Source organism: Mycobacterium sp. PO1, assembly GCF_017312405.1.
GTDB lineage: Bacteria > Actinomycetota > Actinomycetes > Mycobacteriales > Mycobacteriaceae > Mycobacterium.
Genome location: NZ_BLTG01000066.1, coordinates 1 through 57,671, shown reverse-complemented (window position 1 = coordinate 57,671; position 57,671 = coordinate 1). Strand labels below are relative to the sequence as shown.

The 57,671-nt window shown below is 70.1% G+C and carries 51 protein-coding genes, 1 tRNA gene and 2 pseudogenes (1 of these 54 running past the window's edge); 33 read left to right on the top strand and 21 right to left on the bottom strand.

Translation table 11 applies throughout. The features are described from left to right. A protein-coding gene (locus J3476_RS20355; protein ID WP_207068171.1) for a WhiB family transcriptional regulator crosses the window boundary here: on the top strand, positions 1-321 show its 3' portion. It extends 36 nt beyond the left edge of the window; the window shows 321 of its 357 coding nt (coding positions 37-357); the start codon falls outside the window, past its left edge; the stop codon is at positions 319-321. A gap of 41 nt (positions 322-362) precedes the next feature. On the opposite strand, the gene J3476_RS20350 is transcribed toward J3476_RS20355, so the two are convergent. Both J3476_RS20350 and J3476_RS20345 read right to left on the bottom strand, forming a co-directional pair. Beyond that, positions 363-1,493, bottom strand: a complete 1,131-nt coding sequence (locus tag J3476_RS20350; protein ID WP_207068170.1) for an ArsA family ATPase — start codon at positions 1,491-1,493, stop codon at positions 363-365. 13 nt (positions 1,494-1,506) lie between these two features. Further along, positions 1,507-2,538 carry an ArsA family ATPase gene (locus J3476_RS20345; protein WP_207068169.1) on the bottom strand — a complete coding sequence of 344 codons (1,032 nt, stop codon included), beginning with the start codon at positions 2,536-2,538 and terminating at the stop codon, positions 1,507-1,509. Between the two features lie 45 nt (positions 2,539-2,583). Between J3476_RS20345 and J3476_RS20340 the strand changes: the two genes are divergently transcribed. The 3 genes from J3476_RS20340 to J3476_RS20330 all read left to right on the top strand — a co-directional run bounded on the left by J3476_RS20340 (position 2,584) and on the right by J3476_RS20330 (position 4,088). Next, complete coding sequence (locus J3476_RS20340) at positions 2,584-2,745, top strand: DUF4177 domain-containing protein (protein WP_152518992.1); 162 nt, start codon at positions 2,584-2,586, stop codon at positions 2,743-2,745. Further along, positions 2,742-3,209, top strand: coding sequence for a RidA family protein (locus J3476_RS20335; RefSeq protein ID WP_207068168.1), 468 nt, complete (start codon positions 2,742-2,744; stop codon positions 3,207-3,209). Before J3476_RS20340 ends, J3476_RS20335 begins: the two co-directional genes overlap by 4 nt. 66 nt (positions 3,210-3,275) lie before the next feature. After that, positions 3,276-4,088, top strand: coding sequence for an MBL fold metallo-hydrolase (locus tag J3476_RS20330; protein ID WP_207068177.1), 813 nt, complete (start codon positions 3,276-3,278; stop codon positions 4,086-4,088). 124 nt (positions 4,089-4,212) lie between these two features. On the opposite strand, the gene crp is transcribed toward J3476_RS20330, so the two are convergent. Together crp and J3476_RS20320 are read right to left on the bottom strand one after the other, a co-directional pair. Continuing rightward, positions 4,213-4,887, bottom strand: coding sequence for a cAMP-activated global transcriptional regulator CRP (gene crp / locus J3476_RS20325; protein WP_003931718.1), 675 nt, complete (start codon positions 4,885-4,887; stop codon positions 4,213-4,215). A gap of 119 nt (positions 4,888-5,006) precedes the next feature. Then, positions 5,007-5,342 (bottom strand): hypothetical protein, encoded by a 336-nt coding sequence (locus J3476_RS20320; RefSeq protein ID WP_373889097.1) that lies wholly within the window; start codon positions 5,340-5,342, stop codon positions 5,007-5,009. 240 nt (positions 5,343-5,582) lie between these two features. Here J3476_RS20320 and nth point away from each other — a divergent pair, with 240 nt between their 5' ends. The 4 genes from nth to marP are packed head-to-tail and all read left to right on the top strand — an operon-like array spanning position 5,583 to position 8,901. Next, positions 5,583-6,263, top strand: coding sequence for an endonuclease III (gene nth, locus J3476_RS20315; RefSeq protein WP_207068176.1), 681 nt, complete (start codon positions 5,583-5,585; stop codon positions 6,261-6,263). Positions 6,264-6,278: 15 nt separating this feature from the next. Then, positions 6,279-6,938 carry a TlpA disulfide reductase family protein gene (locus tag J3476_RS20310; RefSeq protein WP_207068167.1) on the top strand — a complete coding sequence of 220 codons (660 nt, stop codon included), beginning with the start codon at positions 6,279-6,281 and terminating at the stop codon, positions 6,936-6,938. After that, positions 6,935-7,717: a CoA pyrophosphatase gene (locus tag J3476_RS20305; protein ID WP_207068166.1), complete on the top strand. Its 783-nt coding sequence runs from the start codon at positions 6,935-6,937 to the stop codon at positions 7,715-7,717. Before J3476_RS20310 ends, J3476_RS20305 begins: the two co-directional genes overlap by 4 nt. Next, entirely contained in the window at positions 7,714-8,901 is a 1,188-nt protein-coding gene (gene marP, locus J3476_RS20300) for a MarP family serine protease (RefSeq protein ID WP_207068165.1), read from the top strand. The genes J3476_RS20305 and marP overlap by 4 nt, the downstream gene beginning before the upstream one ends. Here the strand turns inward: marP and J3476_RS20295 are convergent. Together J3476_RS20295 and J3476_RS20290 are read right to left on the bottom strand one after the other, a co-directional pair. After that, complete coding sequence (locus J3476_RS20295) at positions 8,894-9,865, bottom strand: alpha/beta fold hydrolase (RefSeq protein ID WP_207068164.1); 972 nt, start codon at positions 9,863-9,865, stop codon at positions 8,894-8,896. The two genes, marP and J3476_RS20295, sit on opposite strands and share 8 nt — an antisense overlap. Beyond that, entirely contained in the window at positions 9,865-10,365 is a 501-nt protein-coding gene (locus tag J3476_RS20290; RefSeq protein ID WP_152518983.1) for a phage holin family protein, read from the bottom strand. Before J3476_RS20290 ends, J3476_RS20295 begins: the two co-directional genes overlap by 1 nt. Before the next feature lie 167 nt (positions 10,366-10,532). Here J3476_RS20290 and J3476_RS20285 point away from each other — a divergent pair, with 167 nt between their 5' ends. After that, positions 10,533-11,216, top strand: coding sequence for a serine protease (locus tag J3476_RS20285; RefSeq protein WP_373889096.1), 684 nt, complete (start codon positions 10,533-10,535; stop codon positions 11,214-11,216). Positions 11,217-11,251: 35 nt separating this feature from the next. Here J3476_RS20285 and acs read toward each other — a convergent pair whose 3' ends face one another. Beyond that, complete coding sequence (gene acs / locus J3476_RS20280; protein ID WP_207068162.1) at positions 11,252-13,213, bottom strand: acetate--CoA ligase; 1,962 nt, start codon at positions 13,211-13,213, stop codon at positions 11,252-11,254. Positions 13,214-13,370: 157 nt separating this feature from the next. Between acs and J3476_RS20275 the strand changes: the two genes are divergently transcribed. Beyond that, positions 13,371-14,111: an oxidoreductase gene (locus tag J3476_RS20275; protein WP_207068161.1), complete on the top strand. Its 741-nt coding sequence runs from the start codon at positions 13,371-13,373 to the stop codon at positions 14,109-14,111. Positions 14,112-14,582: 471 nt separating this feature from the next. On the opposite strand, the gene J3476_RS20270 is transcribed toward J3476_RS20275, so the two are convergent. Next, positions 14,583-15,371, bottom strand: coding sequence for an HAD-IB family hydrolase (locus J3476_RS20270; protein WP_286183408.1), 789 nt, complete (start codon positions 15,369-15,371; stop codon positions 14,583-14,585). 501 nt (positions 15,372-15,872) lie between these two features. Between J3476_RS20270 and ssd the strand changes: the two genes are divergently transcribed. From ssd to J3476_RS20235, 7 genes and pseudogenes are all read left to right on the top strand, one after another. Then, positions 15,873-16,970 (top strand): septum site-determining protein Ssd, encoded by a 1,098-nt coding sequence (gene ssd / locus J3476_RS20265; RefSeq protein WP_207068159.1) that lies wholly within the window; start codon positions 15,873-15,875, stop codon positions 16,968-16,970. After that, complete coding sequence (locus J3476_RS20260; protein ID WP_207068158.1) at positions 16,967-18,139, top strand: TadA family conjugal transfer-associated ATPase; 1,173 nt, start codon at positions 16,967-16,969, stop codon at positions 18,137-18,139. Before ssd ends, J3476_RS20260 begins: the two co-directional genes overlap by 4 nt. Next, positions 18,136-18,924 (top strand): type II secretion system F family protein, encoded by a 789-nt coding sequence (locus J3476_RS20255; protein WP_207068157.1) that lies wholly within the window; start codon positions 18,136-18,138, stop codon positions 18,922-18,924. The genes J3476_RS20260 and J3476_RS20255 overlap by 4 nt, the downstream gene beginning before the upstream one ends. After that, the gene (locus J3476_RS20250; protein WP_207068156.1) at positions 18,921-19,493 is read left to right on the top strand and encodes a type II secretion system F family protein; all 573 of its coding nucleotides are present in this window, start codon (positions 18,921-18,923) and stop codon (positions 19,491-19,493) included. The genes J3476_RS20255 and J3476_RS20250 overlap by 4 nt, the downstream gene beginning before the upstream one ends. A 21-nt stretch (positions 19,494-19,514) precedes the next feature. Next, the gene (locus J3476_RS20245) at positions 19,515-19,715 is read left to right on the top strand and encodes a DUF4244 domain-containing protein (protein WP_207068155.1); all 201 of its coding nucleotides are present in this window, start codon (positions 19,515-19,517) and stop codon (positions 19,713-19,715) included. A 56-nt stretch (positions 19,716-19,771) separates the two neighbouring features. Continuing rightward, the gene (locus J3476_RS20240) at positions 19,772-20,050 is read left to right on the top strand and encodes a TadE family type IV pilus minor pilin (protein WP_322486586.1); all 279 of its coding nucleotides are present in this window, start codon (positions 19,772-19,774) and stop codon (positions 20,048-20,050) included. After that, positions 19,986-20,363 (top strand): annotated as a pseudogene (locus J3476_RS20235) (Rv3654c family TadE-like protein); the annotation flags it as partial. The gene J3476_RS20240 and the pseudogene J3476_RS20235, both read left to right, overlap by 65 nt. A gap of 26 nt (positions 20,364-20,389) precedes the next feature. Here J3476_RS20235 and J3476_RS20230 read toward each other — a convergent pair. Both J3476_RS20230 and J3476_RS20225 read right to left on the bottom strand, forming a co-directional pair. After that, on the bottom strand, positions 20,390-21,478 hold the full coding sequence (locus tag J3476_RS20230) for a PAS domain-containing protein (protein WP_207068154.1): 1,089 nt from the start codon (positions 21,476-21,478) through the stop codon (positions 20,390-20,392). Between the two features lie 39 nt (positions 21,479-21,517). After that, positions 21,518-23,865 (bottom strand): annotated as a pseudogene (locus J3476_RS20225) (DEAD/DEAH box helicase). A gap of 361 nt (positions 23,866-24,226) precedes the next feature. On the opposite strand from J3476_RS20225, the gene J3476_RS20220 reads away from it, so the two are divergent. The 3 genes from J3476_RS20220 (at position 24,227) to topA (ending at position 28,114) form a co-directional block, all read left to right on the top strand. Next, complete coding sequence (locus J3476_RS20220; protein WP_003882601.1) at positions 24,227-24,430, top strand: cold-shock protein; 204 nt, start codon at positions 24,227-24,229, stop codon at positions 24,428-24,430. 148 nt (positions 24,431-24,578) lie between these two features. After that, a complete protein-coding gene (locus J3476_RS20215) occupies positions 24,579-25,169 on the top strand; it encodes a hypothetical protein (RefSeq protein WP_207068153.1) in 591 nt (196 codons plus the stop codon). Positions 25,170-25,303: 134 nt separating this feature from the next. Then, entirely contained in the window at positions 25,304-28,114 is a 2,811-nt protein-coding gene (gene topA, locus J3476_RS20210; RefSeq protein ID WP_207068152.1) for a type I DNA topoisomerase, read from the top strand. Here the strand turns inward: topA and J3476_RS20205 are convergent. Continuing rightward, positions 28,111-29,694, bottom strand: coding sequence for an adenylate/guanylate cyclase domain-containing protein (locus J3476_RS20205; RefSeq protein WP_207068151.1), 1,584 nt, complete (start codon positions 29,692-29,694; stop codon positions 28,111-28,113). The two genes, topA and J3476_RS20205, sit on opposite strands and share 4 nt — an antisense overlap. Positions 29,695-29,776: 82 nt before the next feature. On the opposite strand from J3476_RS20205, the gene J3476_RS20200 reads away from it, so the two are divergent. From J3476_RS20200 to J3476_RS20190, 3 genes are all read left to right on the top strand, one after another. Then, the gene (locus J3476_RS20200; protein ID WP_207068150.1) at positions 29,777-31,009 is read left to right on the top strand and encodes a DNA polymerase III subunit delta'; all 1,233 of its coding nucleotides are present in this window, start codon (positions 29,777-29,779) and stop codon (positions 31,007-31,009) included. Positions 31,010-31,073: 64 nt separating this feature from the next. After that, positions 31,074-31,146, top strand: a tRNA-Thr gene (locus tag J3476_RS20195). Positions 31,147-31,235: 89 nt separating this feature from the next. Next, the gene (locus J3476_RS20190) at positions 31,236-32,420 is read left to right on the top strand and encodes an ATP-binding protein (protein WP_207068149.1); all 1,185 of its coding nucleotides are present in this window, start codon (positions 31,236-31,238) and stop codon (positions 32,418-32,420) included. 94 nt (positions 32,421-32,514) lie between these two features. Here the strand turns inward: J3476_RS20190 and J3476_RS20185 are convergent, their stop codons facing one another. From J3476_RS20185 to J3476_RS20165, 5 genes are all read right to left on the bottom strand, one after another. Continuing rightward, positions 32,515-34,218, bottom strand: coding sequence for a hypothetical protein (locus tag J3476_RS20185; RefSeq protein ID WP_286183405.1), 1,704 nt, complete (start codon positions 34,216-34,218; stop codon positions 32,515-32,517). Positions 34,219-34,286: 68 nt separating this feature from the next. Next, a complete protein-coding gene (galE, locus tag J3476_RS20180) occupies positions 34,287-35,264 on the bottom strand; it encodes a UDP-glucose 4-epimerase GalE (RefSeq protein WP_207068147.1) in 978 nt (325 codons plus the stop codon). 46 nt (positions 35,265-35,310) lie between these two features. Then, a complete protein-coding gene (locus tag J3476_RS20175; protein ID WP_207068146.1) occupies positions 35,311-36,552 on the bottom strand; it encodes a hypothetical protein in 1,242 nt (413 codons plus the stop codon). Then, positions 36,549-37,892: a M1 family metallopeptidase gene (locus tag J3476_RS20170; protein ID WP_207068145.1), complete on the bottom strand. Its 1,344-nt coding sequence runs from the start codon at positions 37,890-37,892 to the stop codon at positions 36,549-36,551. The genes J3476_RS20175 and J3476_RS20170 overlap by 4 nt, the downstream gene beginning before the upstream one ends. Then, entirely contained in the window at positions 37,889-41,809 is a 3,921-nt protein-coding gene (locus J3476_RS20165; RefSeq protein WP_207068144.1) for a Pls/PosA family non-ribosomal peptide synthetase, read from the bottom strand. Before J3476_RS20165 ends, J3476_RS20170 begins: the two co-directional genes overlap by 4 nt. Positions 41,810-42,025: 216 nt before the next feature. On the opposite strand from J3476_RS20165, the gene J3476_RS20160 reads away from it, so the two are divergent. Further along, positions 42,026-43,054 (top strand): TerC family protein, encoded by a 1,029-nt coding sequence (locus J3476_RS20160; protein ID WP_207068143.1) that lies wholly within the window; start codon positions 42,026-42,028, stop codon positions 43,052-43,054. A gap of 6 nt (positions 43,055-43,060) precedes the next feature. Here the strand turns inward: J3476_RS20160 and alc are convergent, their stop codons facing one another. The 3 genes from alc to J3476_RS20145 form a co-directional block, all read right to left on the bottom strand. After that, entirely contained in the window at positions 43,061-44,101 is a 1,041-nt protein-coding gene (gene alc / locus J3476_RS20155; RefSeq protein ID WP_207068142.1) for an allantoicase, read from the bottom strand. A 75-nt stretch (positions 44,102-44,176) separates the two neighbouring features. Beyond that, positions 44,177-44,698 (bottom strand): 2-oxo-4-hydroxy-4-carboxy-5-ureidoimidazoline decarboxylase, encoded by a 522-nt coding sequence (locus tag J3476_RS20150; RefSeq protein WP_207068141.1) that lies wholly within the window; start codon positions 44,696-44,698, stop codon positions 44,177-44,179. A gap of 182 nt (positions 44,699-44,880) precedes the next feature. After that, on the bottom strand, positions 44,881-45,366 hold the full coding sequence (locus tag J3476_RS20145; protein WP_207068140.1) for an inorganic diphosphatase: 486 nt from the start codon (positions 45,364-45,366) through the stop codon (positions 44,881-44,883). A 147-nt stretch (positions 45,367-45,513) separates the two neighbouring features. Between J3476_RS20145 and dacB the strand changes: the two genes are divergently transcribed. Genes dacB through J3476_RS20120 form a run of 5 tightly spaced genes read left to right on the top strand, consistent with a single transcriptional unit; the run spans position 45,514 to position 51,791 of the window. Next, positions 45,514-46,881, top strand: a complete 1,368-nt coding sequence (gene dacB, locus J3476_RS20140) for a D-alanyl-D-alanine carboxypeptidase/D-alanyl-D-alanine-endopeptidase (protein ID WP_207068139.1) — start codon at positions 45,514-45,516, stop codon at positions 46,879-46,881. Continuing rightward, positions 46,878-47,963, top strand: coding sequence for a zinc-dependent metalloprotease (locus J3476_RS20135; RefSeq protein ID WP_207068138.1), 1,086 nt, complete (start codon positions 46,878-46,880; stop codon positions 47,961-47,963). The genes dacB and J3476_RS20135 overlap by 4 nt, the downstream gene beginning before the upstream one ends. After that, on the top strand, positions 47,942-48,940 hold the full coding sequence (gene tilS / locus J3476_RS20130) for a tRNA lysidine(34) synthetase TilS (RefSeq protein ID WP_207068137.1): 999 nt from the start codon (positions 47,942-47,944) through the stop codon (positions 48,938-48,940). Before J3476_RS20135 ends, tilS begins: the two co-directional genes overlap by 22 nt. A 9-nt stretch (positions 48,941-48,949) precedes the next feature. Further along, on the top strand, positions 48,950-49,528 hold the full coding sequence (hpt, locus tag J3476_RS20125) for a hypoxanthine phosphoribosyltransferase (RefSeq protein WP_152518954.1): 579 nt from the start codon (positions 48,950-48,952) through the stop codon (positions 49,526-49,528). A 19-nt stretch (positions 49,529-49,547) separates the two neighbouring features. Next, complete coding sequence (locus tag J3476_RS20120; RefSeq protein ID WP_207068136.1) at positions 49,548-51,791, top strand: molybdopterin-dependent oxidoreductase; 2,244 nt, start codon at positions 49,548-49,550, stop codon at positions 51,789-51,791. Here J3476_RS20120 and J3476_RS20115 read toward each other — a convergent pair. Both J3476_RS20115 and J3476_RS20110 read right to left on the bottom strand, forming a co-directional pair. After that, complete coding sequence (locus tag J3476_RS20115; protein ID WP_207068135.1) at positions 51,784-52,530, bottom strand: SIMPL domain-containing protein; 747 nt, start codon at positions 52,528-52,530, stop codon at positions 51,784-51,786. The genes J3476_RS20120 and J3476_RS20115 overlap by 8 nt on opposite strands. A gap of 10 nt (positions 52,531-52,540) precedes the next feature. Then, positions 52,541-53,506 (bottom strand): alpha/beta fold hydrolase, encoded by a 966-nt coding sequence (locus J3476_RS20110; RefSeq protein ID WP_207068134.1) that lies wholly within the window; start codon positions 53,504-53,506, stop codon positions 52,541-52,543. A gap of 149 nt (positions 53,507-53,655) precedes the next feature. Between J3476_RS20110 and ftsH the strand changes: the two genes are divergently transcribed. From ftsH to J3476_RS20090, 4 genes are all read left to right on the top strand, one after another. Then, positions 53,656-56,010, top strand: a complete 2,355-nt coding sequence (gene ftsH, locus J3476_RS20105) for an ATP-dependent zinc metalloprotease FtsH (protein WP_207068133.1) — start codon at positions 53,656-53,658, stop codon at positions 56,008-56,010. Positions 56,011-56,048: 38 nt separating this feature from the next. Then, a complete protein-coding gene (folE, locus tag J3476_RS20100) occupies positions 56,049-56,657 on the top strand; it encodes a GTP cyclohydrolase I FolE (protein ID WP_152518950.1) in 609 nt (202 codons plus the stop codon). A 44-nt stretch (positions 56,658-56,701) separates the two neighbouring features. Then, positions 56,702-57,514 carry a dihydropteroate synthase gene (gene folP / locus J3476_RS20095; protein WP_207068174.1) on the top strand — a complete coding sequence of 271 codons (813 nt, stop codon included), beginning with the start codon at positions 56,702-56,704 and terminating at the stop codon, positions 57,512-57,514. Continuing rightward, positions 57,511-57,671, top strand: a 161-nt coding sequence (locus tag J3476_RS20090) for a dihydroneopterin aldolase (protein WP_207068173.1), incomplete at its 3' end; no start/stop codon positions are given. The genes folP and J3476_RS20090, both read left to right, overlap by 4 nt.

The following is a 57,671-nucleotide window of genomic DNA, read 5'->3' as shown; positions in this document are numbered from 1 at the left end:
ATCAATCCGTCCGCCGATACCATTCTGCATGGTGCGGAGGCAGAAGCCCGGATTGCGTGGGTTTCGCAAGCCCGGTGTCGCCAAACCGACCCTGACGAGTTGTTCGTCCGCGGCGCCGCCCAGCGCAAAGCCGCGGTCATCTGCCGGCATTGCCCGGTCATCGCCGAGTGCGGCGCCGACGCCCTGGACAATCGCGTCGAGTTCGGCGTGTGGGGCGGCATGACCGAGCGTCAGCGGCGCGCCCTGCTCAAGCAGCACCCCGATGTGGTTTCCTGGGCTGACTTCTTTGCCGCCCAGCGCAAGCACCGCAGTGCGGGCTAACTCGCAGACCTAATCAGAGCCGGCGGCCGGACCCCTCGGGGTCAGGCCGCTTCGGTTTCTCCGGTGATCTGGTCGGCGATGGCCTGCAGTGCCTCGAGGTCGGAGACGTCGAACGGCAGCGAGGGCACCCCCACGATCGCCACGTGCGGGTTGGCGCCGGTGAACCGGGACAGCAGCCGCACCTCGCGTTTGGCGGTGGAGGCCCGGTCGGCGTGGATCCGCAGCGCAGCCGCGGCGACCGACGTCGGGTCGGTCTTCTCCAACTCCTCGGCCGCCTCGGTGGCCTTCTCGGCGTGCAGCTCACACAGCGTCGGATGGGTGCGGTTGAGGATCAGGCCGGCCAGAGGCATCCGCTCACCGGCCAACCGGTCCACGAAGAACGACGCTTCCCGCAGCGCGTCCGGTTCGGCTGCCGAGACCACGACGAACTGCGTGCCCCGCCGCTTGAGCAGCTCGTAGGTGCGGTCGGCTTTCTCCCGGAACCCGCCGAACGTCGCATCCAGTGACTGCACGAACCCCGCCGCGTCGGAGAGCATCTGCGAACCGAGGACCGTCGACATCCCCTTCATGGCCAGTCCGACGGCGCCGGTGACCAATCGGCCGATGCCGCGCCCGGGGGCCAGCAGCAGCCGCCACAGCCGGCTGTCCATGAAGCTGCCGAGCCGCTTGGGCGCGTCGAGGAAGTCCAGCGCGTTGCGCGACGGCGGGGTGTCGACCACGATCAGATCCCACTTGTCTTCGCCGAGAAGCTGTCCCAGCTTCTCCATGGCCATGTACTCCTGCGTGCCCGCCAGCGACGTGGCCACGGTTTGGTAGAACTGGTTCTCCAGAATCGCGTCGGCGCGCTCGGTGCCCGAGTACTGGATCACCATCTCGTCGAACGTGCGCCGCATGTCCAGCATCATCGCGTGCAGCTCGCCGGTGACCTCGGGCCCCAGCGGCACCCGCTGGGGGGTGTTACCCAGAGATTCGATGCCCAGCGCCTGGGCCAGCCGCCTGGCCGGATCGATCGTCAACACGACCACGGTGCGGCCGTACTCGGCCGCCCGCAGCGCCATCGCCGCGGCGGTCGTGGTCTTGCCGACACCGCCCGCGCCGCAACACACCACCACGCGGTTGGAGGTGTCACGCAGGATCGCGGCCATGTCCAGGGCCGGTGGGGTGGTGCTCATCGGTTTCCTCCGCTCACCGCACGCCCTGCCGGGCGAGTTCTTCGGCCAGTTCGTACAGGCTGCCCAGGTCCACCCCGTCGGTCAGGGTGGGCAGTTGCAGCCGGGGCACATCGATCTCGACCAGCTGCTCGGCACTCTCGGCGCGGGCCGCGACCCGGGTGGCGTGCTGAATGGTCTCGGTCAACAGCCCGGCGAAGTCCGTGTCGGACAGCGTGATCCCGGCGGTGGCCAACCCGGAGCGCACCGCGTCGGCGTCGACGTCCCCCTCGGCCGCCTTGGCGAGGTCGTCGGGTGCCAGGTACGCGGGAATGGTCCGGTTGACGATGACACTGCCGATCGGCAGTTCCATCTCCCGCAGTTCCGCGATGGCCTCGACGGTCTCCTGGATCGGCAAGGCCTCCAGCAGGGTCACGAGGTGGATGGCCGTCAGATCGGAGTGCAGCAACTTCACCACGCCCTCGGCCTGCGAGTGCACCGGACCGCCCTTGGCGAGGTCGGAGACCGCCTTGGTGACGTCGAGGAACCGCGCGATGCGCCCGGTCGGCGGCGAGTCGACCACCACCGCGTCGTAGACCGAATGCTTGGGCCGCGCATCCTTGGCCGTCCTGGTCACGACCTCCTTGACCTTGCCGGTGAGCAGCACGTCGCGCAGCCCCGGAGCGATCGTCGTCGCGAACTCGACAGCGCCGATGCGGCGCATCGCCCGCCCGGCCAGCCCCAGGTTGTAGAACATGTCGAGGTACTCGAGGAACGCCGCCTCGGTGTCGATGGCCAGCGCGTTGACCTGCCCGCCACCCTCGGCGGTCGCGATCTTGACCTCTTCGTAGGGCAGCGGGGGAACGTCGAACAGCTGCGCAATGCCTTGGCGCCCTTCGACTTCGACCAGCAACACCTTGCGACCGCCGGCGGCCAAGGCCAGCGCGAGCGACGCGGCGATCGTGGACTTTCCCGTACCGCCTTTGCCGGAGACGAAGTGCAGGCGCGCTTTGGTCAGGCGGGAGGGCCAACCGATCGACGTCGACCCGTTTGGTGTGCTAGCCACCACTGCATGCTAGCCAAGCCGATTCCGCCGCCCGATAAGCTCGGCGACATGAGTGAATCGAACCGCTGGGAGTATGCGACCGTCCCGCTGCTGACGCACGCCACCAAGCAGATCCTCGACCAGTGGGGCGAGGACGGCTGGGAGTTGGTGTCGGTCCTGCCCGGCCCCACCGGCGAACAGCACGTCGCCTACCTCAAGCGGCCCAAGTGACCGCCTGGTCGGCGCGTCTGACCGAGCTCGGCATCGAGCTCCCCGACGTGGTCAAGCCCGTCGCGGCGTATGTCCCCGCGGCCCGGACCGGCAACTTGGTCTACACCGCCGGACAGCTCCCGATGACCGAGGGCAAGCTGCCGGCGACGGGCAAGGTGGGCGACGCGGTGTCCCCGCAGCAGGCCAAGGAGCTGGCCCGGCAGTGCGGGCTGAACGCGCTGGCCGCGGTGGACGCGCTGGTGGGGATCGACGCGGTGGTCAAGGTGGTCAAGGTCGTCGGCTTCGTCGCCTCGGCGCCGGGCTTCGGTGGACAGCCCGCGGTGATCAACGGGGCCTCGGAGCTGTTCGGTGAGGTGTTCGGCGACGCGGGGGCACACGCCCGGTCGGCGGTCGGGGTGTCCGAACTCCCGATGGACGCGCCGGTGGAGGTCGAGATCATTGTCGAGGTCGCGCCGGTCGCGTGAGCGACGATCAGGCAGAGGTCGTGCCGGTCGCGTGAGCGACGATCGGGCAGGAGTCGCGTGAGCGCGCTGCAGCATCCCGCCTACGGCCTACTGAGGCCGGTGACGGACAGCGCGTCGGTGCTGCTCTGCAACAACCCGGGCAAGATGACGCTGGAGGGCACCAACACCTGGGTGCTGCGCGGGCAGGGCAGCGACGAGATGGTCGTGGTCGATCCGGGGCCCGACGACCCGGGAGTCTCCGACGAGCACATCGAGCGCCTCGCGGCGCTCGGCCCGATCCCGCTGGTGCTGATCAGCCACAAGCACACCGACCACACCGGCGGGATCGACCGCATCGTCGACCTGACCGGTGCGGTGGTGCGCTCGGTGGGCAGCGGCTTCCTGCGCGGGATGGGCGGGCCGCTGACCGACGGTGAGCGAATAGACGCAGCCGGGCTGCGGATCACCGTGATGGCCACCCCGGGCCACACCGCGGACTCGGTGTCGTTTCTGGTCGACGACGTCCGGGGCGGGCTGCCCGACGGGACAGGCGCTGTCCTGACCGCGGACACCGTCCTGGGGCGAGGCACCACGGTCATCGACCGCGAGGACGGCGACCTCGGTGACTACCTCGAGTCGCTGCGCCGCCTACGCGGCCTCGGCCATCGTGCGGTGCTCCCCGGGCACGGCCCCGACCTCGACGACATCGCCGCGATCAGCCAGACCTATCTCGCGCACCGCGAGGAGCGTCTCGATCAGGTGCGCGCCGCGCTCACCGAGCTGGGTGAGGACGCGGACGCGCGGCAGGTGGTCGAGCACGTCTACACCGACGTGGACGAGAGCTTGTGGGACGTCGCCGAGTGGTCGGTGCAGGCTCAGCTGAACTACCTGCGCCGCTGACCACCTCGCTCGGTGCCGGTCTGCTCGCTCGTTACCTCGCTCGGTGCTGGTCTGCTCGCTCGTTACCTCGCTCGGTGCTGGTCTGCTCGCTCGTTACCTCGCTCGGTACCGGTCTGCTCGCTCGTTACCTCGCTCGGCGCGCCAGGCGCTCGGAGTCGCTGATCAGCACGCTCTTGCCCTCCAGCCGGATCCAGCCGCGGTGGGCGAAATCGGCCAGCGCCTTGTTGACGGTCTCGCGGGAAGCGCCGACCAGCTGGGCGATCTCTTCCTGGGTCAGGTCGTGAGTCACGCGCAGCGCCCCGCCCTCCTGGGTGCCGAACCGCTGGGCGAGCTGCAGGAGTTGCTTGGCGACCCGGCCGGGCACGTCGGTGAAGATCAGGTCGGCAAGGTTGTTGTTGGTGCGGCGCAGACGGCGGGCCAGCACGCGCAGCAACTGCTCGGCGATCTCCGGCCGGTCGGCGATCCACGCGCGCAACGCTTCGCGGTCCATCGACACTGCGCGCACCTCGGTGATCGTGGTGGCGCTCGAGGTACGCGGGCCCGGGTCGAAGATGGACAGCTCGCCGAACATGTCGGACGGTCCCATGATCGTCAGCAGGTTCTCCCGGCCGTCCGGTGAGCGGCGGCCGATCTTCACCTTGCCGGAGATGATGATGTACAGCCGGTCCCCCGGCTCCCCTTCGGCGAACACCGTGTGTCCGCGCGGGAAGTCCACGGGCTGCAGTTGCTTGGTCAGCGCGGATACGGCGCTGGGTTCCACCCCCTGGAAGATTCCGGCCCTGGCCAGGATCTCGTCCACGTTGCCCCTCTTAAGCTGTTCGGTGTTCAGACATGCGTTTCCAACCTCGAGATCACTCAGTCTAGAGGTAAGCCTTGCCGACGTTGTCGGCAATGAGCCGTCAGCGTGACCTGCTCACGCTACACACGATCGGCATGTCGGGTCTGCTGAAACTCCGTTTTCGGCGCGGGAACGACCGCGGGAACCACGTAACGGGGCGCCGGCAAAGGGTGAACCTGATCGTTCGGTTGGTCCTCGACGAATTCGTCGAAATCGGTGACCCGCATCGGCACCCGCGGCAGGAACCTCAGGGCAGGGCCGTCGGCATCGTGCGCGCGACAGGGGCCGCTGCTGTTGGCCTTGGCATGCTCGAGGTACTCCGCCACATCGTCGGCCGTCACCGTCTCGCGCCCCAGCGCGGATTCGACGCGCTGCAATCCGACGGTCGCCATCATCAGCAACCCGGGGATCAGCACGACGAACAACCACGACACAAGGGTGAAGTAAACACACCCAATATCTCAGCGGGATCACGAATCGTCGACGGTAAGTACCGGTTCGCCACCAGGCCTGTCGGCCCGGCTCAGTACGCTGGCCTGGTGACCGTCAGCGAGCCCTCGGCTGGAAAGCGCGCCGCCGCCAAGGCGGCTCGCGGCGCCTCGTCGCGCAAATGGGACGCCGAGACCCGCCTGGGGCTGGTCCGGCGCGCCCGCCGGATGAATCGCACGCTGGCACAAGCGTTTCCGCACGTCTACTGCGAGCTGGACTTCACCAACCCGCTCGAACTGACCGTCGCGACCATCTTGTCGGCGCAGAGCACCGACAAACGGGTGAACCTGACCACGCCCGCGCTGTTCCGCACGTACCGCACCGCGCTGGACTACGCGCGCGCCGATCGCACCGAGCTCGAAGAGCTGATCCGGCCGACGGGCTTCTACCGCAACAAGGCCAATTCACTGATCCGGCTGGGCCAGGAGCTGGTGGAGCGTTTCGACGGCGAGGTGCCGGCGACCATCGAGGAGCTGGTCACGTTGCCGGGGGTGGGCCGCAAGACCGCCAACGTCATTCTCGGCAATGCCTTCGACGTCCCCGGCATCACCGTCGACACCCATTTCGGCCGGCTGGTCCGGCGGTGGCGGTGGACGGCCGAGGAGGACCCGGTGAAGGTGGAGCACGCCGTCGGCGAGCTCATCGAGCGCAGCGAATGGACGCTGCTGAGCCATCGGGTGATCTTCCACGGCCGCCGCGTCTGCCATGCCCGCAAGCCGGCCTGCGGGGTGTGCGTGCTGGCCAAGGACTGCCCGTCCTTCGGACTCGGCCCGACCGATCCGCTGGTCGCAGCCCCTCTGGTGAAGGGTCCCGAAACCGAGCACCTGCTGGCGCTGGCCGGCCTGTAGACCTGCGTCGTTCCCATGAGTGTGTCGGCGCGTTGGAGCATCGTGGCGATGGTCGTTCTCGTCGCCCTCGGGGTGGCGCTGTGGGCCGAACTCGGCGACGATCCGGGCGCCGGACGGGCCGGCTCGAGCACGTCGGACACGGTCTCCGCGCGCGACCGTCGAGACGCCGACACCGCCGAGGCGCTCGTGGCGCCTCGTGCCCGGGCCGACCTCGATCCTTGCCCGGGGCCGGGCGAGGGCGCCGGTCCGGAGCGACTGCGCGGCATCGTGCTGGAATGCGCCGGCGACGGTGCTCCCGTCGACGTGGCCAGGGCGCTGGCCGGGCGGACCGTCGTGCTGAACCTGTGGGCTTACTGGTGCGGTCCGTGCGCCGACGAGCTACCCGCCATGGCCGAGTACCAGCGCCGCATGGGGCCCGAGGTGACCGTGCTGACGGTGCACCAGGACGAGAACGAGAGTGCGGCATTGCTGCGGCTCGCCGAACTGGGTGTGCACCTGCCGACGTTGCAGGACGGGCGACGTCTCATCGCCGCTGCTCTGCGGGTGCCCAACGTGATGCCGGCCACGGTCGTGCTGCGCCCGGACGGTAGCGTTGCCGAGATCCTGCCCCGATCGTTTGCGACCGCTGACGAGATCGCCGCAGCGGTCGATCCGCAGATTGGAGAGACGAGGTGAGCTGGGACAGCGGCACCGGCGAACTGGCTCCCGACGCCGCCCCACCGTGGCTGGCGCCGCTGGTGCACCGGCCCGAGGCCGTCAAACACGCCTACCGCCGGCGGGTGCCCGCCGAGGTGCTGGCCGCGCTCACGGCCGCCAACACCACCGCCGCGCTGACCGGTGCCCGCCGCGACGCCGCGGTGCTGGTGCTGTTCTCCGGGCCCGGCGGCGGGCAGGCGGGCACGCTTCCCGACGACGCCGATCTGCTCGTCACGGTGCGGTCGTCGACGTTGCGTCACCACGCCGGGCAGGCGGCATTTCCCGGCGGCGCCGCCGACCCGGGGGACCGGGGCCCGGTGCACACCGCGTTGCGGGAAGCCACCGAGGAGACCGGGCTGGAAGCGAGCCGACTGCACCCGCTGGCGACGCTGGAGAAGATGTTCATCCCGCCGTCGGGGTTCCACGTGGTGCCGGTGCTGGCCTATTCGCCGGACCCGGGCCCCGTCGCCGTCGTCGACGAAGCCGAGACCGCGGCGGTGGCGCGGGTGCCGGTGCGTGCGTTCGTCAACCCGCGCAACCGCATCATGGTCTACCGGCGGGAGAACACCCGACGCACCGCTGGGCCGGCATTCCTGCTGCACGAGATGCTGGTGTGGGGATTCACCGGCCAGGTGATCTCGGCGATGCTCGACGTCGCCGGGTGGGCGCGAGCGTGGGACACCGAGAACGTGGTCGAACTCAACGAGGCAATGACGCGTCTGGACGCCCAGGACAGCTACGGTGAAGCACAACGATGACATCTTCACAATGGCTGGACATCGCCATTCTCGCTGTCGCGCTCATCGCCGCCATCTCGGGCTGGCGATCCGGAGCGCCTGGTTCGCTGCTGGCCCTCGTCGGGGTGGCCCTCGGCGCGGTGGCCGGTGTGCTGTTGGCCCCGCACGTGGTGGACCACATCAGCGGACCCCGCACCAAGTTGTTCGCGACGCTGTTCCTGATCCTGGTGCTGGTCGTCATCGGTGAGATCGCCGGTGTCGTGCTGGGCCGGGCGGTCCGCGGCGCCATCCGCAACCCGGTGCTGCGGGTCGCCGACTCGGTCGTCGGGGTGGCGGTGCAGCTCGTGCTGGTCCTGACCGCCGCCTGGCTGCTCGGGTCTGCGCTGAGCTCGTCCCCGCAACCCAACCTGGCGGCGGCCGTGCGTGACTCCAAGGTGATCGCCGAAGTCGACGCGGTCGCGCCGAGCTGGCTGCGGTCGGGGTCGGAGCGGCTGGCGGCACTGTGGGACACCGCCGGCCTGCACGACGTGCTCAAGCCGTTCGGGCCGACCGCGGTCGCCGCCGTCGACGCACCCGACGCCGCGCTGGCCGAATCAGCCGTCGTCGGTGCGACGAGCCCCAGCGTGGTGAAGGTCCGGGGTCTGGCCTCGAGTTGCCAGAAGGTGCTCGAAGGCAGCGGCTTCGTCGTCGCGCCGAACCGGGTGATGTCCAACGCCCACGTGGTGGCCGGATCGGAGAGCGTGTCCATCGAGGTGGGCGGGCAGAGCTACGAGGCCGGGGTGGTCAGCTACGACCCGGACGCCGACATCTCGATTCTCGACGTGCCCAATCTGCCATCCGCGCCGCTGCAGTTCGCCGACGGTGAGGCCCCGTCGGGCACCGACGGCATCGTCATGGGTTATCCCGGCGGCGGCGATTTCACGGCCACGCCGGCACGGGTCCGGGAGATCATCGAGCTCAACGGTCCCGACATCTACCGCACCACCACCGTCACCCGCGAGGTGTACACCATCAGAGGAACCGTCAAGCAGGGCAATTCCGGCGGGCCGATGATCAACCGCAGCGGCAAGGTGCTCGGCGTGGTGTTCGGTGCGGCGGTCGACGACGCCGACACCGGCTTCGTGCTCACCGCCGACGAAGTGGCGCGGCAGATGGCCCGGGTGGGCAACGTCGATCGGGTGCCCACCGGCACCTGCATCAGCTGACCGGTCGGGCGTACACCTGTCCGAGGAACCGGGTCAGCTGGTCGTTGACCTGGCCGGGTGCTTCCTCGTGGGCGTAGTGCCCCGCGCCGGCGATCGACGCGTAGCGCCCGTGCGGAGCGTACTGCCGGGTCCGGTTCACGGGATCGGCCAGCACATACGGATCGCCGTCGCCGCGCAGGTGCAGCACCGGCACCGACATCGGCCGCTTCATCGAGCGCATGAAGCGCCGGCCCTCGCCCCGCAGCTGGCTGCGCGCCGCCCAACGCTGGTACTCCAACGCCGAATGCGCAGCCGAGGGGATCTGGATGGCCCGCCGCAGATGGCCGATGGTCTCGGCGAAGTCGTCACCGGCCTGCCATGCGGCGCTGGACCTGCTGCGCACCAACCGTTCGAGCTCGGCGCCGTCGTGGCGGGTCAGGCTGCGTTCGGGCCAGATCGGGACCTGATAGCGCAGCATCCACGGCAGCAGTGCCCGGCCCTGGTCCCGGCGCCGCAGCGCCGAGGCGCGCAGTGCCGCCGGGTGCGGTGAACTCACCACGGCGATCGCCCGCACCACCCTCGGATGCAGCACCGACGTGGCCCAGCACACCAGGCCGCCGTCGGCGTGCCCCACCAGCGTGGCGCTGTTGTGCCCGAGCGCGCGCACCAGACCGGCGGTGTCGCCGGCCAGCGTCCAACCGTCGTATCCGCGAGGGGGCTTGTCGCTGGCTCCGTAGCCGCGCAGGTCGACGGCGACCACCCGGGCGCCCGACAGGCCGGTCAGCTGGTGGCGCCACGACCACCAGAACGAGCCGAACCCGTGCAGCATGATCACCAGCGGGCGGTCGGTGAACGGGCGGGACGCGTCGTCGGTGTCGGGACGCTGGTCGGCCTCGACGACGTGGAACCGAATGCCGTTGGCGTGCACGTCCAGGTGTCGCCACGGCCCGTCGATCCGCACTGTCGACGGATCAGGTGGGGGCATTACCAGCCGGACGGATCGGTGGCCGGCTTGCCGTCGGTGGTCGCCACCGCTTTGGCGGGCTTGTCCGGGCCGAACGCCTCGGGAATCTCTTTCACCGATTCGATGGTTTTCTGCGGCCCGCGGATCCGGCGCACCTTGAGGTAGCCGAGCAGCCCGAACACCGCGGTCACCACGACCATGATGCCGAAGACGATCAGGAACGCCGCCCACCGCCACAGCCACGTGTCGAGCAACTCGGCGACGAAGAAAAAGAAGAAGAACGTCGAGTAGAACAGCACCACCAGCGCCAGGATGAAGAAGACGCTGCCGGTCAGCCCCTTCTTGACGTCGCGCGTGATCTCGGCCTTGGCCAGCTCGACCTCGGCGCGCACCAGCGTCGACACCTGGGCGGTGGCGTCCTTGACCAGATCACCGATCGAGGGGTCCGGCTTGGGTGCGTGGGGGTCCACCAACGGTATCGACGTCACCGTGGTCGGTACGCCGTTCGTGCGATCGCTCACGCAAGCTTCCTTCCGGCTTCTGCTCGGTCCGGGTCCATTCCGGCTTATGTTGCCACGTGGCGTCCCACGAAACGATTCCGGCCGACGATAGACTGCGCTGACTACGAAGGTGTGGCGGGTCGGGCTGGTTGATAGGGGATTGACACGTGAGGTTGCGCGGCCGCTGCCTGACCCTGCGCGCTGTGCTGGCGGCACTGACTGCGGTGCTGCTGGTGCCCGCCGTGCCGGCCGCGGCCCAGGAACCCGTGCCGCTGGGCGGCGGCTCCGGGCTGGTCGTAGACGGTGAGACGTTGTGCACGTTGACCGCGATCGGCAACGACAACCAGGGCCGCCTGATCGGTTTCACGTCGGCGCACTGCGGCGGCCCCGGCGCGGTGGTGGCGGCCGAAGGCGCCGAGAACGCCGGTGTGGTGGGCACGATGGTGGCCGGCAACGACGCCCTGGACTACGCGGTGATCGAGTTCGACCGGGGCAAGGTCGCCCCGGTCAGCGCGGTCGACGGGTTCCGCATCGACGGGTTGGGACCCGATCCTTCGTTCGGCGACGTGGCCTGCAAGCTGGGCCGCACCACCGGGTACTCGTGCGGCGTCACCTGGGGCCCGGGACAACAGCCCGGCACCATCGTCAACCAGGTGTGCGGAGGGCCGGGTGACTCCGGTGCGCCGGTCACGGTCGACAACAAGCTGGTCGGCATGATCCACGGCGCGTTCTCCGAGGACCTGCCGACCTGCATCATCAAATTCATCCCGCTGCACACGCCTGCGGTCACGATGTCGTTCAACACCCAGCTGGCCGACATCACCGCCAAGGGCCGGCCCGGCAGCGGGTTCGTCCCCGTCGGCGCGGGCTGACCGGCCCGGCCCCGCTGCCCTGACCCGTCAGCCCGTCACTTGCTGGCGCGGATCGCCTCGAACACGCTGGGGTCCACCAACGTCGAGGTGTCCCCGAGTTCGCGTCCCTCGGCCACGTCGCGCAACAACCGGCGCATGATCTTGCCGCTGCGGGTCTTCGGCAATTCGGGCACCACGTGGATCTCGCGCGGCTTGGCGATCGGAGAGATCTCGCGGGCCACCTCGGCGCGCAACTCGTCGACCATGTTCTTCTCGCCGCCGTGGGCGCTGGACTTCAGGATCACGAAGGCACAGATCGCCTGCCCGGTGTGCTCGTCGGTCGCGCCGACCACCGCGGCCTCGGCGACACCCGAGTGTCCGACCAGCGCGGACTCCACCTCCGCGGTCGAGATCCGGTGCCCCGAGATGTTCATGACGTCGTCGATGCGCCCGAGCACCCAGATCTCGCCGTCGGTGCCGTACCGAGCGCCGTCACCGGCGAAGTACCAGCCCTGCTCGGCGAACCGGGACCAGTAGGTCTCCTTGAAGCGCTCGTCGTCACCCCAGATCCCGCGCAGCATCGACGGCCAGGGCTTGTCCAGCACCAGATAGCCGGTGACGTGCTCGCCGTGATCGGGCTGCGGCGCCAACTCGTTGCCGTCGTCGTCGACGATCTTGGCCGAGATCCCCGGCAGCGGGCGCATGGCCGAGCCCGGCTTGCACTCGGTGACGCCGGGCAGCGGGGAGATCATGATCGCCCCTGTCTCGGTCTGCCACCAGGTGTCCACGATCGGCGTCTTGTCGGCGCCGAACGCCATCCGGTACCAGCGCCACGCCTCCGGGTTGATCGGCTCACCGACCGATCCGAGCAACCGCAGGCTCGACAGGTCGTGTTCGGCGGGAATCTGGCGGCCCCACTTCATGAACGTGCGGACCAGCGTCGGGGCCGTGTAATAGATCGAGACGCCGTATTTTTCGATGATCTCGAAGTGGCGGTGTTCGTTCGGCGAGGCCGGGGTGCCCTCGTAGACGACCTGCGTGACGCCGTTGGACAACGGGCCGTAGACGATGTAGGTGTGCCCGGTGACCCAGCCGATATCGGCGGTGCACCAATAGACATCGGTTTCGGGCTTGATGTCGAACACGTTGTGGTGCGTGTAGGAGGACTGCGTCAGGTAGCCACCCGAGGTGTGCATGATGCCCTTGGGCTTGCCCGTGGTGCCCGAGGTGTAGAGCAGGAACAGCGGATGCTCGGAGTCGAAAGCCTCGGGGGTGTGCTCGGTCGAGGCGTTGGGGACGGTCTCGTCCCACCACTTGTCGCGGCCGTCGGTCCAGGGAGTGTCGATACCGGTGCGGCGCACCACCAGCACGTGTTCGACGGGGCTGTCGTCGCCCAGGCCGGCGATCGCCTCGTCGACCCCTTCCTTGAGCGACACCGCCGCACCGCGGCGGTACTGTCCGTCGCTGGTGATGACCAGTTTGGCCTGGGCATCCTCGATGCGGGCCTTGAGCGCCGAGGCCGAGAACCCCGCGAACACCACGCTGTGCATGGCGCCCAGCCGGGCGCACGCCAGCATCGCGATGATCGCCTCGGGCACCATCGGCATGTAGATCGCCACCCGGTCACCGGAGCGCAGGCCGAGGTCGGCCAGCGTGTTGGCGGCGCGGCACACCTCGTCCTTAAGTTCGGCGTAGGTGATCGAGCGGGCGTCATCCACCGGCTCACCCACCCAGTGGATCGCCACGCGGTCGCCGTTGCCGGCCTCGACGTGCCGGTCGACGCAGTTGTACGCGACGTTGAGCTTGCCGCCGACGAACCACTTGGCGAACGGGGCATCCGACCAGTCGAGTACGTCGGTGAACGGGGTGTCCCAGGCCAGCCGGTTGGCCTGCTCGGCCCAGAATGCCAGCCGGTCCGCCTCGGCCTGCTCGTAGAGCGCCTCGGTCGCATTGGCGTTCGCGGCGAACTCAGGGGCAGGCGGATACACAGACTGGGCTTCCACGTGCGTCTCGGTCATGGGTGTGAGGGTAGTCACCCAACGTTGCATCGAGGTTGGCAACTCACATGTGGGGCTGCGGGCGGTGCGTGCTACGCGACGAACGTCGCGGCTCGCGGGTCCAGCGGTACCCCGACGGCCGTCGGCGTGACCGGGCGCGTCGGCTAGCGTGGGCGCCGTGTCGGATCCGCTCGCCCCCCTGGTCGAACTGCCCGGTGTGCAGCAGGCCGGTGACGAGGCGCGCGAGGCGTTGGGCCGCGCCCATCGGCACCGTACCAATCTTCGCGGCTGGCCGAAGTCCGCGGCCGAGGCTGCGGTCCGCGCCGCCCGGGCCTCGTCGGTGCTCGACGGCGGACCGCTGCAGTTTCCCGCCGACGGGAGTGGTGATCCGGTGCTTGCCGGCGCGTTGCGGGTGGCTGAGGCGCTCGAAGGCGGGGAGGGGGCACTGGTCGGGGTGTGGCGCCGGGCGCCGCTGCAGGCGATGGCGCGGCTGCATGCGCTGGCCGCCAGCGACCTCGTCGACGACGACGCCCTGGGCCGCCCGCGCGGCGATATGGACACCAGCCGCCGCTTGGCGTTGCTCGCCGATCTGGTGACCGGGGGCACCCGGGTGCCCGCTGCGGTCCTGGCGGCCGTCGCGCACGGCGAACTGTTGACGTTGCAGCCGTTCGGCACCGCCGACGGGGTGGTGGCCCGCGCGGTGTCGCGGCTGATCACCATCGCCAGCGGTCTGGATCCGCACGGCCTCGGCGTCCCCGAGGTGCACTGGATGCGCCGCCCCGGCGACTACCGCGCGGCCGCACGAGGATTCGCGTCGGGAACCCCCGATGGGCTGGCAGCGTGGTTGGTGCTCAGCGGCGAGGCGCTGCACGCGGGCGCCAGGGAAGCCCTGGCGATCGCCGTGGCTGAGTCATCCTGAGTCATCCTGAGCGGGCATCTCGAGCTCGGGCCCCGGCAAACTCCGGACAATATGAAGCGGGCGACGCTCCGAGTGGTGTGATCCACTGCGGCTCGCCGCCCGCTAGCACGGGGCCCCGGTTACCAAGCGTGCGTTGGGGGTTGCGTGGGTGGCCTCGGCGTCCTTGCGAGTCGCGACCTCCGACGGGCCCCACCCAAAGGGCCGTCCTGGTTGTCCGATTCTCGCAGTTACGCAGGCCCGCAACACTTTTACCTGTTTCGCGGTATGTGCTCCGCGTGGGTTCCGGGACCCGTGCTGGGGAGCCGAGGTCGGGAGTACGAGCCTTCTCTTCCGGCTCGGCCTTGGCCTCTCCCGGCTTCCGTGCTTCCTTTGTACTACGTGACCACGGTCACATCAAGTGCCAAAACGCGTGCGAATCATGATTGTTACGTGAAGCGGCACCGAGGCCACCAGCTACCGTTCGGTAGCGCGTCAGAACGCGAAACGGCGCAGCAGCGAGTAGGTCAGGGCGCCGGCCGCCAACGCGCTCATGCCGACTGCCGCCGAAGTCGCGACGGCGGCTGTCGACGGGGCCGGGATCCGGTCGCGCAGCGACACCGGTTTGGAGAACGACCGCACCGGCCAGCCGCGGGTGCCGGCTTCCTTGCGCAGCGCGCGATCGGGATTGACGACGGTCGGGTGGCCGACGGTCTCGAGCATCGGCAGGTCGGTGATCGAGTCGGAGTAGGCGTAGCAATGTTGCAGCGCGTAACCCTCCCGCGCGGCGAGCGCACGGATGGCTTCGGCCTTGCCCTCCCCGTAGCAGTAGAACTCGATCTCGCCGGTGTACTTGCCGTCCTCGACCACCATCCGGGTGGCCATCGCATGGGTGGCGCCCAGTGCGCGGGCGATCGGCCCGACGATCTCCTCGCCGGAGGCCGAGACGATGACGACGTCACGGCCGCACAGCTTGTGGTCGGCGATCAGCACCGCCGCCTCGGCGAACACCAGGGGATCGACGATGTCGTGCAAAGTCTCGCCGACGATCGACTTGACCTGTTGGACGTCCCACCCGGTGCACATCGTGGTGATGTAGGACCGCATCCGGTCCATCTGATCGTGGTCCGCGCCGGACATGAGGAAAAGGAATTGGGCGTAGGTGGACTTCAGAACCGCGCGCCTATTGATTAGCCCTTGGCTGAAGAACGGTTTGCTGAATGCGAGGGTGCTCGATTTCGCGAGAACAGTTTTGTCCAGATCGAAAAACGCTGCGGTGCGGATGGGGCCGTCGCCGGGGAGAGGTCCGTCGGCGCCGGGACGCCCCGCTGTCGCCGGATCGGGTGCGGTCACCGCCTCAGCATAGGGGCCGGCGCAGTGACAGATTGCGGCAGAACGTACAAATTGGCAGTTCACGACAGGTGTCTGTGACTGTAATCTTTCCTGGTTGTGGCCAACTTGTTCCCGGCGCGGTACTTGCGCTGGCCCACTCTCGCGTGTGTATAGTGGGCATCACTCGGCTTATGCCGGGTGTGCATCAGCCCGACCCCCCGGGGCTGATACACGACGACCTCCGCCTCCTCCCCCCCTGGCGGGGGTCGTCCCTTTTGTGGGGTGTTTTCGCCGTCCGGATAGATCACTTCTCCTCACGACGTTGCGGAACGCCGTTTTCGTTGCTCTCGATGGCCGGTCGGGTATTCCCCAAATTCCGATTGATCCACAGATGCGCCGGGTCGGCCGCGATGGGTCTTTCCGGTGTCGGCGCCGGCGTCGACGCTGGTGTCCATGGCACCCACCGCCGGCATCCTCGTCCTGGTCGATGACCGTGCGCTCCATCCCCCCATCGACAGGGTGGTCGCCGCAGCCGGACTGAAAGTCGTGCGTGCCGGCGCCCCCTCGAGTCGCCGCGTGTGGGCCGGTGCCGCGGCGATCCTGCTCGACGGTGAGGCCGCGCTCCGCTGCGTACAGCTGGGTATGCCGCGGCGTGCGCGGGTGCTGTTGGTGTGTTCTGAGCAGCCCGGATCCGGCGAATGGCAGGCCGCGGTGGCCGTCGGCGCGCAACAACTGGTGATATTGCCCACCCAGGAGCGCGACCTTCTGTCGGCGCTGACCGAAGCTGCCGACGCGGCAGGCGACGGCGTCACGCGCGGGCCGGTCGTGGCCGTGCTGGCCGGTCGTGGTGGCGCGGGCGCGTCGGTGTTCGCCGCGGCGCTGGCCTGCACCGCGACCGAATCGGTTCTGGTCGACGGGGATCCATGGGGTGGCGGTCTCGATCTGGTGCTCGGCGCGGAGACCGAGCCCGGCCTGCGGTGGCCCGACCTGGCGCTGGCGGGCGGTCGGTTGAGCTATCCGGCGCTGCGCGACGCATTGCCCCGCCAGCACGGTGTGACGCTGTTGTCGGCCGGCCGAGTGTTGTCTGGGAGCGGATCCAGCAACGACATCGAGGCCCGTGCGGTCAGCGCCGTCATCGAGGCCGGCAGCCGGGCCGGGGTCCCGGTGATCTGCGACCTGGCGCGGCGCCCGTCGGCGGCCACCGAGACGGCTCTGGCAGTCGCAGATCTGGTGATCTTGGTCACCACCGCTGATGTTCGATCGTGTGCAGCAGCGGCGGTCACCGCCCGGTGGGCGGAAGAACAGAACCCCAACACCGGTGTCGTGGCGCGGGGGCCGGCGCCCGGCGGGCTCGGTCCCGCGGACGCGGGACGCCTCATCGGACGGCCCGTGCTGGCAGCGATGCGACCGCAGCCCGGCATCGAGGCACAGCTGGATTGCGGGGGTCTGCGGTTGCGGCCGCGCACACCGCTTGCTCGTGCGGCGCGCAAGGTGCTGGCTTTGGTCAGCCGCCGGCCCGAGCTCGCACACGCCTCGGAGTTGGTGGCATGACCGGGTCGTTGGTCGACCGCGTCCGGGAGCGGTTGGCCGCCGAAGGAGCTCCGCTGCATCCGAGCGTGGTGGCTGCGGCTATCCGGGCCGAGTCCGGTGGCGTGCTCGGGGATACGGAAGTGTTGAGCAGTCTGCACGAGCTGCAGACCGAATTGGTGGGCGCGGGCGTGCTGGAGCCGCTGCTGCGCGGTCCGGGTACGACCGACGTGTTGGTGACAGCTCCCGACGCGGTGTGGGTCGACGACGGAGACGGTTTGCGCCGGAGCGCGGTGCGCTTCGCTGACGACGAGGCGGTGCGCCGGCTGGCACAGCGTCTGGCGCTCACGGCCGGTCGCCGACTCGACGACGCGCAGCCGTGGGTCGATGGCCAGTTCACCACCGCGGGCGGGCCGGCGGGGCCGCTGACCGTGCGGCTGCACGCGGTGCTGCCGCCGATCGCCACGGGAAGCACCTGCCTGTCTCTGCGCGTGCTGCGCTGCGCCACCCAGGATCTCGGGTCGCTGGTGGCGTCGGGGGCCATCGACGGCCAGGCACACCGGCTCCTCACCGACATGCTGGCCGCGCGGCTGGCGTTCGTGATCTCGGGCGGAACCGGGGCGGGTAAGACGACGCTGTTGGCCGCTCTGCTGGCGGCAGTCCCCGCTGACGAACGGATCGTGTGCGTCGAGGACGCCGCCGAGCTGGCTCCGGCGCATCCCCACGTGGTCAAGCTCGTCGCGCGCGCTGCCAACGTCGAAGGCGCCGGTGAAGTGACGGTGCGGGATCTGGTCAGACAGGCGCTGCGCATGCGACCGGACAGGATTGTGGTCGGAGAGGTCCGGGGCGCGGAAGTGGTCGACCTGCTGACGGCACTGAACACCGGCCACGACGGCGGCGCGGGAACCGTGCACGCCAACAGCCCAGCCGAGGTGCCTGCCCGCTTCGAAGCCCTGGCCGCCCTCGGCGGCCTCGACCGGTCCGCGCTGCACAGTCAGCTCGCCGCGGCTGTCCAGGTCGTGCTGCACGTCGCCCGGGACCGGGCCGGCCGACGGCGGCTCGCCGAGGTGGGAATGCTGACCCGCGGCGACGATCGATTGGTGCGGGTGCTGCCCTGCTGGCGGCTCGACAGCGGGCCCGGTCCAGGACTGGCCGACCTCGAGGCCCTGGTGCGAGCTCGGAGCACGGGATGAGCGTCGCCGCGCTGACGCTGGCCCTGGCCGTGCTGGTGGCGCCCCGATCGGCCCGGCGCAGGGTCCGGGCGCTGCTGCCTCGCAGTGCGCGTGCGGCCCGGACGGTTCCGTTGATCCCGGTCGTCGGCGGCGGCTGCGCGGCGCTGCTGGCGGTACTGCCGGTGAGCGTGGTCGCGGCGCTCACCGTCGTGGCCGCCACCCTGCTGGCGCGCCGGCGGTCAGCGCTGCGGCGTGGGAGACGGTCCGGGGAGGGAGACAACCTGCACGATGCCCTCGACGTCCTCGTCGGCGAGCTCCGGGTGGGGGCCCACCCGGTGGCCGCGGTGGCGACGGCTGCCGCGGAGAGCCAGGGCACGGTCTCCCGGTCGCTCTCGGCGGTGGCGGCCCGAGCGCTGCTGGGCGCCGATGTAGCGGCGGGACTTCGCGTCGAAGCGAGCCGGACCCACTCGCCGGAGCACTGGGAGCGGTTGGCGGTGTGCTGGCAGCTCGCCCACGATCACGGCCTGGCGATCGCCACGGTGATGCAGACCGCCCAGCACGACCTCGCCGAGCGCCGCCGGTTCGGCCGCCGTGTCGAGGCAGGGTTGGCCGGTGCCCGCGCCACCGCGGCCATCCTGGCGGGTCTTCCGCTGCTGGGTCTGCTGCTCGGGCAGGCACTGGGGGCCGATCCGGTGGCGTTTCTCCTGTCCGGCGGAGCGGGCGGGTGGCTGCTTCTGATCGGCGCGACACTGATCTGCGCCGGCCTGCTGTGGTCGGACACCATCATCGCAGGGGTGGTGACATGAGCTGGGCAGCAGTCATTCTCGCCGCCGCGGTGCTCGCCTGGCCGCGGGCGGCGAAGAGCCGGCTGGGGACGGGCCTGTGCTCGGCGCGTCCGGTCTCGCAGCCGCGCGCCCGCCAGGACCTCCTCGCGGTGGCCGCCACTCTGGACGTGCTCGGGGCGTGCCTGCACTCGGGCATGGCCACATCCACCGCAGCAGCGGCGGTGTCGGCGTCGGCGCCGGTCCACTTGGCCGTGCCACTGCGCCGGGCTGCGGACCTGTTGGCTCTCGGCGCGGACCCGGCACAGGCGTGGGCGCAAGCCGGAGCCCCAGCCGACCGACACATCGCCGCGTTCCTGCGCATGGCACGCCGCTCGGCGGCCTCGGGTGCCGCGCTGGCGCGGGGAGTGGAGGAGCTCGCCGGCGACCTGCGTGCCGAGGCCGCTGCTGCCGCGCACGCCCGAGCCGAACGCGCCTCGGTACTGATCGCCGGGCCGCTCGGGCTGTGCTTCCTGCCGGCGTTCGTGTGCCTCGGTGTGGTGCCGGTCGTGGCCGGACTCGCCGGTGACGTCCTGCAGTCAGGAGTGATGTGACAACAAGTGGAGGGAAAACAGATGAAAAGACGGATACGTGGGCTACAGGCACGCCTGGCCCTCCTCGCAGTGGCCGACGAGGGCATGTCGACGGTCGAGTACGCGATCGGAACGGTCGCGGCCGCAGCTTTCGGCGCGATTCTCTACACCGTCATCACCGGAGATTCGGTCGTCAACGCGTTGACCAACATCATCAGCCGCGCCCTGAACACCGCCACGTAAGCGGTGCAGAGACCGGGGCCGTCACGATCGAGGCTGCTTTCGCGGTCGTCACGCTGGTGGCCGTCCTCGTCATCGGCATGGCCGGCGTGGCCGCGGTGTCGTTGCAGACGCGCTGTGTCGATGCAGCCCGGGAAGCGGCCCGGCTCGCCGCGCGCGGGGACACACCGGCGGCGGCGATCCGCTCCGCCCAGCGGGTCGCTCCTGGCGGGGCGACGGTGCAGGTGCGTCGGCGCGGCGACGTCGTCGTCGCCACCGTCGCTGTGGAGTCGGTTGTGCTGCCGTGGCTTTCGGTCGGCGCCGAGGCGCTGGCCGCAGTCGAGCCGCACTCGGAGTGAGCAGGGGGCAGCCGGGGTTCTCGCGGTGGCCATGGTCGCGGTGCTGGTGACAGTGATGGTGGGCGCTGCGCACCTCGGTGCAGCCGTCCTTGCCCGGCACCGGGCTCAGGCGGCGGCCGACCTGGCCGCCCTGGCCGCAGCCGCGCATCTGCCGGCCGGCCCCGCTGCCGCATGTACCCGCGCCGGTCGCCTCGCGCAGGAGATGCAGGCCGAGGTGGCGGTTTGCACCGTGGACGGCGTGGACGTCGTCGTCACGGTGCAGGTCCGGCCCGCACTGGGGAGCCGATGGCTGGGACCCGCCAGGGCGGTGGCGCGGGCGGGTCCGTCGTCAGCCGACGGTCACGCTTTGCCGGCTTTGGCTGATCTGCCCTTGCGCGAGTGGGACTTTCGGGTCCGCTCTGCGGGGCGGTCGCCGTCGAGTTCGACGGTGCTCAGCTCGGTCGCGGTGGGCTCCCGCAGGGCGGCCAAGCCGGCGTACACACCGTCGTCGAGCTCGACCCGGTGCACAGTCACGTGTACCGGCGTCCAACTGCGACTCCGGTCGAGCACCCGTAGCACCCCGGACGTCACGCCCGAGTCGAACTCGGCGGCCATCGCGGCCATGGCGGACCTGTCGTCGGGGTGCACGGCGTCGATGCTGACCAGCCCGGCCCGCCAGTCGAAGAATGGTGCGGGTTCGTCGAGCCACTTCAACAACGTCCAATGGCGTGGGTCGACCAACGCCCGGTGCACTCCGGGCACGGCCAACCCGGCGATGATCTTCTGAGCCAGCAGATCGTGTTGGATACCCGAGCCCTCGCACACACTGCGCCAGTTCATCGCCCGGCAGATGAGATGCTCGCTGCCGTCGTCGAACACCTCGGGCACCGAACGTGCCACGAACCCCACGGTGATCTGCTCGCCGCGATAATCGGTGACGTCCCAGGTGGTGCAGATCGACACCCCCACCTGCGGCTCGATGATCATGCTCAGCACCTGCGCCTCGCTGGGCTTGAGTTCACGGCGCGGCAGGTCGTCGACGAACGCCCGGCCATGGGTGGGTTGGCGGTCGGGATCCCAGCCGCCGACCACCAGCGACTCCCGCGTGTCGGTGGCCGTGCCCGCGGTCAGGTCCCAGATCAGCGGTCCGACCATGGGGCGCGCAGGCGGCTCCTCGTCCGGAGCGCCCAACCACACGTGCACCCCGTGGATACGGCCGTCGGACATCTGCACGACCTCGGTGCGGATCACCCGATCGTTCTTGGGTGTGATGCTGGTCAAACCGCCGCCGGCCCGGACTGTTTCGCCGATCGCGGTCTGAATGGCCATCAGATGGGGATGCCGGCGCAGGAAGGTGCTGATCGGCACCAGATCCTTGGTGCGGTCCCCCTGGGCGACAACGGCCGGTTCGTCGCCGAGTGTCTCCACGAGCATCCAGTCGTGGCTCATGACCGTCATGGTACCGACGGGTTCCCGCGTGCCCCGCCGTCAACCGTCCAGGCGCCGGGGATGCCCGGTCAGCGCGCCGATGACCAGACGCAGTACCCGCACCGCGCCGTCCTTGTCCAGCGGATCGTTGCCGTTCCCGCATTTGGGGGACTGCACGCACGACGGGCAACCCGCGGGGCACTCGCAGGCCTCGATGGCCTCCGCGGTCGCACCCCACCAGTCGGCGAGCATGCCGAATCCGCGCGCAGCGAAGCCGGCTCCGCCCGGGTGACCGTCGTAGACGAAGATCGTCGGTAATCCGCCCACCGGGCCGATCGCGGTGGACACCCCGCCGATGTCGCTGCGATCGCAGCTGGCGATCAACGGCAGCAGGCCGATCGCCGCGTGCTCGGCGGCATGCAGTGAGCCGGGAATCCGAAGCGGATCGATTCCGCTGCGCTGCAACGCTTCCGGAGTGATCGTGCATATCGTCGCCATGGTCTCCAGGGTGCGCGTGGGCATGTCGAGTTCGATGAAGTCGATGATCTCGCCGTCGATGCGCCGCCGCAGATAGCCGGTCACGGTGTTGCTGACCGAGACGGGCACCAGGCCCACGGTCACCGGGCCGTGCCGGGACTGCTCACCGGGACCGGTGACGTCGATGTCGGTCAGCTCCCGCGCGAATGTCGTGTACCCGGGATCCTCGGTGTGGACGAAGGCGATTCCCGCCTCCAGATCGAGACTGTCGACGACGTAGCTGTCGCCCTGGTGCAGATACACCGCGCCGGGGTGCACGGACGCCGGTGCCTGTCCCGCCCCGGTACTGCCCAGCATCCGCCCGGTGTCGGCTTCCAGGATCGCGACCTGTCCGCCGGTGGAGCCCCTGATGTCCACCGCTGGGTGCGGATCCACTCCCGGGGCGGGGAAGTACCCGCTGGGACGGCGACGCAGCAGGCCGTCGTCGACCAGTGCGGCGGCGACCTGTTCGGCGCCCCAGGCCCGCACCTCGGCGTCGGACAGCGGCAGCTCGGTCGCCGCGCACAACAGTTGCGGCCCCAGGATGTACGGGTTGGTCGGATCGATCACGACCCGTTCGATGGGTTTGTCCAACAGCGCTGCGGGATGGTGCACCAGGTACGTGTCGAGGGGATCGTCGCGGGCGATCAGAACGATCAGAGCCCCCTGCCCGCGCCGGCCCGCGCGGCCGGCCTGCTGCCAGAACGATGCGACGGTTCCCGGGAAGCCTGCCAGGACAACGGCATCGAGGCCGGCGATGTCGACCCCGAGCTCCAGCGCATTGGTGGTGGCCAGTCCGCGCAGTTCGCCGTCGGCCAGCGCCCGTTCCAGTCGCCGACGATCCTCGGCGAGGTAACCGGCCCGATACGACGCCACCTGATCGGCGAGGTCGGGGTTCGCGTCGGCCAGCCGTGCCTTGGCCCCGAGCGCGACGAGTTCGGCGCCCCGTCGCGAGCGCACGAACGTCAACGTGCGGGCCCCCTCCCGCATCAGGTCGGCCATGACCCGCGACGCTTCGGCGCCCGCCGAGCGGCGTACCGGAGCGCCGTTCTCGCCGATCAGCTCCGCCAGCAACGCCGGCTCCCACAGCGCGACAGTGCGGGCACCCTGCGGTGACCCGTCCTCGGTCACCTCGCTCACCGTCTGGCCGATGAGTTCGGAGGCGGTGATCGCGGGCTCCGCGGTGGTCGCGGAGGCGAAGATCACCGTCGGCCCGCAGTGCTCGCCCGAATCCGGTGCGTACCGCGCGCACAAGCGCAGCAGCCGGCGCAGCACCATCGCCACGTTGGAGCCGAAAATGCCTCGGTAGTAGTGGCATTCATCGACCACCAGGTACCGCAGGTTGCGCAGGAACACCGCCCACCTGGCGTGGTTGCGCACCATCGACAGGTGGATCATGTCCGGGTTGGAGAAGATCCAGCGGGATCGCTCGCGGGCGAATCGGCGCACTTCGGTGGGGCTGTCGCCGTCATAGGACGTCGGGGCGACGTCGGCGAGCCGGGAACGGCGGCGGTGAGTTGGGCGACGGTACGCAGCTGGTCGTGGCCCAGCGCCTTCGTCGGCGACAGATACAGCGCGCGGGCGCGCGGATCCTGGTTCAGCGCCGTCAATATCGGCAACTGGTAGGCCAGCGACTTGCCCGACGCCGTGCCGGTGCTGAGCACCACGTGACGTCCGCCGTGAGCGAGGTCGGCCGCGGCGCGCTGATGCGACCACGGCACCTCGACGCCACGATCGCGGAAGGCCCGCACCACATCTGGGTCGGCCCAGGCCGGCCAGCCCTGCGGGCGGGCCCGTCGCGGCGGCAGGTCGGCGACATGGCGCACCGGATGCTCGTCGACCGCGGTGCCCTCGACCGCGCCGGCGAGCAGCGCGCGGCCGAAGTCGGGCACCGTATCTGCCCGGGCGCCTGCTGCTGCTTCCGTCACCGATCACCTCCGAAGACGACGTCGTACCGACGCCGGGGCACCGGCCGTGGGCCGCCCCAGCACATGTCGTACGTGAATTGTTCACTACGTGACGGCGCTGAGACTGTCGCCGCAGGCCGGAACGTGATTGACTACTCGCGGTCGCAGCTTCTGTGTTGGTGTCCCCACACTCGCAGGAACGACGTTGCGATCGCGGTTCCTGCGAGGGTTGTAGGTCGGGTCTGAGTTCCGAGCACTCCACGAAGGTATGGCGGTCGGAACGGGCCCGGTCTGCCGAAGGACGGTGGACCGCACCCGGTGAATGAAGAGAAGGAAAGTACGAGAGATGCCACAGGGAACTGTGAAGTGGTTCAACGCGGAGAAGGGGTTCGGCTTCATCGCGCCTGAAGATGGGTCGGCGGACGTGTTTGTCCACTACACGGAGATCCAGGGAAGCGGCTTCCGCACTCTGGAGGAGAACCAGAAGGTCGAGTTCGAGGTTGGCCAGAGCCCCAAGGGCCCGCAGGCCACCGGCGTTCGAGCCATCTGAGCTAAGCGACCAACTCAAGACCACCGAGCCGGCAGGCTCGAAGGATCACAGAACACCCCCGCGTCATCCCCACGGACAACGCGGGGGTGTTTTGCGTACCGGCCCGGGTAACAGCTGCGCGGGCCCGTGCTGGCCTAGGGTCGACGGTGTGAGCCAGCTGTCCTTCTTCTCGGCTGAGTCGGTGCCGCCGGCAATCGCCGACCTGACGGGGATCCTGGCTGCGCCCGGACAGGTGGTGCTGGTCAGTGGGCCCCAGGGGCCCACGGCCCGGCTGTCGGTGGTGGTGGATGACCTGTGGCGGGCCGACGCGCTCGCGGAGATGATCGCCGGCGCCGGCCTGGTCCCGGAGATCGCCCGCACCGACGAGAACACCCCGCTGGTGCGGACCGCGCTGGACGCCCGGCTGGTCGCGATCGCCGAGCAGTGGACCCGGGGAGCCGTCAAGACGGTGCCTCCGCAGTGGCTGCCGGGCCCCCGCGAGCTGCGGGCGTGGGTGCTGGCGGCCGGGACCGCCGACGCCGACCGCTACCTGCTCGGGCTGGACCCGCACGCTCCGGACACTCATTCGGCCCTGGCTTCGGCGATGATGCGGGTCGGGATCGCGCCCACTCTGATCGGCACCAGAGGGTCGCGTCCGGCGCTGCGAATCAGCGGCCGCCGACGGCTATCGCGCCTGGTAGAGAACGTGGGGGAACCTCCGGAGGGGGCTGAGTCGTTGCTGCAGTGGCCACGGGTTTAGCCGGTTTGCGAACCTCCGGCCCAGGAGGGACGGTTTGCGTCGGCACGCGCGGGGTGCGAAATTGTCAGTTGCCGAAGCGGGTGGCATGGGTACATGCACTACGCGGGCAGCAGAAGAAGTGGAGCTAGACAAAGTTGGCTGACGGGGACCGCGGCAGCGGGGGAAACCGAGGTGTCCGGCGACTCGTCATCGTCGAGTCGCCGACCAAGGCGCGCAAGATCGCCGGTTACCTCGGGTCCAACTACATCGTCGAATCGTCGCGTGGACACATCCGTGACCTGCCCAGAGCGGCCGCCGACGTGCCGGCCAAGTACAAGTCCGAGCCGTGGGCCCGGCTGGGTGTGAACGTCGACGACGACTTCGAACCGCTCTACATCGTGAGCCCGGACAAGAAGAGCACCGTCGCCGACCTCAAGGACAAGCTCAAGAACGTCGACGAGCTCTATCTGGCCACGGACGGCGACCGCGAGGGCGAGGCCATCGCCTGGCATCTGCTGGAGACCCTCAAACCGCGCATCCCGGTCAAGCGGATGGTGTTCCACGAGATCACCGAGCCGGCCATCCGGGCGGCCGCCGAGGACCCGCGCGACCTGGACAACGATCTGGTCGACGCGCAGGAGACCCGCCGCATCCTGGACCGGCTCTACGGCTACGAGGTCAGCCCGGTGCTGTGGAAGAAGGTGGCCCCGAAGCTGTCGGCCGGCCGGGTGCAGTCGGTGGCGACCCGCATCATCGTCCAGCGCGAGCGGGAGCGCATGGCGTTCCGCAGCGCCGGATACTGGGACGTCAGCGCCGAGCTGGACGCCAGCGTCTCCGATGCGCAGGCCCAGCCGCCGACGTTCACCGCGAAACTCAACACCGTCGACGGACGCCGGGTGGCCACCGGTCGCGACTTCGACTCGCTGGGCGCGGTCCGCAAGCCCGACGAGGTGCTCGTGCTCGACGAGGCCGGCGCCGAGGGGTTGGCCGCCGGTCTGCGCGGCGCGCAGCTGTCGGTGGCGTCGGTGGAGCAGAAGCCCTACACCCGCCGCCCCTACGCGCCGTTCATGACCTCGACGCTGCAGCAGGAGGCGGGCCGCAAGCTGCGGTTCTCCTCCGAACGCACGATGAGCATCGCGCAGCGGCTCTACGAGAACGGCTACATCACCTACATGCGTACCGACTCGACGACGCTGTCGCAGTCGGCCATTGACGCCGCCCGCAACCAGGCTCGTCAGCTCTACGGCGAGGAATACCTGCATCCCACCGCGCGGCAGTACACCCGCAAGGTCAAGAACGCCCAGGAGGCCCACGAGGCCATCCGTCCCGCCGGTGACGTCTTCCAGACTCCCGGCCAGCTGCACTCGGCGCTCGACACCGACGAGTTCCGGCTCTACGAACTGATCTGGCAGCGCACCGTGGCCTCGCAGATGGCCGATGCGCGCGGCACCACGCTGAGCCTGCGGATCGCAGGTCAGGCTCAGACCGGTGAGCAGGTGGTGTTCAACGCCAGTGGCCGCACCATCACGTTCCCCGGCTTCCTGAAGGCCTACGTCGAGAGCATCGACGATCTCGCCGGCGGCGAGGCCGACGACGCCGAGAGCCGGCTGCCGAACCTGACCCAGGGCCAGCGGGTCGACGCCAAGGATCTGACCGCGGCCGGGCACGCCACGTCGCCGCCGGCCCGCTACACCGAGGCGTCGCTGATCAAGGCGCTCGAAGACCTCGGGATCGGCCGGCCGTCGACCTATAGCTCGATCATCAAGACGATCCAGGACCGCGGCTACGTGCACAAGAAGGGCAGTGCGCTGGTCCCGTCGTGGGTGGCGTTCGCGGTGATCGGTCTGCTGGAGCAGCATTTCGCCCGGTTGGTCGACTACGACTTCACCGCCGCGATGGAAGACGAGCTCGACCAGATCGCCGCGGGGCTGGAGCGCCGCTCGAACTGGTTGTCCAACTTCTACTTCGGCGGTGAGCACGGTGTGGAGGGCTCGATCGCGCGGGCGGGCGGTCTCAAGCAGCTCGTCGGCGGCAATCTCGAAGAGATCGACGCTCGGGAAGTCAACTCCATCAAGCTCTTCGACGACGCCGAGGGTCGCGCCGTCAACGTGCGGGTGGGGCGAAACGGCGCCTATCTGGAGCGCATGGTGGCCGACCCGGACAACCCCGGTGAGCTCAAGCCGCAGCGCGCCAACCTCAAAGACGAGCTGACCCCCGACGAACTGACGCTGGAACTGGCCGAGAAGGCGTTCGCGACACCGCAGGAGGGTCGTTCGCTGGGGGTCGATCCGCAGACCGGTCACGAGATCGTCGCCAAGGACGGACGCTACGGTCCGTACGTCACCGAGGTCCTGCCCGAACCGGACGACGGAGACGACGGCAGTGCCGGATCGGGCGCCAAGAAGAGCAAGAAACCGACCGGCCCCAAGCCGCGCACCGGTTCGCTGTTGCGCTCGATGGACCTCGAAACGGTCACCCTCGAGGACGCGCTGAAGCTGCTGTCCCTGCCGCGGGTGGTCGGGGTCGATCCGCAGAGCGGTGAGGAGATCACCGCGCAGAACGGCCGCTACGGACCGTATCTGAAGCGCGGCACCGACTCTCGCTCGCTGGCCACCGAGGAGCAGATCTTCGAGATCACCCTCGACGAGGCCCTCAAGATCTACGCCGAACCGAAACGCCGGGCCGGGCAGCGCGCCGCGGCGCCGCCACTGCGCGAGCTGGGCAACGACCCCGCCAGCGGCAAGCCGATGGTGATCAAGGACGGCCGGTTCGGTCCGTATGTCACCGACGGTGAGACCAACGCCAGCCTGCGCAAGGGCGACGACGTCGCGTCGATCACCGATGAGCGTGCCGCCGAACTGCTCGCCGACCGCCGTGCCCGCGGCCCGGTGAAGCGCACCAAGAAGGCCACCAAGAAAGCGCCGGCGAAGAAGTCCGCGGCCAAGAAAGCGGCCAAGAAGAGCTAGCGAGTCAGGTCGACCTCGTCGGCGCGCACCAGGTTCACCGGGCGGGCCAGCTGGGTCGGGGCGGTCCGGCCGCGCAGCTCGACGATCTCCCCGACGTCCCAGCACAGCGCCTCGGCGTCCAGCGCGCCGCTGACCGCGACCGCCGAGGCCAGCACGTGGCCCTCTTCGAGCTTGGCCAGCTCGGTGAGCCGGGCCGCTTCGTTGACCGGGTCGCCGATCACGGTGTACTCGAAGCGGGCCTGGGCGCCGATGTGCCCGGCGATCGCCCGCCCGGCCGACACCCCGATGCCGAACTCGGTTTCGCCGAGCACCCGGATCAGCTCGTCGTGCAGCTCCCGCGACGCGGCCAGCGCCGCGCCGGACGCATCGGGGTGCTCGATCGGGGCGCCGAAGATCGCCAGCGCAGCGTCACCCTGGAACTTGTTGACGAACCCGCCGTGACGGTTGACGGTGTCGACGACGACGCGGAAGAAGTCGTTGAGCAGGTTGACGACCTCGGCTGCCGGCTTGGTCGCCGCCAGATGTGTGGACCCGACCAGGTCGACGAACAGCACCGCGACCTCGCGTTCCTGCCCGCCGAGCTCGGTGCCCCGCTCCAGCGCGCGGCGTGCGACGTCCTCGCCGACATAGCGGCCGAACAGATCTCGCAGGCGTTGCCGTTCGGCCAGGTCGCGCACCATGTCGTTGAACCCGGCCTGGAGCAGACCCAGCTCACTGGCGTCGTAGATCTGCATGTGCGCGTTGTAGTTACCGCGCTGCACCTCCCCGAGCGCCCAGCGCAGCTGGCGCAGCGGGTCGGCGATGGACATCGCGACCAGCACGGTGCTCGACAGCCCGATCACCAGCGCGGCGATGGCCAGCAGCAGGATCGTGGTCACCAGCCGGTCGGCCGGCGCGGTCAGGATCGCGAACTTACTGGCGACCAGCGCCAGGACGATCGCCAGCACCGGTACACCGGTGGACAGCACCCAGGTCAGCACCTGGCGCAGGATCACCCCGGGCGCGCGGAAGGTCTCCGGGACGCCGCCGCGCAGCGCGGCCACCGCGACGGGTCGCAGCACCCGCTCGGACTGCAGGTAACCGATGATCGCGGTGGCGGTCGCGCCCAGCGCGGTGGCCACCGCGACGACCGGGGCCGACTTGCTGGCCACCGGCCAGCTGGCCACGATGAACACGACCGAACCCAGCAGCCAGTTGGTGGCGCTGATCACGGAGCGGTAGAAGGGCATCTTCAGCGCCCGCATGCGGGCCACTTCGGTCTCGGCGGGGTCGCGGTCGCCCAGCAGCATGTCGCGGCGCTGCCAGCGCATCACCGGGATCAGCATGCGCAGCGTGAAGTAGGACGCGACGGTGAACGAGATGAACAGGTATCCGAGGAAGATGGCCAGGTTGTAGGTGGGTAGGTCCTGCAGCTGGATGCGGTCCTCGGGCGGCAGGCCGAACCGCAGGAAACCCAGCACCAGCAGCGCGCCGATGATGTCGGCCTGCAGCATGCCCAGCGTGAACACGGGCCAGGGGGTGCGCGCGACCCAGCGGGCGAATGCACTGACTCGCCCCACCTCGATCGCTTCACCGGCCATTCGCTAACCGTATCGGGCGCAGCTGACGGCGCGGGAGCGTCTGAGACGGACGTGTCGGTTCGCAGCACTACTGTTATCGGCGATGACGGGTGTTTTTTCGCGTCTGGTGGGCCAGGACGCCGTGGAAGCCGAGCTGATGGCTGCCGCGCGGGCGGCGCGCGGTGATTCCGCTCACAGCGAGGCGGCGGAGGCGGGTGGGACGGGCGCTTCTGCGGGCACGATGACCCACGCCTGGCTGATCACCGGACCGCCCGGGTCCGGGCGCTCGGTGGCGGCACTGTGCTTCGCGGCCGCCCTGCAGTGCACGTCCGACGGCCCCCCGGGGTGCGGTGAATGCCGCGCCTGCACGACCACGATGGCCGGCACCCACGCCGACGTGCGTCGCATCATCCCCGAGGGCCTGTCGATCGGGGTGGACGCGATGCGCACCATCGTGCAGATCGCGTCGCGGCGGCCCGGCACCGGTCGCTGGCAGATCGTGGTGATCGAGGACGCCGACCGGCTCACCGAAGGGGCGGCGAACGCCCTGCTCAAGGTCGTGGAGGAGCCGCCGCCGTCGACGGTGTTCCTGCTGTGCGCGCCCTCGGTGGACCCGGAGGACATCGCCATCACGCTGCGCTCCCGCTGCCGGCACGTCGCGCTGGTCACACCGTCGGTGGATGCCATCGCGCGGGTGCTCGTCGAGTCCGACGGGCTCACCGAGTCCGATGCGGCGTGGGCCGCCTCGGTCAGCGGCGGACACGTCGGGCGGGCCCGGCGGCTGGCCACCGACGAGCAGGCCCGCCAGCGCCGGCAGCGGGCGCTGGGACTGGCCCGGGACGCGGCCACGCCGTCGCGGGCCTACGCCGCCGCGGAGGAGCTCGTCGCCACGGCTGAGGCCGAAGCCCGGGCGCTGACCGAAGACCGCAACGAGGTCGAGGCCGACGAGTTGCGTACGGCGCTGGGGGCAGGCGGCACCGGGAAGGGCACGGCCGGCACGATGCGCGGCGCGGCCGGGGCGATCAAGGACCTGGAACGGCGGCAGAAGTCGCGACAGACACGCGCTTCGCGGGACGCGCTCGACCGGGCGCTGATCGACCTCGCCACCTACTTCCGTGACGCGCTGCTCGTCGCGTCGGGGGCCGGTGACATCGCCCCCAACCACCCCGACATGCGGGAGAAGGTGGCGGCGCTGGCCGCGCACGCACCCGCCGACAAGCTGCTGCGATGCATCGAGGCGGTGCTCGAGTGCCGGGAGGCGCTGGCCGGCAACGTCAAACCGAAGTTCGCCGTCGATGCCATGGTCGGCACCGTCGGTCAGGCACTGCGCGGCTGACTTTGGTCGTCGCTCGGCCCTGCCGTAGACTCAGGCCGCCGATGGTGCTGGTCGCCGTCGGCAGGCCGCCTTAGCTCAGTCGGCAGAGCGATTCACTCGTAATGAATAGGTCGGGGGTTCGATTCCCCCAGGCGGCTCCGAATGTGTCAGCAGCGGCAAGCCCGCGGTTTATACTTCTTTATAAAACCGCCCGAAATCGCGATTTTTATAAGGAAGTATAAGCTCGGTGGCCGCCTCGCAGCAGCGAAGTCCCTACACACCGGGCGCCATCGCGCTCCACCTGCCCGGTCGCGACGTGCACCTGGCTCGCGTCAGCGTCCACCTGACGAACTTGTCCGTGTACCGCCAACTCGACGGCAGAGTCCATGTATTCGTGGGCCCGCGCGGGGTCGGCAAGACCAGTCTGCTGCGGGTCGCCCAGCGCGACGCGCGGCAGCGCACGTTCACCACGGTCTGGGCGACGGGCGGCGACTCGGTGTCGCTGTCGGTCGACCTTGCCAATGAGTTCGACAAACTCGTCACCGCCACATGGACGGACACCGCAAAGGCAGCGCTGACCAAGACGCTGAACACCGTGCGGCTGAACTTCGGGGTGGCCTCCCTGCAACTCGCCACGCCGGCCGACACCGACAACACCGAGTTCCAGGGAGCCGCCCGCGCCCTCCAGGAGGCGATCACCGCGGCCGCGCGTGGGGTGATGGAGGCCGGTAGCCCGGGCCTGGTGGTGTTCATCGACGAACTGCAGGCCGCCGATGCGGTCGGCATCCGTGCCCTGGCCTATGCCTGGCAGCACATGCAGGCCGAGGCCCCCGAACTGCCCGCCGCGGTCTTCGCGGCCGGTTTGAGCCACACCCAGGACACCGTCGCCAAAGCTGTCAGCTTCGGGGAGCGATTCGAGTACCGGCACCTGAACAACCTCAACCACGACGACGCCACCCTGGCGCTGACCGCCCCCGCCCTCGGGGTCGGTGTGGGGTGGGAGCAGGGTGCGCTCGACGCGGTGCTGCAGGAGACGCAGGGCTATCCGTACTTCCTGCAGGAATTCGGCGACAAGATGTGGGAGGCGGCCGGCTATCCGGGGCCTGGTGGGGCGTTGACGGCCCAGCACTTTCCCGCGGCGCGCGAGCAGTTCCTCGTCGCGCGGAACATGCTGTTCCGATCGCGGTGGAAGCAGGCCTCTCCCGCGGAGGCCAAGTTCATCACCGCGATGGCCTCGCTCGGCGACGGCGACGTGAAACGCCGGGACGTCGCCGCAGCGCTGGGGACCACCTCGACAGCGATCAGCATGGCCAGGCAGTCGCTGATGGACAAAGGACTGATCGAGCAGTCCTCCCGCGGCAGCATGCGCTTCACCGCCCCGGGCTTCGCCCAGTACATCCGCGAGTACGCCGACGTCGACGCGGATGAGTAGCGGTCGGGGCAGGCCCGTTCCCCGTTCAGTAGCTCGCGGTAGACCGGGAAACCTCGTGCGCGCATGTCGTTGATGCCGAGCAGCCTGTCACGGGTCAGCGAGGTGCGACGAAGCCGACCGGTCCGGAGGCCAGGCACACCGACAGCGCTGCGGTGTCGGCGCGCACGGTGATGGCGTCCCCGGCTCCGCTCAACCGGACGAACACCCGGTTCAGGCCGGGACGCACCGGGACCCGGACCTCCTCGCCCTCGGACAGTGCCACCACGATCGAACCGTCGCTGTTGGCCAGATAGTTGAGCTCGGCGGTCCAGTCGGCGGGAAGCAGCGGCCCGTCGAGCGGCAGCACGGCGGGGAAGTCCGGCTGCACCAGGTAGCCGCACTGCGGAAGGGGCCCGGGGGCGATGCTGCGCACCCAGGTCACCACAGCGTCGACGATGTGACCCCTGCTGTCGAGCATCCGCAATTGCGTTGTCGAGCGGGCGAATTCAGGTCGATCCTCGAGCAGGGCGAACATGTGTGAGGCGAGGTTCTCCGGCCACGCCACCCGTTGCAGCACCAGCGGGTCGACCTCCTGATCGAGCAGCGGCGCCGCCGACTCGGCATGGGCGGCGGCCAACCCGGCCTGCGCGGTGCGCAGGTAGGACTCGGTGGGGTTGTCCTGCCAGCTCCTCAGGAACGTCGCGGTGGAATACAGGCTGCTGGCGACGAACACCGATGTCAGACCGACGATCGCCACCGACCGCACTCGGGACGCATCGAGGCGGAAAGATCCGGGCCGATTCGGCGCGCACAGTCCGACCGCGGCCAGCAGCGTCAGCACCAGCACCAGATCCGGAAGGTACCGCAGCGACTGGGCGAGCTCCAGCGCGGTGAACCGCGACGAGCGCATCAGATAGATCGGCACCTGGCACGCCGCGACATAGCCGAGCGCGGTCAGCCACACCGGACCCAGCCGCTGCTTGCGGTACAGCGTCACCGCGACCACGGCCGCCAATGCCACCCAGCCCAGCGCCATCACGACGGGCCCCGGTACCGCCCACGGAGAGGCCGGTGCCCACCGCTGCCACTGCCAAGGCCCCCCGACCAGACCCGGCACCACGCCGTGGGTCACCGAGCGCGCCAGCAGATCCCACGTCATCGCCAGATCGAAGCTCCACCGCCTCTGGTCGACCACCAACAGGTAGACGCCCACCCACGCCACCGTCACCGCCAGGCACGCCAGCCACACCCGCGCTCCCCGGCGCCACACGTCGCGCACCGAAACCGTCGCTGTCACATGGCCGTACAGCGCGACGACGGCGAACGCGACGAACGGGATGATCGCCGACTTCTCGAAGAACAACAGCCCACCGGCGTACACGAGGACCGCGCTCACGGCGTAGCGCCGCCGGCCCGTGCGGATCAACAGGATCACATCAGCGCACACCCACGCCATCGCGGCCACCATCGGCAGCGAGTTCAGCCCGGCCGCCCACCACGCATAGCTCGGTATCGCCAGTGGCGTGAACAGCGCGAACGTCAACGGTACCAACAGGACTGGCCGCCAACCCAGGATCACGTGCAGGGCCCGCAGCAGGGCCAGCGCCGCCAGCGCGGCCAGCACCACCAGGCTCAGCGCCGGGCCCACCCAGTTCAGCGGGGCCAGCCGGGTGATCGTGCCCGCCAGCAGGAACGCCGCGGGCATCACGTGGCCGTCGTGGTCGTCGAACAGGTAGGCCGGCGACAACAGGGGTTGCGTGCCTGCCCTGCCGACCAGAATCAGGTCGTCCCAATAGAAGTAGCCACCGAACGCCAGCATCGCCCGCACGACCAGATGCACCGCGATGAGCAACAGCGCGATGCGGGCGGTACGGGAATGCACGAGCACTATCGGGGGTAGGTGTCCCCGGCCTGGCGGCGCGCCTCCCACGCCGAGGACACCATCTCCTCCAACGAGTGCCGCATCGTCCAGTCCAGGTCGCGGGCGGCGAGATCGCCGGTGGCCACGATGCGGGCCGGGTCGCCGGGGCGGCGTGGCATGATCGTCGGTTCGAAGTCGATGCCGGTGACGGTGCGGATCGCGGTCATGATCTGTGCCACCGACGTACCGGCCCCGCTGCCGAGGTTGTACACCCGCTCCACCGGCAGCCCGTCGTCCAGCCGGCGCGCGGCCGCGACATGGGCCAGCGCCAGATCGGCGACGTGGATGTAGTCCCGCACGCAGGTGCCGTCGGGCGTGGGATAGTCGTCGCCGTTCACCCGCGGGGTCTCCCCGCGGTACAGCATGTCGAAGACCTTCGGGAACAGGTTGTGCGGGCTGGCATCGAACAGCCGCGGCGACCCCGACCCGACCACGTTGAAATAGCGCAGGCTGGTGTGCCGGATGCCCGCGGACCGTCCGACGTCGCGCAGCAGCCATTCGCCGATGAGTTTGGTCTCCCCGTAGGGCGACTCGGGTGTGGTCGCGGTGGACTCGTCGACCACCTCGACGTCGGGTGTGCCGTAGGTGGCCGCGCTGGAGGAGAACACGATCGCCTCGACCCCGGCGCGCTGCATCGCCGACAGCAGCGTGAGGGTCGCCGTGACGTTCTGCTCGTAGGTGTGCAACGGCCGGTTGACGGACTCGCCGGCGTACTTGTACCCGGCGACATGGATGACCCCGCGCACCCCGTTGCGCCGCAGCGTGTCCTCCACCAGCGCACCGTCGAGCAGCGATCCCTCGACGAACGTCGCCGCGGGGGCGACGAACTCGGCGAACCCCGTCGACAGGTCGTCGATGACCACCACGGGTATCCCGGCGTCACACATGGCGTGCGTCACGTGCGAGCCGATGTATCCGGCACCCCCGGTCACCAGCCAGCTCATCAGCGTCTCCTTCGTCGTCGCCCGCAGCGTATTCGCCGGGCAGCGGTCAGCGTCCGGCAGGCCGGTCCCCGGCCAGGGCCACCAGGTGCGCCGCGATGCCGAGCAGCGGCCCGCACATCAGGGCCACCACCGTGCGCACCTCCAGAGTCAGCGGCATCAGCAACAGCAGGGCCGAGGCCAGTGTCGCCGACAGCCAACCCGCGGCGTAGGCGCGGTGCAACGCGGCGGCCACGGTCGCGGCGCCCGTCAGCGTCAGCAGCGCGATGGCCACCGCGGCGGCGGTCAGCCAGGCCAGCAGGGCACCGTCGGCCTGGTACTGCGGGCCGAACGCGGTGCGCAGGAACCACGGACCGGCGAGGCCGGCGACGAGCACCCCGAGCGCGCCCAGTCCGGCGACCAGCGCGGCCGGGACGGCCAGTGCGCGCACCCGATGAGCACGGTGATCGACGAAGTAGGCGATCAGGTTTCCCTGCATCGCGGTCAGCGGCACCAGCAGCGGCGCCCGGGTGAGGGTCACCGCCAGGATCACCACCCCGCCGGTGGCGCCGAGGTCACCGGAGGTGGCCTGCAGCAACACCGGAAAGCCCATGACGAGGACCGCGCTGGCCCCCGCGGCGGTGGTCGAATGCCCGACGCCGCGCAGAAAGGTCACCGTGTCGGCGGGGGTGTGCACGCGCGCCGCCGCCCGGGCCGCGGGGGACAGCGCTAGCATCAGCACCCAGCTGACCGCGCCGGCGACCGTGGCCCACAGGTACCCGCCCAGCCCCCAGCCGATCGCAAAGGTCGCCGCGGCGACCGTGACCCGCAGCAGCGCGTCGGTCACCATCAGAGCGCCGTACCCGGACCACTGGTTGCGTCCGGCGAGCATGCCGAGCAGCGTGGTGTGCACACAGAAGCCGGCCAGCCCCAGGCTCAGCAGCGCGATGCTCAGCGTGCGGTCCTCGACGAACACGTGGGCCGACCACAGCGGGGAGCTCAGCGCGATCAGCGCGGCCGCCCCCACTCCGACGCCCGCACCGATGCGCATCGGACGGCTGCGGCCCGGCTCGCCCCGTGCCGAGCGGACCTCACGGGTGCTCTCCTGCAGCAGGCCGAACGCGGCGCCGCTGGCCAACCCGAACGCGCCCCAGAACACGCTGAACACCGAGAAGCCGGCCGGCTCGAGATCCCGGGCGGCCAGATACAGCACCGCGTACCCGCACAGCGCCGACACCGCGGTCGCCGCTCCGACACGCACCACGCTGCTGCGGGTCACGGCCCCGGACGGGCCGGCGGCCGCGTCCGTCACGGCAGGTCCAGCGGGGGGACCTCCGCGGAGTACAGCCACGCCGCCCACAGCGGGCGCAGCGAGTCCTCGGTGAAATGCGCGGCCAGCGCGATGAAGTCGTCGGTGACGACGCTCGCGTGCCGGTACCGCGATGTCCACTCCCTGAGCAGCGCGAAGAACGAGTCGTCGCCGATCCGCCGGCGCAGCGTGTGCAGGGCCAGCGCACCGCGCTTGTACACCCGGTCGTCGAACATGTCCCGCGGCCCGGGGTCGGCGAGGACCAGATCCTGCGGTGAGTCGACCAGCCGCTGGTGGTAGTGGCGGGCCCAGTCGTCGGCGCTGCGCTCGCCGCAGTGATCGGACCACAACCACTCCGCGTAGCACGCGAAGCCCTCGTGCAGCCAGATGTGGCGCCAGCGTTGGGCGGTCACGGAGTTGCCGAACCACTGATGGGCCAGTTCGTGGGCGACCAGCCGCTCGGAGCCGCGCCGGCCGTCGCAGTGGTTGGCCCCGAAGATCGAGATGCCCTGCGCCTCGAGCGGGATCTCCAGTTCGTCGTCGGTGACGACGACGGTGTAACCGTCGGCCAGCGGGTACGGACCGAACAGCTTGACGAAGAGCTTCATCATCTGCGGTTGGCGCCCGAAGTCGTGGTCGAACTCGCGGCGCAGCCGGTCGGGCAGCACCGAGAAGATCTCCACGCCGTTCTTGGCCATCCGCCGCCTGGTGTAGGGACCGACCTGCAGCGTGATCAGATACGTCGAGGTCGGTTCGCTCTGCTCGTAGGTCCAGGTGGTCATGCCGGCTCGGGCTTTGCGGGACAACAACTTTCCGTTGGCGATCGTGAGATACGGGCTCTCCGTGGCGATCTGGATCCGAAAGCTCGCCTTGGCGCTGGGATGATCGTCACACGGGAACCACGACGACGCCCCGTTGGGCTGGCCGGCCACCAGCGCGCCCTCGGTGAGTTCCTCGAACCCGACCTCACCCCACGGGGTCCGTTTCGGCCGGGGTGTCCCGCTGTAGCGCACCGCCACCGTCATCGCGGCACCGGCGGGCAGCCGCTCGGCCAGCGTGATGTGCAGCTTGTCCCGATCGGTGCGAAAGTGCTTCGGCCGCTTGCCGTTCACGGTCACCTTGGCCACCGACAGCGCGCTGGACAGGTCCAGGCTGAACGTCTGGAGCTCGGCCAGCGTGACGGCGGTGACGGTGGCCGTCCCGGCGAGCCGGTTGATCGCGACCTTGTACTCCAGCTCCAACTCGTACCGCGACACCCGGTAACCGAAATTGCCTGCTGTCGGCAGATACGGGTCGATGACCGGGGCGGAGCTCTTCTTGCCTGCTCCTCGTCGACCCGTCACGCGGCAGCCGGTTTCTTGGGCTTGGCGCCCGACTGCCCCTGCTTCTTGCCCGCCGGATTCCACGGCGCGATCGGATTGCCCTGCCACCGAGTCGATGGTGGCACCTCGTCACCGCGCATCACCAGGGAGGCGGGGCCGACGGTGGCTCCGGCGCCGATGCGGGCGGCGGGCAGCGCCACACAGTGCGGACCCAGCGTGGCTCCGGGTTCCAGCACCACGGTGTCCATGCGCATGATCCGGTCGTGGAACAGATGGGTCTGCACCACACACCCGCGGTTGACGGTCGCGCCGTCGCCGAGTGTCACCAGGTCGGCCTCGGGCAGCCAGTACGTCTCACACCACACTCCACGTCCGATGCCGGCGCCCAGCGCCCGCAGCCACAGATTCATGACCGGGGTACCCGCGGCCGCGCGGGCGAACCACGGCGCCGCCACGGTCTCGACGAATGTGTCCGACACCTCGTTGCGCCACACGAACGACGACCACAGCGGGTGTTCGATCGCGCCGATGCGGCCCACCAGCAGCCACTTCGCCAGCACCGCCACACCGCCGGCCACCGCTCCGGCGGCGAGCACGACCGGCCCGGCTGCGAGCGCGGCCCACAGCCAGCCCGCCGCAGTGGCCAGCGCCTGGATCGCGGCGAGCACACCGACTCCGATGGCGAAGGTGATCACGACCGGCACGATGCGGAACGTCTCCACGGTGGCACGCAGGACCTTGAGCTTCGCCGACGGGTGGAAGGTGCGCAGCGCGTCGGCAGCCGTCGGGCGGCGTCTCAGCCGTACCGGGGGACTGCCCAGCCACGACGAACCGGCCTTGGCCTTGTGCGGGGTCGCCGAGAGCACGGCCACCAACCCGTCGTCGGGCACCCGCCGGCCGGGCTGGGTGATCCCGGAATTGCCCAGGAAAGCCCGCTTCCCGACCGTGGCGCGGGCCACGTGGATCCACCCGCCGCCCAGTTCGTAGGAGCCCACCATCGTGTCGTCGGCGAGGAACGCGCCGTCCTCGACCACGGTGAACTTCGGCACCAGCAGAGCTGTGGAGATCTCGGTACCGCGGCCCACCTCGGCGCCGAGCAGACGCAGCCACCACGGGGTGAGCAGGCCGGCGTAGATCGGGAACAGGTAGTTGCGGGCGGCGTCCATCAGCCGCTCGGTGGCCCACAGCTGCCAGCCGGAGCGGCTGCGCACCGGGTGGTAGCCCTCCTGCAGCCCCACGGACAGCAGTCGCACGCCCAGCACCGTCAGCGCCGCATAGCTCAGCACTGCGGCCAGGGTGGCCGGGGCGGCCCACAGCATCGCCGCCGGCACGGCGTCGGCGACGCCGGCGGTGTCCCGCACCGCCCATCCGATGACGGCCAGCCCCACCGCCAGTGCGGCCAGCGGCAGCGCTGCCAGCAGCATGGACGTCAGGCCGTACACGGCCACCCAGTGCAGGGCGCGCGGCGGCCGGTGATCGGGCCACGGATGCTTGGCCTTCCCGGACTTGACCGCCGGTGAACCCTTCCAGTACTGACCGTTCTTGACCTTGCCCACCACCCCGGAGCCGGGAGCGACGTCGGCGTTCTTGCCGACCACCGCGCCCGGTAGCAGGGTCGTGCGCGCCCCGACCGTGGCGTCGTTGCCGACGGTGACGGGGCCGACGTGGAAGGCGTCCCCGTCGATCCAGTACCCGCTGAGGTCGACCTCGGGCTCGATGGAGCAGCGGTGCCCGAGCGTGAGCATGCCCGTCACCGGGGGAGCCGAATGCAGGTCGACGCCCTGCCCGACGTTGTTGCCCAGCGCGCGGGCGTAGTAGACCAGCCAGGGAGCGCCCGCCATGTTCTGCGCCCCGCTCGCCTCGGCGAGACGCTCGGCCAGCCACACCCGCAGGTGCACCGCGCCGCCGCGTCGGTAGGTTCCGGCCTGCAGGTTGCCCAGCAGCGTCCGCGCACCCAAGACGGCGATGCCCATCCGGCCCGGCGGGGTGACGAACAGCAGGAATCCGGCCAGGACCCACCACCAGCTGATCGGCGCGGCCCACGGCACCAGGTCCAGCCCGGCGGCGACATTGTTGGCGACGGCCAGCCACACCACCCACTGCATCCCGGTCAGCGTCGCCAGCGGAACGGTCAGCGCGATCTGCACGGCCTGCGTCCGTCGCGACACCGGCTCGACGGTCCGCGGCTCGACGGCCGGGGGTGGTTCCAGTTCGTCGAGGTATCCGGCCAGCGACCCCAGCCGCGGATGGTCGTAGAGGTCGGCGACGGTCACCTGCGGATAGCGCTGCCGCAGCGCGGCGATCAGCTGGGCGGCCGCCAGCGATCCGCCGCCCATGGCGAAGAAGTCCGCCTCCGGCCCGTCGACCTGTGCGGCCAGCACGTCGCGCCACAGCCCGGCCAGCCAGCCCGTCGTGCCGAGAAGGTCCGGTGCGTCCGCACCGTCACCGGCTCCGTCGACCGGCCACGGCAGCGCGTCGCGGTCCACCTTTCCCGACGTGCGGGTGGGCAGCTCGTCGACGAGGACCAGACGGGGCACCAGAGCGGCGGGCAGGGACTGCGCCAGCGCGGTCCGGGCGGCGGCCAGGTCGAAGTTCGGATCGGCGCTGGCGACATAGCCGACCAGCAGGGGAGTTCCGCTGGCCGTGCGCCGCACCGCCGCCGCGCCGCCGCTGACCCCTGGCAGATGCACCAGCGCGCTGTCCACCTCACCGAGCTCGATGCGGCGGCCGCCGACCTTGACCTGGTCGTCGGCGCGGCCGACGAAGTACAACCCGTCGGCCTCCAGCCGGACCAGGTCGCCGCTGCGGTAGGCGCGGCTCCAGGCGAGCGTGGGCATCGCGGCGTACTTCTCGGCGTCCTTGTCGGGATCGAGGTAGCGCGCCAGCCCCACCCCGCCGATGACGAGCTCACCGACCTCACCGAGGTTCACCGGCCGGCCGTCGGCGCCGACGACCGCCAGATCCCACCCGGGCAGGGGCAGGCCGATGCTGACCGGTCCCCGCCCGAACAGCCGCGCGGCGCAGGCCACCACGGTCGCTTCGGTCGGGCCGTAGGTGTTCCACACTTCGCGGCCCTCCACCGCGAGCCGCTCGGCCAGCTCGGGCGGGCAGGCCTCGCCGCCGAAGATCAGCAGCCGCACGGCCTCCAGGGCCTCCGCCGGCCACAGCGCCGCCAGCGTCGGCACGGTCGAGACCACCGTGATGTCGCGCGACACCAACCAGGGGCCCAGGTCCATCCCGCTGCGCACCAGCGAGCGCGGGGCGGGCACCAGACAGGCACCGTGCCGCCACGCCAGCCACATCTCCTCGCAGGAGGCGTCGAAGGCCACCGACAGTCCGGCCAGCACCCGGTCTCCTGGGCCCAGCGGGTTGTCCTGCAGGAACATCCGCGCCTCGGCGTCGACGAAGGCGGCGGCGCTGCGATGGCTGACCGCGACACCCTTGGGGGTGCCGGTGGAGCCGGAGGTGAAGATGATCCACGCGTCGTCGCGGCTCAGCGGTGCTGCGGCGCGCCAGCCACGGGAGGACCCGGGGCCGCGGACGAGTCCCTGCTCGGTGATGACGGCGACGACGCCGGCCTCGGTGAACACCAGCTCGGCGCGCTCGACGGGGTCGTCGGCGTCGACCGGAACGTAGGCGGCGCCGGTGGCGAGCGTGGCCAGGATCGCGACGTAGAGCGCGTAGCTGCCCGAGGGCATCCGGATGCCGATGCGGTCGCCGCGGCCGATCCCGCGGGCGGCCAGCCACGCCACGCTGTCCTCGATGTCGGAGATCAGCTCGGCGTAGGTGAGCTGCACGGTGCCGTCGTCGAGGGCGGGCGCGTCGGGGTAGCGGCGCGCGGTGTCGTAGAGGATGTCGATCAGCGTGCGCGGCTCGGGGGCGAACGCCGACAGCACGAACTGGGCGGGGATCTCGGGGGTTGGATCCGCTGCTGTCACGGGTACAAACTACTAAGCGCCGGGCGGCCCCCGGTGGCGTCGGTGGTGGGTGATTTCGCGTGTCGGGCGACCGGCTGGCAGAATCACCGCCCTGGAGGGGAGTATTCCTTCGCCACAGCGTCGTCACCACGTCGTCCATCTCTGATCGACCGGTGTTGTGGGCCGCACTCGGCGGTGGAAGAGACCTCCGGCGTTGAAACGACGACCGGAGGTTTGATGAACGTCAGCGGACTCGAGTGGGCGATCACGCTCAGTTTGACCATCGCGATCCTGCTCTTCGATGTGATCGTGATCGGGCGTCGCCCGCATGAGCCGTCACGGCGTGAGACGGCCACCGCGCTGAGCTTCTACGTGGGGTTGGCGATCCTGTTCGGCCTGTGGACCTGGTTCTTCCACGGCAGCCAGTACGGGCTGGAGTTCTTCGCGGGCTGGCTCACCGAGTACAGCCTGTCGGTGGACAACCTGTTCATCTTCTTGATCATCATGGCCAGCTTCAAGGTGCCGCGGATCTACCAGCAGCAGGCGCTGCTGGTGGGCATCATCCTGGCGCTGGTGTTCCGGGGCATCTTCATCGCCCTCGGCGCGGTCGCGATCGCCCGGTTCTCCTGGGTGTTCTACATCTTCGGTGCGTTCCTGCTGTACACGGCCATCCAGCTGGTGCGCGACACCGACCACGACGACGACGCCGACAACGTGGTGGTCCGCTTCGCCCAGCGGCACCTGTCGTTCACCGACCAGTGGGACGGTCTGCGGTTGTGGGTGAAGGAGAACGGCAAGCGGTTGATGACGCCGATGTTCCTCGTGATCGTCGCGCTGGGCACCACCGACCTGATCTTCGCGCTGGACTCCATCCCGGCGATCTACGGACTGACCCAGGAGCCCTACCTGGTGTTCACCGCGAACGTGTTCGCGCTGATGGGGTTGCGCCAGCTGTACTTCCTGCTCGGCGACCTGCTCAAGCGGCTGGTGTACCTGTCGCAGGGGCTGGCGTTCATCCTGTTCTTCATCGGGGTCAAGCTGCTGCTGCACGCGCTGCACGAGAACGAGCTGGCGTTCATCAACGGTGGTGAGCACGTGCCGGTGCCCGAGATCCCCACCCTGTGGTCGCTGGGCGTGATCGTCGTGACACTGCTGATCACCACCGTGGCCAGCCTGTACAAGACCCGCAAGGATGCCCGGCGGCTGGCCTCCGAAGCCGAGGACATCGCCGGGCAGGCCGATCCGCAGGCCGGCCCGCGTCCCTGAGCCGCGTCAGGCGCTGGCCGTCCAGCGGTCGCACACCTCGCGCAGGCCGTCGGCGGTCAGTGAGCCGAACAGCCGAACCCGGGCCATGCCGCCGTCGGGGTAGACGTCCAGGCGCGCCGCGGTGACGGGGCGCCGCTCGTGGATGCGGAACCGGTGCCGGGTGTCGGGCTGCAGCTCGGTCCGCGGCAGGATGTCGAACCACTCACCGTCACCGTCGCGGCCCGACAGGCGGGCCGCACCCGGGGCATTGCCGACGAAGTAGGAGGTGTCCAGCTCGATCGCGTCGAGCACACCCTGGCCGGCCAGTTTCATCTCCACCCAGTCGTTGCCGGCGTCGCGGCGCCGAGAGGTCTCCCACCCCTCACCCATGGTGCGGGCCACCCCGGGCAGCAACAGATTGTTCGGTGAGCTGTAGAACATGTTGGAACAGGCCGTGATTCGGCCCCCGTTCTCGAGCGCGGCGAGGTCCAGCGTCATGTTCTCGGCGAAGTCGGGGTTGATCAGACCCTCGCCGTGCACCCGGAACCGCGCCACGCCGCCGTCCGGATAGATGGACAGCCGCAGATGCGTCCAGCGCCGCGACGAGGAGGTGGGGAACGGGTTGCGGGTGTCGCCGTTGACAGTGGAGCGTTCCACGATGGTGGTCCACTCCGTCTTGCCGGGATCCTCGATGAGCTCCTGCACCGAGGGATAGCCCTCGACGAAGGCGGCCTCGACGGAGATCTCGGGCGGATAGTTCCCGGTGAACCACGCGGTGTCGACGACGACGCCGCGGACGACGGCCGGCACGCCGAGCCTGATGACGGCCGAATCGTGGGACTCTGCGGTGACCCCGCGGCGCCGGCGGGTCTCCCAGCCGTCGTAGACCTGTCCCTTGTGGCCGAAGGTGGCGGGCCGGTGTTCGGCGGGCGCCGGCTTGATCAGGTTCTCTTTCTCGGCGAACACGTCGTCGTTGGCCCACACCACAGCCCCGCCGGCGGTTCTGGCGGCAAGGTCGGGCAGCGACAGAAAGTGGGGGTGACCTGTGGGTCTCGGCGGTGTGCTCACCGGGACGAGCCTAGGTCAGCGGGGGCGAACCGGAGCGGTGAGGCGTCACCGGTCGTGCCCGCACCAGTTGTCCCCTCACCAGTTGTCGTAGCCCCCCTCGGGGCCGAGCATGCGTTCCAGCCGGGTCCGGTTGATCCGGGCCAACTCGTTGCGCACCACTTTGCGTTCGGTCTCGTAGTCGTTGTGCAGGCGGTCGTGCAGCGCGGCGAGCACATCGTCGGCACCGTAGCCGTTGATGTACATGACGAACCCGAAACCGAAGTGCTCCAGGTAGGACTTCGACGCGGCGGACAACTCGGCCATGATCTCGGGCCGCTCGTCGATGATCGCGCACTGCTCGGCGTGGGACTTCTCGCTGCCCGGCCGCCGGCCGACGTCGGGATAGGCCTGCAGGATGGAGTCGATGGACTGCTCGCCGAGGCTGAACAACTGTGCGTCGGCATACCGGAACAGCTGTTCATGACTGTCGAAGGGGCGGGCGCGCACGAGGTCGGCGGCCAGCGGGACGCTGTAGCAGCACTCGAACACCGCGTGCACCGCCCGGCGCGTCGGCATCGCGTTGAACGCCTCCAGGCCGATCCCTTGATGCAGTAACACACCGCCATGATGGGAGGCCGATTGAACAGTGACGTTACGCCGTGTTACAGGCACGCAAAATCGCCGACGGTCCAGGTCTCACCGACGCCGTCGGTGTCTGCTGTGTCACTGGCGCCGACATTGCGAGCAGGGTCGTGGACCCGAAGTGCGCGCGACCCTGACAGCACTCTCGCGCAGGGCGGCTAGTGCCCTTCGGTCTTGAACCGTTCGATCGAGCGGTTGACCTCGGCTTCGGCCTCTTCGCGGCCCACCCAGTCGGCGGCCTTGACGAACTTGCCCGGCTCGAGGTCCTTGTAGTGCACGAAGAAGTGCTTGATGGCCTCCAGCTCGAACTCCGACACGTCGCCGATGTCGGTGATGTGGTCCCAGCGCGGATCGGCGAGCACACACAGCACCTTGTCGTCGCCGCCCTTCTCGTCGGTCATGCGGAACATGCCGACCGGGCGCGCCTCGACCACACAGCCCGGGAACACGGGCTCGGGCAGCAGCACCAGCGCGTCCAGCGGGTCGCCGTCCTCGCCGAGGGTGTCCTCGATATAGCCGTAGTCGGTGGGGTAGCCCATGGCGGTGAACAGATACCGGTCCAGCTTCACCTTGCCGGTGTCGTGGTCCACTTCGTACTTGTTGCGGGACCCCTTCTGGATCTCGATGAGCACATCGAACTGCACCGTCGCGACTCCTCCACCTGTGCGAAAAGACTGCCGAAAACATCGTGTGACCACGGGGTCGTCGGGTGACGACGCGGCTTAACCCTAGACGAGGGATACCCTGCTCTACAGGGGTGGCTCGGGTTGTCGATCGAGGGCAGGAGAAACATGCGGCCCACTCGGTGGCAACGATCCACCTATGTGGTGGTGGGGGCGGCGGTAGCGCTGCTGGTCGCGGCGGTGGTCGCCGCCGCCGCGGTGGTGGCGTCCCGCCAGACCGGCGACGAGGTGGCCGTCGAGCCGGCTCCACCGCCGGCCACCGCCGAACCCGAGGTCGTCCCGGTCTCCACGGACGCGGCCGCCCCGACCCCGCGCGGCCTGGCCCGCGTGCTGGCGCCGGTGCTGGCCGACCCGAACCTGGGCAGGTTCACCGGCCGCATCACCGACGCGATGACCGGGGAGGAGCTGTGGGCGCTCGGCGCCGGGATCCCGATGCAGCCTGCTTCGACGAACAAGCTGCTCACCGCGGCGGCGGCGCTGCTGGCGCTGGACCGCGAGGACCGGCTGACCACCCGTGTGGTCTCCGACACTCCCGGAACGGTGGTCCTCGTCGGCGGCGGCGACCAGACGCTCTCGGCCGCCCCGCGGGGCCAGGAGAGCTGGTACCGCGACGCCGCGCGCATCGTCGATCTGGCCGACCAGGTGCGCCGCAGTGGTTTCGCGGTCAACCGGGTGCAGGTCGACGTCAGCGCGTACGCCGGTCCGACGATGGCGGTCGGGTGGGATCCGCTGGACATCGACGGCGGCGACATCGCGCCGATCGAACCGGTCATGCTCGACGGTGGCCGCACCCAGCCGGTCAGCGTGGAATCGCGGCGCTCGAAGACGCCCGCCCTGGACGCCGGCCGCGCCCTGGCCGTGGCACTGGGTGTCGACCCGAACACGGTGACGGTGCTGCCCCGGGACCGCAGTGTCGACGGCACCGAGATCGCCTCGGTGCAGTCGCCGCCGCTGATGCAGCGGCTGCGCGACATGATGAACTTCTCCGACAACGTGATGGCCGAATCCATCGGCCGTGAAGTGGCGGTTGCGCTGAACCGGCCGGCCAGCTTCGACGGCGCCGCCCGGTCGGTGCTGGCGACGCTCGACGACGCCGGCATCGACATCTCGGGAGCGCGGTTGTTCGATTCCAGCGGTCTGTCGGTGGACGACCGGTTGACCGCGCTGACCCTCGACGAGATCGTCACCGCCGCCGTCGGGGACTCGGCGCCGGCGTTGCGGCCGCTGGTGGACCTGGTGCCGATCGCCGGGGGCAGCGGCACGTTGTCCAACCGCTACCTCGACACCGCGGCGGCCGGCTATCTGCGGGGCAAGACCGGTTCGCTGACCGGCACCAACACCCTCACCGGGTTCGTCACCGACAAGAGCGGGCGGGTGTTGACGTTCGCGCTGATGTCCAACGACGCCGGGCCCACCGGGCGCACCGCGCTCGACGCCTTCGCCGCGACGCTGCGGTCCTGCGGGTGCGCCGCATGAGCCCGCAGAGCGGCACCGGCTTCAACGTGGGCCGTGCGGTCGACTGGAACCTCGCGGCGACACTCGGCGGCAAGCTGGCCCGGCCGGAACCCGCGGCCACCGATTACACCCGCCGCCAGGCCATCGACCAACTCGGCGAGGCGGCGCGGGCCGCCGAGATCCCGGTGCGGGAAGTGACCGGGCTGGCCGAGGGCGGCGACGTCCCCGAAGCGCGAATCGTCAACCGCCCGGAGTGGATTCATGCCGCCACCCGCTCGATGCGGGTGATGACCGGCGGCCCGGCCGACGACACCGGCAAGCCGCGGATGATCAGCGGACGCGTCGCGGGAGCGCAGACCGGCGCGGTGCTGGCGTTCGTGTCGTCGGGCATCCTGGGCCAGTACGACCCGTTCGCAGCCGGTGGCGGTGAGCTGCTGCTGGTCTATCCCAACGTCATCGCCGTCGAACGCCAGTTGCGCGTCGCCCCAGCCGATTTCCGGATGTGGGTGTGCCTGCACGAGGTCACCCACCGGGTGCAGTTCCGGGCCAATCCGTGGCTGGCCGACCTGATGTCGGAGTCGCTGGCAGTGCTGACCGAGGACGGCGGTGACGACGTCACCCAGGTCGTCGGGCGGGTCGCCGGTTACGTGCGCGACCGTCGCGCCGGGCCCAGTCGGACAGCGACCAACGGTCACCCATCAGAACCCGGCTCGTCCGGGGTGCTGGGGTTGTTGCGCGCGGTGCAGTCCGAACCGCAGCGTCGAGCCCTCGACCGCCTGCTGGTGCTGGGAACCCTGCTCGAAGGCCACGCCGACCACGTCATGGATGCCGTCGGTCCCGCGGTGGTCCCGTCGGTGGCCACCATCCGGCGCCGCTTCGACGACCGTCGTCAACGTCACCAGCCGCCGCTGCAGCGGCTCATGCGGGCCCTGCTCGGCATCGACGCGAAGATGAGCCAGTACACCCGGGGCAAGGCGTTCGTCGACGCCGTCGTGGCCGAGGTGGGGATGGCGCGGTTCAACACGGTGTGGTCGAACGCCGAGACCCTGCCGCTGCCCAGCGAGATCGACGAGCCGCGGCGATGGATCGACCGGGTGCTCTAGCCGACCTGCGGGCCGCAGTGACCCGCTTCGCCGGCGAGCACATCCCGCGCGACTCGGGGTGGTGCGTGGCGTTGTCCGGAGGACCGGATTCGTTGGCGCTGACCGCGGCGGCCGCCGCGCTGAGGCCCACCACGGCGCTGATCGTCGATCACCAGCTGCAGCAGGATTCGGCCGAGGTGGCCCGCACCGCCCGGGCCCAGGCGCTGACGGTGGGCTGTGTCGCGGCCCGCGTCCTGCGCGTGCAGGTCGGCGCCGTCGGCGGTCCGGAGGCGGCGGCCAGGTCGGCGCGCTACGCGGCACTCGACGAGGCGCGCGCCGGGGCGGCCGTACTGCTCGCGCACACCCTCGACGACCAGGCCGAGACGGTCCTGCTGGGCCTCGGACGCGGCTCGGGCCCGCGGTCCATTGCGGGCATGCGCAGCTACGACCCGCCCTGGGGTAGGCCCCTTCTGGGGGTGCGCCGCGCCGTCACCGCGGCGGCGTGCGCCGAGTTGCAGCTCACCCCGTGGTCGGATCCGCACAACACCGACGCGCGCTTCACCCGGGTCCGGCTGCGCACCGAGGTGCTGCCGCTGCTCGAGGATGTCCTCGGCGGTGGCGTCGCCGAAGCCCTGGCCCGCACCGCCGACGCGCTGCGTGCCGATGGCGAGGTGCTCGACGTGCTCGCCGCCCAGGTGCTCGACCGCGCGTGCCGCGCCGACGGCCTGGCGGTGTCCGAACTGACCGGGGTGGCGCCCGCGGTGCGGCGCCGGGTGCTGCGCGCGTGGCTGCTGGCGGGCGGGGCCCGCGGGCTCACCGACCGCCACATCCGTGGCGTCGAGGCGCTGGTGAGCGCCTGGCGCGGGCAGGGCGGGGTGGCGGTGCCCGGCAGCCACCCCGGTCACCGGTTGTTCGCGGCGCGGCGGGCCGGAACCCTGACGCTGCACATCGAGCCGGTGCGACGCACTGCGTCGGCCGGGCCGCAGCTGCCCAGCTAGGCTGTCACCGTGCCTGCGCATCCTGCGGAGCTGTACCCCGGGGACATCAAGTCGGTGTTGCTGTCGGAGGAGCAGATCCAGTCGAAGACCGCCGAACTCGGAGCGCAGATCGGCGCCGACTACCAGGATGCGGCGGCCCGGCAGGACCTGCTGCTGATCACCGTGCTCAAAGGGGCGGTGATGTTCGTGACCGACCTGGCCCGGGTCATCCCGCTGCCGACCCAGCTGGAGTTCATGGCCGTCAGCTCCTACGGTTCGTCGACCTCGTCGTCGGGGGTGGTGCGCATCCTCAAGGACCTCGACCGCGACATCCACGACCGGGACGTGCTGATCGTCGAGGACATCGTCGACTCCGGCCTGACGCTGTCCTGGCTGCTGCGCAACCTCGCCACCCGGCATCCCCGCTCGCTGCAGGTGTGCACGCTGCTGCGCAAGCCCGAAGCGGTGCGCGCCGATGTCGACATCACCTACGTCGGCTTCGACATCCCCAACGAGTTCGTCGTCGGTTACGGCCTCGACTACGCCGAGCGCTACCGCGACCTGCCCTACATCGGCACCCTCGACCCGAAGGTGTACGAGGACCCGTAAGAAGCGCAGTATGTTCCGTGTGACCCACACGGCTCTGCGCATCTGCCCCTTTTGTGAGGCGACCTGCGGTCTGACGCTGACCATCGAGGACGGCCGGGTGGTCGGCGCCCGGGGCGACCAGGAAGACGTCTTCAGCGCCGGCTACATCTGCCCCAAGGGGGCCAGCTTCGGTGAGCTGGACAACGATCCGGACCGGCTGACCGCACCGCTGGTGCGTCGTGACGGCGTGCTGAGCGAGGCGTCCTGGGAGGAGGCGTTCGCCGCGGTCGACGAGCGCCTGTCCGCGGTGCTGGCCGAGCACGGCGGCACCTCGGTCGGCGTCTATGTGGGAAACCCGAACGCGCACACCGTCGCCGGCGCGTTGTATCCGCCGCTGATCATCCGCGGGCTGGGCACCCGCCAGGTGTTCTCGGCGAGCACGCTGGATCAGATGCCCAAACACGTTGCGCTGGGACTGATGTTCGGCAGCCCGGTGGCGTTCACGGTGCCCGACCTCGACCGCACCGACTACCTGGTGATCATCGGCGCCAACCCGCTGGTGTCCAACGGCAGCCTGGCCACGGCCGCGGACTTCGGTGGCAAGCTGCGCGCGCTGAAGCGTCGCGGCGGCCGGCTGGTGGTGATCGACCCCGCCCACACCCGCACCGCCGCGCTGGCCGACCGTCACCTGGCGCCGCGTCCGGGTACCGACGCCGCGCTGTTGTTCGCCCTGGTGCACGTGCTGTTCGACGAGGACCTCGTCGATCTCGGAGAACTCGCCGACCACATCACCGGCCTCGCCGAGATCCGCGCGCTGGCCGACGACTTCGCCCCCGAGGCGGTTGCCGCGTACTGCGGGATCGACGCCGACGAGATCCGCGTGCTGGCCCGGGAACTGGCCGCGGCCCCCTCGGCGGCGGTGTACGGGCGGATGGGCACCTCCACCGTCGAATTCGGCACGGTGGGCAGCTGGCTCGTCGACGTCGTCAACGTGCTGACCGGCAACCTCGACCGACCCGGCGGCGCGATGTTCCCGCTGTCCCCGGTGGCCCCCGCCCCGCGCGGTCGCCGGCCCGGCCGCGGCTTTCTGACCGGCCGTTGGCGCAGCCGGGTGTCCGGGCACCCGGAGGCGCTGTCGGAGCTGCCCGTTGCCGCACTCGCCGAGGAGATCGAAACCCCCGGCGACGGCCAGATCACGGCGATGATCACCATTGCGGGCAACCCGGTGCTGTCCGCACCGGACGGCGACCGACTCGACCGGGCGCTGGCCGGGGTGGGGTTCATGGTGAGCGTCGACCCGTATCTCAACGAGACCACCCGGCACGCCGACGTGATCCTGCCCCCGCCGCCGCCCTCACAGAGCCCGCACTTCGACTTCGCGCTGAACAACCTCGCCGTGCGCAACAACGCCCGTTACTCGCCGCCGGCGCTGCCCCTGCGGGACCGGCCCGACGAACCGGAGATCCTGTCGCGCATCGCGCTGGTCATCTACGGCATCGGGCACGGCGGCGATCCCCGTTCGGTCGACGAGCAGGTGATCGCGACCACGCTGGCCAAGGAGAGCGCCGACGCGGGATCCCCGGTGGCGGGGCGCCCCGTCGAGGAGCTGACCGCGATGCTGGCCGACGGGCCCGGTTACGAGCGTCGGCTCGACATGATGCTGCGGCTGGGCGCCTACGGCGACGCGTTCGGCGCCCGCCCCGACGGCCTGACGCTGGCGACGCTGAAGTCTGCGCCGCACGGCATCGACCTCGGACCGCTGCAGCCACGCCTGCTCGACGTGCTGCGGACCCCGTCGGGTCTGGTCGAGCTGGCTCCGCCGCAGCTGATCGACGATGCGGGCCGACTCCGCGACGCGTTGAGCCGGCCGGAGGAGCGGTTCGTGCTGATCGGGCGGCGTCACCTGCGCTCCAACAACAGCTGGATGCACAACCTGCCCGCCCTGTCGGGCGGCAGCAACCGGTGCACGCTGCAGATGCATCCCGATGACGCCGCCGAGTTGGGCGTCTCCGACACCGCCGTGGTCAAGGGCCCGGGCGGCGAACTGGTCGTGCCCGTCGAGATCACCGAGGACATCCGGCGCGGCGTGCTGTCGCTGCCGCACGGCTGGGGTCACGACCGCGCCGGTACCGGCCAGCGGTTGGCCGCCAGCCATCCCGGCGTCAACGCCAATCAGCTCAACGACGGTTCGGTGCTGGACCCGCTGTCGGGGACCGCGGTGCTCAACGGCATTCCGGTGGTCGTGGGCCCGGCCGCCGAACGCAGCGGCGCACCGGTCAGCTGAGCTCCCAGATCACCGTCACCGAGAACCCGACGGTCTGCTGTCCGGGCTCCAGCGGCACCGCGGCCTCCATCGCGCCCCGCGGCACCGGCATCGGGATGGGGGGTGTGGTGCCGGCCGCTTCGGAGATCGAGATGACCTTGCCCAGGCTCATGCCGGCCAACTCGGCGTACTGTTCGGCGCGGTCCTCGGCGTCTTCGAAAGCCCGTGCGCGGGCGTCGCGCACCAGCTGCGAGTCGTCCTCGATCGAGTAGCTGATCGAGTTGATGCGGGTGGCGTTGCCGCCGGTCTCCACGATCAGCCCGATCGCGTCGGACGCCTGGTCGAGGTTGCGGATCTTCACGTTGATCGAGTTGGTCGCGCGGTAGGCGGTGATCGTGTTGTCCTCGGGCCCGAACTGCGGCTGCAGGTTGGCCTCCGTGGTGGCGATGTCGGTGCGGTCGATGCCCAGACCGATCAGCTCGTCGATCACCGCCTGCTGGCGTTCGTTGGTCTGGTTCATCGCCGTGGTGGCGTCGGGGGCGAGGAACTCCATCGACGCGTTGATCGTCAGTGTGTCCGGGGTGCCCTGAACCTGTCCCGCGCCCACCACTGTCACCTGCCGGGTATCGGAATCGGGAGTCAGCCCGGCGGCCGGCCCCGACTGCGAGTCGCACCCGGCCAGCGCCAGCATCGCGAGGGCGGCCGCGCCGGCGGCGAGAAGACGGGTCCGGACAGGTTTGGTGGTCGCGGCGATCGGCATGGCCGCCACCCTAACTTCCGGCGGGCAGCGACCCGAGGAAGTCGCGAAGCAGGCTGGTCACCTCGGCGGGCCGTTCCTCGGTCAGCCAGTGGCCGGCTCCGTCGATCAGCACTTCGCGGTAGTCACCGGTGACGACCTCGCCGGCCCGATGCCGCGGCGTGTAGGCCAAGGTGGCGTCGGCGCTACCCCCGATGAACAGGGCGGGCACGGTGATCGTCGGCGCGGCCGGGTCGGCGGTCAGCTCCCAGTTGCGGTCGAAGCACCGGTACCAGTTCAGCGGGGCGCTGAATCCGCCGCGGGTGAACTCCTCGACGTACACCCCGAAGTCGTCGGGCGTGATCCAGGCGGGCAGCTCACCGGGCTCGGGGATGCGGGCGAGGAATCCTTGCGGGCCCGGCGCCAGCATGCGCTGCGCGGCGAGTTCGTCGCCGCCTTGTGTGGTCGCGAACAGCCGCCGGAACGTGGTCGCCGGATCGGCGGCCAGCTCGGCGTCGGCAGGCCCGGGTTCCTGGAAGTAGAGGATGTAGAAGAACCGGTCGCCGAACAGCCGCCGGAAGGCCTGCGTGGTCGGGACCTTGGGGCGGGGCACCGGGGGCAGGCTCAACCCGGCCACCGCGCGGAACCGCTGCGGATACAGCAGAGGTGCGGCCCAGGCCACCACCGCGCCGAAGTCGTGGCCCACCAGCACGGCCTGCTCGGCGCCGACAGCGTCGAGCAGCCCCACGACGTCGGCGGACAGTTCGGCCACGTCGTAGGCCTCGACCGCGGCCGGCTTGTCGGAGCCGCCGTAGCCGCGCTGGTCGGGGGCCAGCACGTGGTAGCCGGCGTCGGCCAGGCCGCGAATCTGGTGGCGCCAGGAGAACGCGAGTTCGGGGAAGCCGTGACAGAGCACGACCACAGGTGCGCCCGGTTCACCGGCCTCGGTCACCCGCAGGCGCACCCCGTTGGTGGTCACCATCTGAGATCGCACAGCCATCACCCAACCACGACGGGGACAACCGGGAACCGCCGAACGTTGGTCTAGCGTGGTCAGGCGGTAGCCTTGACTACTCAAGCTGCGCGTATCGGAAGGATTTGGCCGGCGGTCGCCCACCGGCGTCAGGTATCGATGAACCGAACTCACGTATGAACCGCAAGAATGTGATCCGCACGCTCACGGTGATCGCCGTGGTGCTGCTGCTCGGGTGGCTGTTCTTCCGCATCAGCGACGACACCCGCGAATACACGAACGTCGACACCTCGGTCGCCGTCGCGCAGATCAATGACGACAACGTCACCAGTGCGCAGATCGACGACCGCGAGCAGCAGTTGCGCCTCGAGCTGAAGAACGGCAACAGCGACACCGAGGACAGCACCAAGATCATCACGAAGTACCCGACCGGGTACGGGGTGACGCTCTTCGAGCAGCTGAGCGCCAAGGGCGCCAAGATCAACACGGTCGTCAACCAGAGCAGCATGCTCGGCACCCTGCTGATCTACATGCTGCCGCTGCTCCTGCTGGTCGGCCTGTTCGTGATGTTCTCGCGGATGCAGAGTGGCGGCCGGATGGGCTTCGGCTTCGGGAAGTCCAAAGCCAAGCAGCTCTCCAAGGACATGCCCAAGACCACCTTCGCCGACGTCGCCGGTGCCGACGAGGCGGTCGAGGAGCTCTACGAGATCAAGGACTTCCTGCAGAACCCGAGCCGCTACCAGGCGCTCGGCGCCAAGATCCCGAAGGGCGTGCTGCTGTTCGGTCCGCCCGGCACCGGCAAGACGTTGCTCGCCCGGGCCGTCGCCGGCGAGGCGGGGGTGCCGTTCTTCACGATCTCGGGCTCGGACTTCGTCGAGATGTTCGTCGGCGTCGGTGCGTCGCGCGTGCGCGACATGTTCGAGCAGGCCAAGCAGAACAGCCCGTGCATCATCTTCGTCGACGAGATCGACGCCGTCGGCCGCCAGCGCGGCGCCGGCATGGGCGGCGGCCACGACGAACGCGAGCAGACGCTGAACCAGTTGCTGGTCGAGATGGACGGGTTCGGCGACCGCCAGGGCGTCATCCTGATCGCCGCCACCAACCGGCCCGACATCCTCGACCCGGCCCTGCTGCGGCCCGGCCGCTTCGACCGCCAGATCCCGGTGTCGGCCCCGGACCTGGCCGGCCGACGCGCGGTGCTGCGGGTGCATTCGCAGGGCAAACCGCTGGCCGAGGACGCCGACCTCGACGGGCTGGCCAAGCGCACCGTGGGTATGTCCGGTGCCGACCTGGCCAACGTCATCAACGAGGCCGCGCTGCTCACCGCCCGCGAGAACGGGACGATCATCACCGGGGCTGCGCTGGAAGAGGCCGTGGACCGCGTGGTCGGCGGCCCGCGCCGCAAGAGCCGCATCATCAGCGAGCACGAGAAGAAGATCACCGCCTACCACGAGGGCGGGCACACGCTGGCGGCGTGGGCGATGCCCGACATCGAACCGATCTACAAGGTGACGATCCTGGCGCGCGGCCGCACCGGCGGTCATGCGATGGCGGTGCCCGAGGACGACAAGGGGCTGATGACCCGCTCGGAGATGATCGCCCGTCTGGTGTTCGCGATGGGTGGACGTGCCGCCGAGGAACTCGTCTTCCGTGAGCCCACCACCGGTGCCTCGTCGGACATCGACCAGGCCACCAAGATCGCCCGCGCCATGGTCACCGAGTACGGCATGAGCTCCAAGCTCGGCGCGGTGCGCTACGGCTCCGAGCACGGCGACCCGTTCCTGGGCCGCACCATGGGCACCCAGGCGGATTACAGCCACGAGGTGGCCCGCGACATCGACGACGAGATCCGCAAGCTGATCGAGGCAGCCCACACCGAGGCCTGGGAGATCCTGACCGAGTACCGCGACGTGCTCGACACCCTCGCCGGCGAGCTGCTGGAGAAGGAGACGCTGCACCGCGTCGAGCTCGAGGCCATCTTCTCGGACGTCAAGAAGCGGCCCAGGCTGACGATGTTCGACGATTTCGGTGGTCGCGTGCCGTCGGACAAGCCGCCCATCAAGACGCCGGGGGAGCTGGCCATCGAGCGGGGCGAACCGTGGCCCAAACCGGCACCGGAGCCGGCCTTCAAGACGGCGATCGCCCAGGCGTCGCGCGCGGCCGCCGAGGCGGCGCACCGCAACGGCGGCAACGGTGCAGGCCCCAACGGGTCCTCCGGTTCGCAGGGTGCGCCGGCCAACGGGGCCAAGCAGCCCGACTACGGCGCCCCGGCGGGCTGGCACGCACCGGGCTGGCCGCCGCGCGACAGCGGACAGCACGAAGGCGCACCCCAGCAGCAACCCCAGGGTTACTGGTACCCGCCGCCGCCCGGATGGCAGCAGGGCCCACCTCCGCCGTATCCGGGATATCCGCCGTATCAGCACCATCCGCAGCACGGGCAGCCCCAGCACGGCGGGTCGGCTCCGGGTCCCTCCCAGGACCAGGGGCAGGACGGCGGCGGGGGTCACGAGGGCCCCGCAGACCGCGGCTGACCCGCGCGCACCAGGCTGATCACTGAACGGAGACTCCGATGACGCAGTCGCAGAACAACTCGGCCACGCTCACCCCTCCGGCCTTCGACCAGGCACGCGCCGAGGCCGCGGTGCGCGAACTGCTGATCGCCGTCGGTGAGGACCCCGACCGGCACGGACTGGTGGACACGCCCGCGCGGGTGGCGCGGGCCTACCGCGAGATCTTCGCCGGGCTCTATGTCGACCCCGACGAGGTGCTCAACACCACCTTCGACGAGCAGCACGACGAGTTGGTGCTGGTCAAAGACATCCCGATGTACTCCACATGCGAACACCACCTGGTCTCGTTCCACGGTGTGGCGCACGTCGGCTACATCCCGGGCGTCGACGGCCGGGTCACCGGGTTGTCGAAACTGGCTCGGGTGGTCGACCTCTACGCCAAACGCCCGCAGGTGCAGGAGCGGTTGACCGGCCAGATCGCCGACGCGCTGATGCGCAAACTGGACCCTCGCGGGGCCATCGTGGTGGTCGAGGCCGAGCATCTGTGCATGGCGATGCGCGGCATCCGCAAGCCCGGGGCGGTGACCACGACGTCGGCCGTGCGCGGGCAGTTCAAGACCGACAACGCGTCGCGCTCCGAAGCCCTGGATCTGATCTTGAGAAAGTGACCCCGGCCAGCCTTCCCCCCACCACACCCGGGCCCGTGCAGGTGATGGGGGTCGTCAACGTCACCGACGACTCCTTCTCCGACGGGGGTTTGTTCCTCGATCGGGACCGGGCGGTCAGCCACGGTGTCGAATTGGTTGCCCAGGGTGCGGCCATCGTCGACGTCGGCGGCGAGTCCACCCGCCCCGGTGCCACCCGGATCGATCCCGACGTGGAAACCGCACGGGTGCTACCCGTGGTCGAACAGCTTGCCCAGCAAGGGATCACCGTCAGCATCGACACGATGAACGCGGGGGTGGCGCGCGCCGCGCTGGAGAACGGCGCGCACATCGTCAACGACGTCTCGGGCGGCCGGGCCGATCCGGACATGGTCCGGGTGGTCGCCGAAGCCGGTGTGCCCTGGGTGCTGATGCACTGGCGCTCCGTCGGCGCCGAACGCCCGCACGAGGTTCCGCGTTACGCGGACGTCGTCGCCGAGGTGCGTGACGAGCTGCTCGCGGGCGTGGACGCCGCGGTCCGCGGCGGCGTCGACGCCGCCAACCTGATCATCGACCCGGGTCTGGGTTTCGCCAAGACAGCACAACACAATTGGGCGCTGCTCGCGGCACTGCCCGAGTTGGTCGAGACCGGGATCCCGGTTTTGGTGGGCGCTTCCCGCAAACGGTTCCTGGGCACGCTGCTGGCGGGTCCCGACGGTCAGCCGCGTCCGCCGGATGGCAGGGAGACCGCCACCGCGGTCGTCTCGGCGCTCGCCGGCTGGCACCACGTGTGGGGGGTACGCGTGCACGACGTGCAGGCCTCGGTCGATGCGCTGGCTGTGGTCGGCGCGTGGCAACAGGCGGGGGAGCAGGGGCGTTGACCGATCGGATCGAGCTGCGCGGCCTGCGGGTTCGCGGCCACCACGGTGTCTTCGACCACGAGCGTCGAGACGGCCAGGAGTTCGTCGTCGACATCACCGTATGGCTCGATCTGGATGTGGCGGCGGCCAGCGACGATCTGGCCGACACCCTCGACTA

Bases quoted from the DNA above. Each gene is read 5' to 3' on its own strand.
- folP (WP_207068174.1), top strand. From the start codon at position 56,702: ATGGGGGTCGTCAACGTCACCGACGACTCCTTCTCCGACGGGGGTTTG.
- J3476_RS20340 (WP_152518992.1), top strand. From the start codon at position 2,584: ATGAGTGAATCGAACCGCTGGGAGTATGCGACCGTCCCGCTGCTGACG.
- J3476_RS20260 (WP_207068158.1), top strand. From the start codon at position 16,967: ATGACCGGGTCGTTGGTCGACCGCGTCCGGGAGCGGTTGGCCGCCGAA.
- J3476_RS20110 (WP_207068134.1), bottom strand. From the start codon at position 53,506: ATGGCTGTGCGATCTCAGATGGTGACCACCAACGGGGTGCGCCTGCGG.
- acs (WP_207068162.1), bottom strand. From the start codon at position 13,213: ATGACCGAGACGCACGTGGAAGCCCAGTCTGTGTATCCGCCTGCCCCT.
- J3476_RS20200 (WP_207068150.1), top strand. From the start codon at position 29,777: ATGACGGGTGTTTTTTCGCGTCTGGTGGGCCAGGACGCCGTGGAAGCC.
- J3476_RS20295 (WP_207068164.1), bottom strand. From the start codon at position 9,865: ATGCCCCCACCTGATCCGTCGACAGTGCGGATCGACGGGCCGTGGCGA.
- J3476_RS20135 (WP_207068138.1), top strand. From the start codon at position 46,878: ATGAGCCCGCAGAGCGGCACCGGCTTCAACGTGGGCCGTGCGGTCGAC.
- J3476_RS20205 (WP_207068151.1), bottom strand. From the start codon at position 29,694: ATGGCCGGTGAAGCGATCGAGGTGGGGCGAGTCAGTGCATTCGCCCGC.
- nth (WP_207068176.1), top strand. From the start codon at position 5,583: ATGAATCGCACGCTGGCACAAGCGTTTCCGCACGTCTACTGCGAGCTG.
- J3476_RS20255 (WP_207068157.1), top strand. From the start codon at position 18,136: ATGAGCGTCGCCGCGCTGACGCTGGCCCTGGCCGTGCTGGTGGCGCCC.
- dacB (WP_207068139.1), top strand. From the start codon at position 45,514: ATGCGGCCCACTCGGTGGCAACGATCCACCTATGTGGTGGTGGGGGCG.
- ftsH (WP_207068133.1), top strand. From the start codon at position 53,656: ATGAACCGCAAGAATGTGATCCGCACGCTCACGGTGATCGCCGTGGTG.
- folE (WP_152518950.1), top strand. From the start codon at position 56,049: ATGACGCAGTCGCAGAACAACTCGGCCACGCTCACCCCTCCGGCCTTC.
- J3476_RS20310 (WP_207068167.1), top strand. From the start codon at position 6,279: ATGAGTGTGTCGGCGCGTTGGAGCATCGTGGCGATGGTCGTTCTCGTC.
- galE (WP_207068147.1), bottom strand. From the start codon at position 35,264: ATGAGCTGGCTGGTGACCGGGGGTGCCGGATACATCGGCTCGCACGTG.
- J3476_RS20160 (WP_207068143.1), top strand. From the start codon at position 42,026: ATGAACGTCAGCGGACTCGAGTGGGCGATCACGCTCAGTTTGACCATC.
- J3476_RS20230 (WP_207068154.1), bottom strand. From the start codon at position 21,478: ATGAGCCACGACTGGATGCTCGTGGAGACACTCGGCGACGAACCGGCC.
- ssd (WP_207068159.1), top strand. From the start codon at position 15,873: ATGGCACCCACCGCCGGCATCCTCGTCCTGGTCGATGACCGTGCGCTC.
- J3476_RS20350 (WP_207068170.1), bottom strand. From the start codon at position 1,493: ATGAGCACCACCCCACCGGCCCTGGACATGGCCGCGATCCTGCGTGAC.
- tilS (WP_207068137.1), top strand. From the start codon at position 47,942: ATGGATCGACCGGGTGCTCTAGCCGACCTGCGGGCCGCAGTGACCCGC.
- J3476_RS20245 (WP_207068155.1), top strand. From the start codon at position 19,515: ATGAAAAGACGGATACGTGGGCTACAGGCACGCCTGGCCCTCCTCGCA.
- marP (WP_207068165.1), top strand. From the start codon at position 7,714: ATGACATCTTCACAATGGCTGGACATCGCCATTCTCGCTGTCGCGCTC.
- J3476_RS20220 (WP_003882601.1), top strand. From the start codon at position 24,227: ATGCCACAGGGAACTGTGAAGTGGTTCAACGCGGAGAAGGGGTTCGGC.
- J3476_RS20250 (WP_207068156.1), top strand. From the start codon at position 18,921: ATGAGCTGGGCAGCAGTCATTCTCGCCGCCGCGGTGCTCGCCTGGCCG.
- J3476_RS20185 (WP_286183405.1), bottom strand. From the start codon at position 34,218: ATGCTGGCGTTCGGTGGCTACTTCTATTGGGACGACCTGATTCTGGTC.
- J3476_RS20115 (WP_207068135.1), bottom strand. From the start codon at position 52,530: ATGCCGATCGCCGCGACCACCAAACCTGTCCGGACCCGTCTTCTCGCC.